This is a genomic window from Empedobacter sp. UBA5036 (genome assembly GCF_002415215.1).
In the GTDB taxonomy this organism is placed as follows: Bacteria; Bacteroidota; Bacteroidia; order Flavobacteriales; family Weeksellaceae; genus Empedobacter; species Empedobacter falsenii_B.
In genome coordinates this window covers 1-57671 of sequence record NZ_DICC01000032.1, presented here as the reverse complement: position 1 = coordinate 57671, position 57671 = coordinate 1, and the positions used below count along the sequence as shown (strand labels likewise).

Genomic DNA, 57671 nt, shown 5'->3' with positions numbered 1-57671 from the left:
ATTTTTTTACCTTTTCTTAGAATTTGTTTATTGATACGCTCCAACGCAGATTTAGCTTCTTTCCCTAAATCTTGATTACTTCCGCTTAATGGTTTTACTTGTGAAATTTCTCCATTTTTGTTTACAATAAATTGCATTTTTGCAACTGCTGAACCAATATTATTTCGAGAAGCAGTTTCGGCAAAATCACTTAATTCTCCACCCAATTCTTTCGAGATTTTATCACTCATACATTTTGTCAATGCAGCATTTCCTTTTTTGCTTTCACTTTCGCAACCAGGATAAATTGCCATCACCGCAGCATTTTTCGCTGTAATTGCAACATCAGGTTTTACAGGGTCTTTTATCGGTGTTGAACCTTCTGGAATTTTTTTGTTCGCTCCGCCAACATTGCTACCTGTATCACTTACTTCTCCACCACCAACTTGACCTTTAGAAGGATCTCCTTCTCTTTCAAAAAGACCTAAATCTACTTTTTTCAGTTCGTCAACAGATTTTATAGTTTCTTCAACTTTCGGACTCTCTGTTGGAGTTGGAATAATATGTTTCGCCTGATCTGTTTTCAATTGAATTGTTTTTTCTTCCATCGGTGGATCTTCTTTTGGAGGAGTTACTTCTTCTATTTTTTTATCAGGAGGAGTCACATTATCTAAAATAACAATTACACCATCATCTTTTTTTGTTATTTCATTATTCATTGTTTTATTATTTGCATAAATAGTTCCACCAGTAATTAATGCAACAATACCAATCCCAACAAAAAGAGACTTCATCAAATCTTGGCTTGCAACTTGTCTTAGTTGATACGCACCATATTCTTTGTTTCGATTTTCGAAAAGAATGTCTAAAAAAGCTTTGTTACTCATATCAATATAATTTAAGGTTAATGAATCTTTTTTCTTTATAGATTCATCTTTTTGCAAAAAGGTTGGTTGAGGTTTGAAAAATTTCGAAAAAAGTTTAATTTTATTGAAAAGTAGATTTTTATGCAGCTACAAATTGATAAAAAATGTAATAAAAATTGGAACGAAATGGCTGATGCAAACGCGCAACAAAAGTTTTGTGATGTTTGTTCGAAATGTGTTCACGATTTAGATCATTATTCATTCAAAGAATTAAAAACTTTTCTGAATGATAATCCTACTGCTTGTGTAAAAATAAAAACCAGAAAATTAGAACAATTTAATTCATATGAAGCTTCAAAATCTATTTCTAATCAATCCAAAAGATGGTTACAACTTTCTTCTTTAGTTGGATTTTTAAGCTTTTCATCAATCACAAAAGCACAAACTGAGAATGATTCGATTGTTGTTCAAGGAATTATTAATGATGGTAATGGTTTTCCAGAATATGATATTCCAGTAAATCTTAAAAATTCGAAAAAGATTGTATATACAAATGAAAATGGTGAGTTTAAAATAAAAGTTCCGATTAATCAAGATTCTTATACTTTAGAATATGATAGTTATGGAATTAAAGAGTTTACTTTTACAAATCCTTCTATATGTCAGAATATAAAAACTGAAACAGGTGATGTTCTTTTAGGTGAAGTAGTTTACTATAGAAAATCACATTTCATCAAAAAAGTGGGTCGCACAATTTCTTGGCCATTTCGACAAATAGGGAAGCTTTTTTAGTTGATCCATATGTTTTTCGTCATTCTTGTCAATTAATTCAAATAAACTTCTCATTACAATTGGTGCATTTCGTTGATTAAGTTTATCTTTGTTCCTTAAATTTTTAAACAAATGCCAAGAATACTTACAGGAGTTCAAGCTACTGGAACTCCGCACTTAGGAAATATTTTAGGAGCAATTTCTCCCGCAATCGAATTAACGGAGAAAGAAGGAAATGACTCTTTCATTTTTATTGCTGATTTACACGCTTTAACGCAAATTAAAGATGCGGAAGTGTTAAAACAAAATACATACGAAGTGGCTGCAACTTGGCTGGCATTAGGTTTAGATCCTTCGAAAGTAGTTTTTTACCGTCAATCTGATGTGACTGAAACAACAGAATTAACATGGTATTTATTGAACTTTTTTCCATTTCAACGTCTTACTTTAGCGCATTCTTTCAAGGATAAAGCAGATTATTTAGCAGATGTAAATGCAGGATTATTTACCTATCCAATTTTGATGGCTGCGGATATTTTATTGTATGATGCTGAAGTTGTACCTGTTGGGAAAGATCAATTGCAACATTTAGAAATTACACGTAGTGTTGCCGAAAAATTCAATCACCAAATGGGAGAAAATTTTGTTTTACCACAAGCTGCAATCGACGAAAATATTATGTTGATTCCAGGAACTGATGGAAACAAAATGTCTAAATCAAGAAATAATTTCATCAATATTTTCTTACCAGAAAAACAATTGCGCAAGCAAGTAATGTCGATTGAAACGGATTCAACGCCATTAGAAGATCCAAAAAATCCAGATACAGACAATGTTTTTGCTTTATACAAATTATTGGCAACGCCAGAACAAATAGAGGAAATGCGTCAAAATTATTTGAATGGAGGTTACGGATATGGTCATGCAAAACAGGCTTTATACGAATTGATTTTAGAGAAATATGCTGATGCGCGTACTAAGTTTGATGAATTGATGAATGATAAAGTGACTTTGGATGCATTTTTAGAAAATGGAGCATTGAAAGCAAGAGGTGTTGCACAAAAAGTATTGAAACGTACACGAAACAAATTGGGATTGAAGTAATTTGATCCAATTGTAAGTTGGCGATAAATAATATAACTTAAGCGATTGTTAATATTTATATCGTTCATTATTTGAAGTCATTTTAAATAAGTACCTTTGCAATATAAAATTAGAATCAAATGATTAAGGTTTCAGAATCAGCAAAAAATAAAATAATTTCACTTTTACAAGAAGAAGGAACTTCTATCGAAGAATCTTTTGTTCGTGTAGGAGTTACGAGTGGAGGATGTTCAGGTTTAAACTATAATTTAGAGTTTACGAAAGAACAAAGTGCAGATGACAAATTGTTTGACGACAATGGCGTAAGAATTTTGGTTGACAAAAAATCATTTTTATACCTTGTTGGAATGACATTAGAATATTCAGGAGGATTGAATGGAAAAGGTTTCGTATTCAATAATCCAAATGCATCGCGCACGTGCGGTTGTGGAGAAAGTTTTGCTGTTTAAGATGAAAAAAATAGCTTTATTCGTTACGTTTTTGATTGGTTTTGTTGCTTTTGGACAAAATACAATTGTAGAAAAAGATTTGATGGTTTTTCAACCAACCGAATCTTCAAAAAAATTGAATAAAGCTTATTCAGAACAACTATTTTTCGGTTTGTTTAATGTAAAACCTTTTATAAAAGCGTTGGATTTAGACGAATCAAAAATCAAAACAATCACCATTACCAATGCATCAAACAAAAAAGTTGCGTACAAAGCAAATTATGATGCGACAGGAAATCTTCTTGATTTTGAATTGACAGATGAGGTTGCAACACCAACTAAAGTAAGTTATACGTACAAAGATGGTGTAATTTCTGTCGAAACAATTGCAAGAAAAGGAAGTGAAGCAAAAACAAATCAATTCTTTTACGACCAAGAAAATATGTATGTCAAAAACGGAAATAAACTTTTTGATATCATTTGGTTAGAAGGAGATGTGATGTTGAAGAAAACCTATATGGATCAGAAAATTGGTTTCGAAGACCGATTAATGCACGATTGTAGAATTACAAAATCATTAGGTCAAGACATTAATAAGATTTGTTATAGCAGTTCAACATTTAAGGTGCCATTCAAAATAAAAGAATATACACCAGATGTTGCGCCAAAAACAGAAAAAATTAATTTGGTAGAAGGACCTTGGTCAGAAATTAAATTATTTGCTCAAAATAAATATCAGATTTCGAAAAATAATCAACCACAATTTGAGGTGATTTTAGATCAAAATCAACGATTAAAAGAATTCAAATTTTTAGGAAATAAAGCTGATAAACAGCAACCTTTACAGTTTAATTTTACCTATACATTTTATAAATAATAAGATGAGTAACACAAAATATACAGAAGACGATCTACGTGAAGATCTTGCTAGCCAAAAGCAATATGAGTTTGGTTGGACGACTGAAATGGAATATGAAGAATTCCCAGTTGGATTGAATGAAGATATCGTGCGTGCTATTTCAGCCAAAAAAGAGGAGCCTGAGTGGATGACGGAATGGCGTTTGGAAGCTTACCGCGCTTGGGTTAAAATGGAAGAACCAGAATGGGCAAACGTAACTTACGAAAAGCCAGATTTTCAGGCTATTCAGTATTATGCAGCTCCAAAACCAAAGAAAGAATTAGCAAGTTTAGACGAAGTTGATCCTGAATTATTAAAGACTTTCGAGAAATTAGGAATTTCTTTAGATGAACAAAAACGTTTGTCTGGAGTTGCGATTGATGTGGTTTTTGATTCAGTTTCAGTAAAAACAACTTTCCGCGAAACATTAGCAGAAAAAGGAATTATTTTTATGTCAATTTCGGAAGCAATTAAAGAACATCCAGAATTGGTGAAAAAATACATTGGTAAAGTAGTTCCGCCAACAGATAACTTTTATGCAGCTTTAAACTCGGCAGTTTTCTCGGACGGATCATTCTGTTATATTCCAAAAGGTGTTCGTTGTCCAATGGAATTATCAACGTATTTCCGTATCAACTCTGCAGGAACAGGACAGTTTGAGCGTACTTTATTAATTGCGGACGAAGGTGCTTATGTTTCGTATTTAGAAGGTTGTACAGCGCCAATGCGTGATGAAAACCAATTACACGCTGCTGTGGTTGAGTTAATCATTATGGATGATGCTGAGATCAAATATTCTACTGTACAAAACTGGTATCCTGGTGATGATAAAGGAAAAGGTGGAGTTTTCAACTTTGTAACAAAACGTGCAGTTTGCGAGAAAAATGCAAAAGTATCGTGGACGCAAGTTGAAACAGGTTCTGCGGTAACATGGAAATATCCATCTTGTATCTTAAAAGGAGATAATTCGGTAGGTGAGTTTTACTCAATTGCGGTAACAAATAATTATCAACAAGCGGATACAGGAACAAAAATGATTCACATCGGTAAGAATACGAAATCGACAATTATTTCGAAAGGTATTTCTGCTGGTAAATCTCAAAACTCTTACCGTGGTTTGGTGAAAGTGATGAAAAACGCTGAAGGAGCACGTAACTTCTCTCAATGTGATTCATTGTTGATGGGTAACGAGTGTGGTGCGCATACTTTCCCTTACATCGAAATCGAAAATAAATCGGCTCAATTAGAACACGAAGCAACAACTTCTAAAATTGGTGAAGATCAATTGTTCTATTGTAATCAACGTGGTATCGATACTGAAAAAGCGATTGCATTAATCGTAAACGGATTTAGCCGCGAAGTATTAGACAAATTACCAATGGAGTTTGCCGTTGAAGCGAAAAAATTATTAGAAATCTCATTAGAAGGTTCTGTAGGATAGTTATTAATAATGAGTTGATGTGATAATTTGTTAATGAGTTAATGATGGAAAAAGATAATATCATTTTAAAATTAACTTTAGAATTTTCACTATTAATTATAGAATATTGTGAAGAACTTGAATTGGATAAGAAATTTGTTATTTCAAATCAATTATTAAAATCAGGAACTTCAATAGGAGCAAATATTAGAGAAGCTCAAAACGCTGAAAGCTTGAATGATTTTATTCACAAGTTTAAGATTGCAGCAAAAGAAATTGATGAAACCAAGTATTGGTTAGAATTATGTCAATTATCTAAAAATTATCCAAATACAGAAAGTTTATCTGATAAATTGGTAAACATTTCTAAAATTGTGAATAAAATAATAAGTACATCAAAATCAAGATAATTAGAAAATTATCACATTAACTAATTTACAAATTAGATTATGTTATTAAATATAAAAGACTTACACGCTCGTATCGAAGAGCGCGAAATTTTAAAAGGTTTAAACCTTCAAATTAATCCAGGTGAAGTTCACGCGATTATGGGACCTAATGGTGCAGGAAAATCAACTTTATCTAACGTTATTACAGGTAAAGAAGATTACGAAGTAACGGATGGTGATATCGAGTTTGACAATGAATCAATCTTAGAATTAGCACCAGAAGAAAGAGCACAAAAAGGAATTTTTATGTCTTTCCAATATCCAATCGAAATTCCTGGAGTTTCTGTAACAAATTTCATCAAAACTTCTATCAACGAAACGCGTAAAGCGCAAGGTTTAGAAGAAATGGGAGCTTCAGAAATGTTAAAAGAAATTCGTGCAAAAGCAGAATTATTAGGAATCAAAAAAGATTTCTTATCTCGTTCACTTAATGAAGGTTTCTCTGGAGGTGAGAAAAAACGTAACGAAATTTTCCAAATGTTAATGTTAAACCCAAAATTAGCCATCTTAGATGAAACTGATTCTGGTTTAGATATTGATGCTTTACGTATTGTTGCGGATGGTGTAAACGAATTCAAAAATGAAAACAATGGAGTGTTAGTAATTACACACTACCAACGTTTATTAGACTATATCGTTCCTGATTTTGTACACGTTTTAGCAGATGGAAAAATCATTAAATCTGGTGGTAAAGAATTAGCTTTAGAATTAGAAGCAAAAGGTTACGACTGGGTAAAAGAAGAAGCAGGAATCTAATTAATTTAGAAGTTAGATATTAGAAGTTAGATAGCAGATATTAGAAGTTAGAAAGTGGTTATAAAATATTTTTAAATCCAGAATCTAAATCTAAAATCTGAAGTCTGAAATCTAAAATCTGAAATCTAAAATCTAAAATCTTATAAAGATGATTGATTTAAAAGAAAATTTAGTTTCTCGTCATTTAGTGTTCAACGAAAAAAATAAAGTGAATAAAGGAATCGAAGGTTTACGTCAAGAAGCCATCGAAATCTTTAATCAAAAAGGTTTTCCGACACGTAAAGACGAAGAATGGAAATATACAAATCTTGCTCCTTTGTTGAAGGTGGATTACAAATTGTTCCCAGAAGACGAAGTTGCAGTAGAGTACAAAGACATCAAGAAATATTTGATTAATGATATTGATACATATACAATCGTATTCATTAACGGAAAATATTCTTCGTTTTTGTCAAATACAACACATGATGAAGCTGATATTTGTGTCTTGTCAAGCGCAATGCATAAAACAACTCATCAAGCTGTAATTGAGAATTATTACGGAAAAATTGCGAAAAAAGACGAAAGTTTAGTTGCTTTAAATACTGCTTTTGCAAAAGATGGAACTTATATTTATGTTCCAAATAATGTGATTTTATCTAAGCCAATTCAGATTGTTTATTTCTCTACAGGAGCTTCTCAAGAAGCGATGTATCAACCACGTAATTTGGTTGTAGTTGGAGATAATGCGCAAGTTCAAATTATCGAAAGACATCAAACATTAGACGAAAAAGCAAATTTAACAAATGTTGTTTCGGAGGTGAATGTTGGACGTAATTCTGAAATTCATTGGTACAAATTCCAAAATGATTCTAACGATGCTTCTTTAGTTGACAATACATATATCAACCAAGAAAGAGATTCTCGTGCCAATGTATTTACATTTGCTTTTGGAGGAAAAATTGTACGTAACAATTTGAATTTCTTCCAAAATGGAGAAAATTGTAACTCTGTAATGGACGGAATTACTGTGATTGATGGTAAACAACATATCGATCATCATACATTTGTGGAACATAATTTCCCGAATTGTGAATCGCACGAATTGTATAAAGGGATTTACGATGAGAAAGCGCAAGGAGTTTTCAATGGTAAAATCTATGTACACAAAGAAGCACAAAAATTGAATGCATTCCAACAAAATAATAATGTTTTGTTATCTGATGGAGCTTCAATTAATACAAAACCTCAATTAGAGATTTTTGCTGATGATGTAAAATGTTCTCACGGATGTACAGTTGGGCAATTAGAAGAAGAATCTTTATTCTACATGCAACAACGTGGTATTCCAAAAAAAGAAGCGAAAGCAATGTTATTGTATGCCTTTGCTGCAGACGCTTTGCGACATGTGCAAATTCCACAAATCTCAAATAGAGTAAACTCTATAATTGCAAAAAAATTAGGAGTTAGTTTAGATTTCGAATTATAAAATATAGTTCTGAGTTATACGTAATAAGTTTTAAGTTGAACTTATTTTGAAATATAAAGTAAGTATTTGAAACTATTTTGAATACTTACTTTTTTATTACACATCACTCATAACTCATTACTCAAAACTAAAAAAAATGTCAATAGATATTCAACAAATAAGAAGTCAATTTCCAATTTTAAATAGAGAAGTCAACGGAAATCCATTGGTTTATTTAGATAATGGTGCAACTTCTCAAAAACCGAAAGTTGTTTTAGATGTTTTAGACGAATATTACGAAAAGTACAATGCAAATGTACATCGTGGAATTCATACATTAAGTCAAGAAGCAACAGATTTGATGGAAGAATCGCGTCGTAAGATTCAGAAATTTATCAATGCGAAACACGATTACGAAATTATTTTTACGCGTGGAACGACGGAAGGAATTAATTTAGTTTCTAATTCACTTCGTAATGTTTTATCAGCCGATGATGAAATTATTATTACCGAAATCGAGCATCATTCTAATATCGTTCCTTGGCAATTGTTGTGTCAGCGAACTGGTGCTAAACTAAAATATATTCCGTTAACTGCAGAAGGTATTTTGGATATTGAGAAGTTGGATGATTTATTGACAGATAAAACCAAATTAGTTTGTGTTAATCAAGTTTCAAATGCATTAGGTGTTGTAAATCCGATCAAAACAATTATCGAAAAAGCGCATGCAAAAGGTGCTTGGGTTTTGATTGATGCGGCACAATCTGCTCCACATACTGCAATTGATGTTCAAGCAATGGATTGTGATTTCTTGGTTTTTTCTGGTCATAAAATGTACGGTCCAACTGGAATCGGTATTTTGTATGGAAAAGAAGATATTTTGAATGAATTACCACCTTTCCACGGAGGAGGAGAGATGATAAAAGATGTAACAATGGAGGTTTCAACATACGCTTGTTTACCTTTCAAATTCGAAGCTGGTACACCAGATATTGCAGGAATTATCGGACTTGGAGCTGCGGTAGATTTTATCAATTCTATTGGAATGCAAACGATTCACGATTACGAAAAAGAATTGGTAGATTATACAATTCAACGTCTATCAGAATTTGATGAAGTGGAGATTTATGCAAAAGATGCAGAACATTCTGGCGCAGTTTCTTTCAACTTAAAATTTGACGGCGTTCATTCATCTGATGTCGGAATGATTTTGGATAAAAAAGGAATTGCTGTTCGTACTGGTCATCATTGTGCACAACCAATTATGCAGCATTTCAATATTCCGGGAACGGTACGAGCTTCATTCGCTGTTTATAATACAAAAGAAGAAATAGATACATTTATTGAAGGTCTAAAAACCGCGATTCGAATGTTAGGATAATTCATATTCCAAATTTATTTTGGAATCTTATAAAATAATAAAAGGGAAACATCACTGTTTCCCTTTTATTTTAAACGCTAAAGAAGTACAATTTCATCAATTATAATTTCTGTAATCGTTTTTTGTTGACCATCTTTATCTTGATAATCTCGGTAAGTCAATTTGCCTTCTATAGCAAGTTGCTTCCCTTTTTCTACATGTTTTTCGATCACATTTACAATTGGTCCGTAAGCAACTAAATTGTGCCACGTCGTTTGCTGAACTTTCTCACCTTTGCTATTTGTGTAGCTTTCGTTCGTTGCTAGACTAAATTTTGTAAACTTCTTTTCGTTTTCTAATGTTTTAACATCAGGATTGCTACCAACATTCCCAATTAGCTGAACTTTGTTTCTTAATGTACTCATGGCGATAAATAATTTAAAATTAATGTATGACCAAATTTAAGAAAATATTTTTAAAACATTCGTTTTTAAGCGTTTAACTTTTATAAAACATGTTCTTTATATAATTGATCCAAGGTTTTATCAAGGTTTGTTGTTTTACCAGGATGCGGACGAGAACTTTGGATAGACGAACTTCTGACAGCTGTTAACCAACGAAAACGTTCAGGGGTTTCGAAATTAGATACAGCAGATTCGGGATGAATTCCTTCGGCAATTTTAGACAAAGCATTCAAATTACTGTCAATAAAATCAAGATCTAATTCGTGGCAAAAAGCATTGATTCTACTATCATTAATAAAATATTTTACTTTCAAATAATCTTCTTTTTTCGAAAATAAAATTACTCCAACATTGATAAATTCTTCGCGTTCAACTTTAGGAACCAAACGAAGAATTGCATACTCATATAAGATTTTTTCTGGCATTATTCGCTTCGTTTATAAAAAGTTCGGAATGTTGTAATCGTGTTTTGATAAATGTTTTGTAAACCGTTCTCATTTCTTCGTGAGTAGCATGTGTAACTTCTGTTTCTAACCATTCATCAGGAATCAAATCGACAATTTTATCAATGATTTCATCATTCAAAATCACTTTAAATTCTGCATCAGCTTCTTCAAGTTTTGTAGCATTTTTCAATAGAACATGGTCTTTAATTGGCGTAAAGGGAGCAAGAGCTGCTTTTTCCCAATTGTCCCACGAATGATGAAAATAATAGGAAGCACCATGATCAATCAACCACAATTCTTTGTGCCACATTAACATATTTGTATTGCGAAAAGTACGATCAACATTCGTCAAAAAAGCATCTAACCAAACAATTTGAGAAGATAATTTATCATCAATTTTCATTACAGCAGGATCATAATTGATTGCACCAGATAAATAATGCAAAGCCAAATTAGTTCCTTCGCTAAATTTTAACAAATCCTGAATTTCTTCATCAGCTTCGGATTGACCAAAATATTCGTCCAAATTTGCAAAAACTAATTCAGGAACTTTAAATCCTAAAACACGTGCAATTTCTCCTCCTAACAATTCGGAAATCAACATGCGAGGACCATGACCAGCACCTTTAAATTTTAAAACATATTTAAAACCGTCATCTGCATCAGCTAGTGCAGGCAAAGAACCTCCTTCGCGTAAAGGTTGCAAATAGCGTTCAACGGTAACTGTTCTTAACTCAATCTCATTCATTTTCTAAAATTACGATGAAAAATTTAAAATAATTTTCACATTTATAATTTTTAAATATCACTAAACTTATAGACTTTTGAATGTTAAAATTTTTTAAAACAAAAGATAGTTGAGTAAACTTGTCAAAATAGGAAGATTTGTAATGCGTAAAAGTATGTTTGTCGTTGGATTAATAGCGGTTTTTACTTTGATCGTTGCATTGATTATTCAAGTTTTTACTTCGTATTACATTTACAATTATCAAGGAAATATTCCGTCAAATTATCGTGTGGCAGTTGTTTTTGGTGCAAAAGTGCAAGCTAATGGACAACCAACGCGTTTTCTAAAAGATCGTTTGGATGCTGCAATTCGACTTTATAAGGAAGATCAAGTGGATGTGATTTTACTTTCTGGAGAAAAACTTCACGAAGATTTTAATGAAATTGATGTGATGGAAAAATACTTGTTGGATAGAGGTGTCAAAATTGAAGATACTTATCTAGATGGAGCAGGTTTGGATACATATAGCACAATCTACAGAACCAAAAATATTTATCAATTTGATAAAGTGATTTTAATTTCTCAATCTTATCATCTCAAAAGAGCGCTTTTCTTAGGAAAAGTTTTCGGATTGGATTGTATTGGATATAATGCGGATAGCGGACCTTATAAAACGGAAGGTAAACAGAGTTTTAGAGAAATTTTAGCGAATATAAAAGCTTTGTTGGATATTGGGAATGAAAGAGCGCCAGAAGTGATTCTAGCGCCTAAAAAATAAAAAAAACTCCGCTCAAAATTTTGAGCGGAGTTTTTAGTTTAATATTCTGTTAAAGTAACAATATCAGTTGTAAAAGAGGTTAATTTATCTTTTCCGTTTAAGAAAGTCAAATCAACAATAAAAGAAAACTGTGTTGTTTTTCCACCACATTTTTCTACTAATTTAGCACAAGCTTCGGCAGTTCCACCAGTTGCTAAAACATCGTCGTGAATTAGAACTCGCGCGCCATCTTTGATGTAATTCGAATTTACTTCGATAGTTGCTTGTCCATATTCCAAATCATAAGATTGACTAATTGTTGGAGGAGGTAATTTACCAGCTTTACGAATTAATACAAAAGGAACTTTTAATTTTTGTGCAATCTGAATTCCGTACAAAAATCCACGGCTTTCAATTCCACAAACAATATCCACTTTACCTTTTGCTTTTTCTACAAAAGCGTCTACAATTTCATTCGAAAGTTCAGAATTTAAGAACAATGGAGTAATGTCTTTGTAGACAATTCCTTCTTTTGGAAAATCGATAACGTCTACAATCGTTTGATTGATTTTTTCTTGAAGTGTTGACATTCGTTTTTAATCATGTTTTGTTAAGGAACAAATTTAATGAGAAATCATTTGCAAGAATTTGTTTTAACGAATAATTAATGATTCTAAATAATATTATAAACCTAAACTTGTCCAAATACGTTCTGGAATACGAACAGGACGACGAGTTTCGGCATCAATACAACATAAAATAGTGTATCCTTGATTAATTATTTTTCCCACTTCATTATATATATTGTAATCAAATCGAATGCGAACACCTTTGTCACGCTCATGAACTGTTGTTTCAATTTCGATTAATTCATCGTACAAAGCGCTACCAATATATTTTGTATGCATTTCAATAATTGGCATCTGAATTCCCATTGCTTCCAATTCGGCATAAGGAAAACCACGCTCACGCATCAATTCTACACGACCAATTTCATAAAACTCAGGATAGTTTCCGTAATAAACCACTTTCATTTGATCGGTGTGTTTATACAGAATACGAGTTTTGGTGCGAAAAACATTTAATTGTTCGGTTTGTTCTATCTTCTCCATAATTTTCTAAAACATCATTTTAATCTTCAAAAGTAGAGAACAAAAAAAAGACTTTATCATTAATTATATAAAAAATGAAAAAGTCTATTCAGTAATTTTTTTGTAATCCATCCAACTAAAAGAAGTTTGCGAAGAATCTTTTTGCTCTTCTTTTAAGAAATCGTATTGAATTTGAATAATCGTTTTGAAAGTAGGATTTGCTATTTCATAATAAAAAGTCCTTACATTTTCTTCTTCACCTTGTTCAATTCGTAAAAGAGAAAAATTATTTTTGATGCCCAAATCATTTAAATGATTTTCTACTTTGATAATTGCAAAGTCAATTTTTTCTTGTGTAATTTCCATAGTGATACAAAAATATGAATTATTAGTTTTATAAGCCAAAATATGTCCGAAAAGATTATCTTTGCAGTACTTTTATTTTATCTAAAACTACTTATTGATATTTTTGAATTATACAAAGTATTTTTTAATATATCAATACCTAAATCATTTTTTTTATTCAAAATTTGTTCACAATTTTGTAGAGAAGGGTTGATGAAAATTTAACATTGACTTTCAATAATTTACATTAAAACTTAAGCACTTTTGGACAATATTATGACGATAACTGCAAATTCTGTGTGGGAAAAATGCTTGTCTTTTATAAAAGACAACATTGCGGAAGATGCCTTCAATACTTGGTTTGTACCGATACGTCCGGGCAAACTAAATAATAATGTTTTAACAATACAAGTACCAAGTAAATTTTTTTACGAATGGTTAGAGGAGCATTATATCAAAATTTTAAAAAGTGCCTTACAAAAAGAATTAGGTTCTGACGCAAAATTGGTATACAGTATTTTGATGGATCAAAAGTCGCAAGGACGTGAACCATTTACGGTACGTATTCCAAGTTCGAACAAAGAAAAACCTCGCCCACAAGAGGTAGAAGCGCCAATTAATTTGCAAGCTGGTAAAATGATGAATCCTTTCGTTATTCCAGGATTGCAAAAATTAAAAATTGATTCGCAATTAAATCATAATTATACATTCAATAATTTTATCGAAGGAGAATCAAACCGATTAGCTCGTGCGGCTGGTCGTGCGATTGCCAAACGTCCAGGAGGAACTTCGTTCAATCCACTATTCATTTATGGTGGAGTAGGATTAGGGAAAACACACTTGGTGCATGCGATAGGTTTAGAAGTAAAAGATTTACATCCAGAGAAAACTGTTTTGTATGTTTCGACTGAGAAATTTACACAACAATTTATCGAAGCTGTAAAAAATAATAATCAAAATGATTTCATTCACTTTTATCAAATGATTGACGTTTTGATAATGGATGATATTCAGTTTTTATCTGGAAAAGCAAAAACGCAAGAAGTTTTCTTCCATATATTTAACCATTTACATCAAAGAGGAAATCAGATTATTTTGACTTCGGATAAATCTCCAGCAGATATTCAAGATATGGAAGATCGTTTGATTTCTCGTTTCAAATGGGGATTATCAGCCGATTTACAAAATCCTGATTATAATACACGTCTTTCAATTTTGAAACAAAAATTAGAAAACGATGGTATCGAATTTCCTGATGAAGTAATGGATTATATCGCACAAAATATTGATACGAATGTGCGTGAATTAGAAGGTTCATTAAACTCAATCATTGCGCAAGCAACGTTGAATAAACGTGAAATTACGTTAGATTTAACAGCACGTACGTTATCAAAATTAGTACAAACAGCTCGCAAAGAAATCTCGATTGATTACATTCAGAAAACAGTTTGTGAATACTTTAAAGTGAAGATTGAAGATATTCAGTCTAAAACACGTAAACGTGATGTGGTACAAGCGCGTCAATTAGCAATGTATTTTGCAAAACAATATACAAAAGCGTCTTTGGCAAGTATTGGTACGCAAATCGGTAAACGTGATCACGCAACAGTTTTACACGCTTGTAAAACAGTGAAAAATTTACAAGAAACGGATAAGCAATTCCGTGGTTATATCGAAGATATTTCACGTAAAATTGCAGATTAATCTATAAATACTTTTTCAATGAAAATTTTGATGGTTTGTTTAGGTAATATTTGTCGTTCTCCGTTGGCAGAAGGAATTTTACAAACAAAGGTTGGCGACAATCATTTGGTAGATTCTGCTGGCACAGGCGATTGGCATGTTGGTGAACAACCAGATAGACGCTCGGTTGCGGTTGCTAAAAAACATGGTGTTGATATTTCTGATCAACGTGCGATGCATTTCAATCCAGTTTTTTTCGATGAGTTTGATTTAATCTTTGCAATGGATGAACAGAATTTAATCGATTTGCAACAATTAGCTCGAAACGAAGAGGAGCAAAGCAAAATCAAATTGATCTTGAAAGATGGAATAGGGCAAACGCAAAATGTGCCTGATCCTTACTACGATGGTGAAGATGCTTTCGAGCATGTTTATCAATTATTAGATGAAGCCACAGACGGAATCATCAAAAAATACAATCTTTAAAATTATACAATGAAAACGGCTAAAGTTTATTTGATCCCTTCACTTTTAGGTGAAAGCGAACACAGTAGAGTATTGCCTTTATACAATCTTGACGTTATTCGAGCAATTGATACGTTTGTGGTAGAAAATGAAAAATCTGCACGTAAATTTATCAAACAAGTTTGCCCCGAAAAAGTTCAAGCCGATTTAGATATTTACATTCTAAACAAAGATACAGAGCCAGAAGAAATGTTAGATTTGATCAAATTATTGGATCAAAACAAAACAATCGGAATTATTTCCGAAGCTGGTTTGCCTGCGGTTGCAGATCCAGGAGCACAATTGGTAAAAGTTGCGCAACAGAAACGCATTCAGGTTGTCCCTTTGGTTGGTCCATCGTCTATTTTGTTGGCGTTAATGGCTTCTGGAATGAATGGTCAAAACTTTGCTTTTCACGGTTATTTACCAATCGATAAAACGGAACGTAAAAAGAAATTGGCGCATTTGGAAGCTGAAAGTGCGAAAACCGGAATTGCTCAAATTTTTATGGAAACGCCGTATCGCAACAATCAAATGGTAGACGATTTAACGAAAATTCTTCGTGCCGAAACCAAGATTTGTGTCGCGTGCCACATTACATTAGAGGACGAAGATATCCGCACATTATCGATCAAAGAGTGGAAAAATGAAAAGTATGATTTTCACAAACGTCCCGCAATTTTTGTCATGCAAGCTTAAAATTTTTATAATATAGATCAACACTTCGTGTTTCTTTTCACGAGTCGTTGCTCCAAAGTATACGAGAAAGCCAACATCTATATGTTGGCTTTCTCGTATAATCGTTTTTTGCGGTGAAAATAATTGAAGTTTAGTAAAATATTTTTTTATAATTTATCCAAATTCAACCTATATTTAATATAAAATCATCCAAAATGAGAAAAATAGAACAACTTTTTAGTGAATATGGAGAAAGTCATCAAAATGGGACAAATAAAACCATTCATTGGATTTGTGTTCCGCTCATCTTTTGGACGATTCTTGGTTTTATTTCCTACATTCCAACACCGCATTTTTATATTCCAAGTTTTGGTTATATCAGTATAGCTTCAATCATTGCATTGATGATTGCTTCAATCTTTTATTTTAGATTATCGGTTGTCGTTGGTCTAATCATGATTTTTCTAATGTTGATTATGGAATATTTTATTTCGTTGTGCAATCTTCAATTCGGTACAAAATCTTGGATAGTTTATTTGGTGGTATTTATTATCACGTGGATTTTACAATTTGTCGGACACAAAATAGAAGGGAAGAAGCCAAGTTTTCTCAAAGATTTACAATTTTTGTTGGTCGGACCAATTTGGTTGTTGGGTTTTATTTTGAGAAAAGTTGGTATAAAATATTAGTTATTATTTAAAGGTAATTAATTTTTCGTCAGCTATTATACTCAATATTTTAACAAGGAAACCACCAATGCATATTGTATAATTTTCCATTTTTAATGAATATTTTGATATGTCCATCAGAAATATTATGCTCATCTTCTCTTAATTGAATTACTTGTAACTTACCTTCATTATAAACATCTATTGTCCCAATATCATTCATTGCATTTGGAAACAATTTTTTAAGTTCTGTAATAGTTGTTTGTGATGATAATTTTTTTCCTTTGTATAAGATGTAATTATTCTTTGAGAATCTGAATTCATCAACTGCAAATTCATTTTTAGAATTTTCAAAACGAGAGCCATCTTTATAATAGTATTTATCATCCATGTTTTTGGTTCCATCTTTATTTTCGAAAATATAAGAACAAGGAGCTTCTTCTGACATCAACATTATACTATCAGCTTTACCAAAAACGTTTTCAAAATCTTTTTTGGTAAAAAATCGTTTAAGTTTTCCATTAAAAAGAATGTCATCTGTTTTCATGACTTCATTTTGATTATTATCAGGTTTAGGATTTTCAGTATTTGTATTTTGAACAATATTAACTGAATTATTATTCATCTTTTTACATGAATAAAAAAATAGAATAAGGATGGTAATAGTTAATCTCATAGGTTAGTTGTAATTGTTTAATAATTAGTGATTAAGTTAAGATTTTTATTGATTACATTTTAAAATTATTTTTTGAAAATAATCTATTTCTTACTCAAAATTTCATTTACTTTTTTCTCAATAGCTTCTGATAATCTGCTAAAACCTAAATCATTTGGATGAATTCCGTCTGTAGATCCTTCGTTATCCGAACCGATTAAATTATCACCTTTCAATAAATACAAATCTTTTATACCATCTTTTATCAACGCATCGTATTGTGCGCGATAGGTTTGATTTTGTCTTGTCATATCTTCGTGAGCAGTTAAATCAAATTTACTCATTGGTCGAATCAAGCTTTCTACCATCAAGATTGGCGTCTTTGGATGATATTTTCGGAGTAATTTGACGAACGGAATTGTTCTACTTTTGATTTCTTCGGGCGAACTATTCGGAACACAATCCAAGATAAACAAATCAACCCCTTGAATATCTTTGATCATTTCAGCTAATTCAATTTCAATTTTTGCATTTCCACTCAAACCAAGATTAATGAATTCATAACCTGTTTTTCGTGTTAAAATTGATGGATAATTCATTCCAGGACGACTTGCTGATGCACCTTGTACAATGCTTGAACCATAAACCACGATTTTCTTTTTATATACAATCGGTTGATTGATAAAATTAGCAGAAGCATCAATTCCTATTTTTAAGTCTGTAATTTCGTTCCAAAGTGGTAAATAAAGCATGAATTCTTTTTCTGTCTTAGGTAAATTCTTGATAATATCATATTCACTTTTGATATTTTGCTGATTTGGTAAAGCCGCACCTGCAAAAATCCACTTTCCATTTTCTTTGATATACAAATCCAATCCACGCGCCATGATTCCAGTTGTATTCGCACCCAGATAAGTAGAACGAGTTGTCCAATCTAGTTTTATTTGCGACGTATTTGATTTGAATGTAACATATAATCCAGCGGGAGCAGTAAATAAACCTTTTACTTTTTCGGGAAGATTTGCGTATTTGTTGGTATCGATTCTATGATAAAAAGGCGCATTATCAAAGGCTTTTCCTTGTATAGTAAATTCTTTATTTGTGATATATTTGATTTGTCCAAATAGTTGAAAAGAACAAATAAGAGCAAAAAACAGAAAGAATTTTTTCATTGATTATAATTGATTAAAGGTTAAAATTAAAAAAAGACTTCCAATTCGGAAGTCTTTTTTTGTTTCATGTGTTTGTCTTAAGCGTGTTTACACTTTAAGGTCTGTATGAGCGCCTAAAAGTGCTTTATTTTCTTCGATAATTGGATCAACCAAATCTTTTAAGAATTCTTCTGTTTGTTCAGAAGCAAATCCTGTAAAGTTTTTCGGATCTAATAATTCGACTAATTTTTCTTTATCAATCTTCACATTATCATCAGCAATAATACGCTCAATTAAATCGTTAGATTTTCCTTCCATTTTCACTTGTTTTGCAGCTTCCATAGAGTGTGTACGAATAATTTCGTGTAATTCTTGACGATCTCCACCATTTTTAACACCTTCCATAATGATATATTCGGTTGCCATAAATGGTAATTCTTCCGCGATATGCTTCTCGATGATTTTAGGATAAACGACTAAACCATCTAAAATATTGTTCCAAATGATTAAAATTGCATCAATCGCTAAGAAAGCTTGAGGAACCGCTAAACGTTTGTTGGCAGAATCATCTAACGTTCTTTCGAACCATTGCGTAGATGCAACCATTGCTGGAGAAGTTGCTAAAGACATTACGTATTTCGCTAAAGAAGCGATACGCTCAGAACGCATTGGGTTACGTTTATATGCCATTGCAGAAGATCCAATTTGATTTTTCTCGAAAGGTTCTTCAATCTCTTTTAAATTTTGTAATAAACGTAAGTCGTTTGTGAATTTATGTGCAGATTGAGCAATGTTTGATAATAATTCTAATGCTTGAGCATCAATTTTACGATCGTAAGTTTGTCCTGAAACTGCAAAAACATTTTTGAATCCGAAACGTTCAGATAATTTTTTGTCTAATGTTTTTACTTTTTGGTAATCGCCATCAAATAACTCTTTGAAAGATGCGGCTGTACCAGTTGTTCCTTTTACACCACGAAAACGTAAAGTATCTATTCTGAATTCTAATTCTTCTAAATCTAATAAAACAGATTGTAACCAAAGTGTTGCACGTTTTCCAACTGTTGTTAATTGCGCTGGTTGGAAATGTGTAAATCCTAAAGTTGGTAAATCTTTGTATTGACGCGCAAATTTCGCTAAACCATCAATCACATTGATTAATTGTCCTTTTACATGTTGAAATCCATCACGAATCTGAATCAAATCTGTGTTATCGCCAACAAAAGCTGAAGTTGCACCTAAGTGAATAATCGCTTTTGCGCTTGGTGCAACATCTCCGTACGTGTGCACGTGAGCCATTACATCATGACGAAATTTCTTTTCGTAAGCCGCAGCAACATCATAATCAATATTTGTTGCGTTATCTTTTAACTCTTGAATTTGTTCGTCTGTAATATCTAATCCAAGTTCCTTTTCAATTTCTGCCAAAGCAATCCATAGCTGTCTCCATGTTGTAAATTTTTTCTCAGGAGAAAAGATATATAGCATTTCGTCGCTACAATATCTCGATTCTAAAGGATTTTGATACTTGTTCATTGTATTTGTTTGTTTTGTTTTTTAAAATTTTTTCAAAATGGTTTGCACATCTTTCACATAATAACCTTCGAAAAGGTAAGCGTGTATCAGCAATGGAAATAATTGTGCAATCGGTAAACGCTCTTCGAAATTTGGTGCTAAAGGATTATTTTCGTGATAAGCATCAAAAAATACATCATCAAATCCTCCAAAAAGCTTTGCAATAGCCAAATCCATTTCGCGATGACCATAATAAATTGCAGGATCTATAACCGAGAATTCACCTTTTTTGTTGGCTAAAATATTTCCGTTCCAAAAATCTCCATGCAATAAAGCTGGCTTTTCTTCTGGAAATATCGAATTCAATTGTTTACATAAATTCTCTGCAGATTTTATTTGTTTTGAATTGATTAATTGTTTGTTTTGCAGTAGTTTCATCATTGGTATGATGCGATTTTTTGCATAAAATTCGCTCCAAGAATCTGTTAAACTATTTGGCTGAACGACAATTGCAATGTAATTATCTTCTGACCAACCAAATTGTTTACTTGTATTTTGATGAAGTTTTGCTAAATTTTTTCCTAAGTTTTCCCAATTTACAACAGTTGGAGTAGAGGTTTCCATCCATTCTAATAATAAATATTGAAAATCTTTTCCAGCTTCGCCAACATTTACCACTTTCGGAACCGAAAATGTTTTGGTCTTTTTGATGGCTTCTAAAGCACGTGCTTCTTTCTTGAAAAGATGAGGAAAGTTGTTTGCGGAATTTACCTTTAAAAAATATTTTTTATCAAACGATTCTAATCGAAAAGCATCGTTAATATCACCACCTTTTATTGGGACGATAGAATCTATACCTAAATTCAATTGTTTTAATCGTTCTAAAATTTCGTTCATAAAAATATCTCATAAAGTTATAGCCCAACAAAAAAGTCAGGCTATACTATTTAATTTATTAAAATAAAGTTGTTCTAATAATGTTTTGAGAACGCTCTGGTCCAACCGAAACTAAATAAACTTCGATTCCTAAGTATTTCTCAATATAGTGGATGTAGTCTTGCGCTGTCTTCGGTAACTCATCAAAAGATTTTACGTTCGTAATATCTTCTTTCCATCCTGGTAATTCGTCGTATTGTGCTTCGTAATCAGCTAATTTAGTTGTAGAAGAAGTAAAATAATCAATGATTTTTCTATCTTCTGTTTTGTAACCTGTACAAACTTTTACTGTATCAATATTCGACATTACATCTAATTTAGTAATCACTAAATGTGTAATTCCATTAATCATACAAGCGTGTTTCAATGCAACTAAATCTAACCAACCTGTGCGGCGTGGACGACCTGTCGACGCTCCGAATTCGTGACCAACTTGACGAATTTGTTCTCCTAATTCGTTGTCCAATTCTGTTGGGAAAGGACCGTTACCAACGCGTGTACAATATGCTTTCGAAACTCCAATCAAATTTTTCAATTTTGTAGGAGGAACTCCAGCACCAACACAAACTCCACCTGTTGTTGGAGAAGATGATGTAACGAATGGATATGTACCAAAATCGATGTCTAACATTAATGCTTGAGCACCTTCGAATAATACATTTTTACCTTCGTCAATTGCGTGGTTAATTTCTAACTCAGAATCTAAGATACGTTCTTTCAAACGCTCACCATAAGCTAAATATTTTTCGTAAATGTCTTCGAATTTTAATGGTTCTTTATTGAATAATTTTTCGAATAAAGCATTTTTAACCACTAAATTTTCTTTGATTTTTTCTGCTAAAACTTCAGGATTTAATAAATCAATTGCACGAATACCAACGCGCGCTACTTTATCCTCATAACAAGGACCAATTCCGCGTTTTGTTGTACCAATTTGACTATCTTTTCCTGCAAATTCTTCACGATATTCGTCTAACAAAATGTGATAAGGCATGATGATATGCGCTCTTCTCGAGATAAAAACGTGATCTGTAGATAAACCTTTTGCTTCTAATTGTTCAGTTTCTGCAAAAAAAGCTTCAGGATTTACTACGACACCATTCGCAATAATACATTTTCCTTTGCATTGTAAAACTCCAGAAGGTAATAAGTGTAAGACAAATTTATCATCGCCTACATATACCGTATGACCAGCGTTGTTACCACCTTGGTAGCGTACAACATAATCCGATTTTTCGGCTAATACATCTGTAATTTTTCCTTTTCCCTCGTCACCCCATTGAAGACCGACTACTACGTGTGTTGACATATTGTTTGTTCGTTATTTGATTTGGAATAAAAATGAAACTAATCATCTTTTCTTGGTTCACTGCAAAGGTAATTTAAACCTTGTCTTAAACAAATTTAAAACTCAATTTAGCACGATTATTTTTCAAGATTTTGTTAATAATTTTTCAAGATAAAATTAACCGAAAAATAACCGAATCCATTCAAATAAAAAGCGTATTTTTACAAACTTTTACACCAAAAATTTCTATAATGAAAATTGAAATCTGGTCGGATGTAATGTGTCCGTTCTGTTATATCGGAAAAAAACATTTTGAACAAGCTTTAACGCAAATTCCTTATCAAGATAAAATACAGGTTGAATGGAAAAGTTTTCAGTTAAATCCTGATTTATCAAAAACTGAAATTACTTCTGTCAATGATTATTTAATCAAAACAAAAGGAATTTCGGAAGAACAAGTTTCGGCAATGAATAATCAATTGGCTGAAATGGGAAAAGTTGTTGGAATTGATTTTCAACAACAAAATTCTAAAGTTGTCAATACGGGTGATGCTCACCGATTGATTCATTTTGCGCAAGCGAATGGAAAAGGTTCGGAAGCAGAAGAAAGACTTTTTAAAGCGTATTTTACAGAAGGTAAAAATGTAGCTGATTATGAACTTTTGGCTGAATTGGGAGAAGAAATTGGTTTGAACAAAACCGAAGTTCTTGAAATGCTAAATTCTGATGCAAATGTTTTTGAAGTTGCTTCGGATATTTTAGATGCGCGTAATATTGGTGTTTCTGGCGTTCCGTTTTTCGTAATTGACCGTAAATATGCACTTTCTGGTGCTCAACCAGTCGAGTATTTCGTTTCTGCTTTGACACAAGCTTACGAAAAAGATCATTTGGACCAACCACAAAATGGTGCTTCTTGTGATGTAGACGGAAATTGTGATTAATACAATTTGCAAATAAATATAGAAAAGGACTTCAATTGAAGTCCTTTTTTTCGTTTTATATTGATTGATAATTTTCTAAAAATTGTACAATTTTTTCTGCTAATTGATTTTTATGAAAAGAGCTTTTCAAAGTTTTATATTCAATATCAGTCAACAGAAGATCATTCGTTCAATTTTAATTTTGGGCGAAGAATTCAACGACCAGCTTTTTGGGAATTAAATCCAAATAAATGGTATAGTAATCCTATTTCTTACACAGAAGGAAATCCTTTTATGCAACCAGCTTTTGTGTATAATTTCGAGTTAAGTTATGGATTCAAAGATTATTTACAAGCAAAAGTTTATTATCAAAATATACAAGATGATTTTGGTCAAATTGCCTTTCATCAAGAACAAGAATTGGATGGAAAATAGAGAAAAAACAAAAAATCTCAGAGCAAAATACTCTGAGATTTTTTTATGTCTAATTCTTCAATGCTTCAAAAATTTTATCTGCTATTTTGGGGTAATTACTTTCGTTTGTTAAGATTTTTCGATCATCGTCATTTGTCAAATAACCGATTTCAATCATAATAATTGGAACTTGTGAATCTCGTAATATTTTCGAATTTGTTTCAACAATTCCTAAATTTTCAAAACCTAAAGAACTTATACTTTTTCCAATTTTTTCGCCAAGTATTTTACATTCTTCGAAAGTAGGATTCAATGGAGAAAGGTGAATTTCTGTTCCTTTTTTCGAATCTTTTACATTATAATTTGCGTGGATTGATAAAACCAAATCAGGTTTTATTTCATTAATCATTTTCGCACGACTTGTATTGATAATTTGTTCGTCCCCTTTTCTCAATAATACAAAGTCAACATCTGTAAAAGGATTTTTTTCTTGAATAATTTCTGCAATTTTCAGCGCAATATCTTTTTCCTGAAATTCATCTTTTTTTACGCCAGTATCTGTTCCTCCGTGTCCAGCGTCCAAAAGGATTACGCGCTTTGTAGAAGGTGTTTTATTTTCGATAAAATTTGTTTGCGCAAAAAGACCTGTTGTTAAGATTAAACAAAAGATCTGAAATAGTTTTTTCATGGGTTGTTCAGATTAAATTGACCAACTTTAAGCAATAATTGTGCTTTTTTTTCTAAATAATTGGTTAAATAAATCTTTTTTTAAAATAAACCTCGCGCTTTTATCTCTAAATATTTATTGATTAAGTTAATAGACAATTCTTGTGGTTCGCAATAAATGGTTAAAATCCCAAATTGATGCAAACGATTTATGATTAATTCTTTGTCGTAATTAAACTTTTCGGCAATTGTTTGATCATAAATATCAGTTGTAGTTTTTGCTTTCTGATAATTTAATTTCTTCAATTCCGAATTTTTAAAAAGAATCAAAACGACAACATGTGATTTTTTAATCAATTTCAGATATGGTAATTGACGTTCTAAACCATCAATTGTTTCAAAATTGGTGTAAATAAATAAAAGCGATCGTTGCGTTAATTTTCGTTTGATATAGGCATACAATTGCCCAAAATCACTTTCCAAAAAATCAGTTTGTACATTGTATAATTTCTCTAAAATCAATTGCATTTGATGATTTTTTCTATCCGCAACAACATGATCTTGAATTCTTTTATTAAATGTAATTAAACCTGCTTTTTCATTTTTTTGAAGCGAAATATTTGCAACAACTAAACTCGAATTGATCGAGTAATCCAACAATTTTAAACCATCGAAAGGCATTCGCATCGTTCTTCCCAAATCAATTAACGAATAAACAGGCTGAGATTTTTCTTCCTGAAATTGATTGACCATCAATCGATTTGCTTTCGCCGTTGCTTTCCAATTGATTAAACGATATTCGTCACCAATCGTATAATTTTTTATATTTTCAAATTCTGTATTTGTTCCAATTTTTCGAATCCTTTTCATTCCAAATTGATTTTGTAACTGAGCGGTAGAATATAATTGAAACTGTTTTAATTGCAAATAAGAAGGATAACATGCAATCGAAATTGGTTCGTTTATTTTGATCTTTTTCTCAATCAATCCAAAAACAGAAATAAATACATTTGTTAATCCAAATTTATACGAACCTCGTTCTGTTGGTCGAATTTTGAAATCAAATTTAGTATTTTGATCACTTTTAAATCGTTTTCTAAACTGAAAATCTCTTAATTGTAATTGAACAGGAAACTCTTCTATAATCCTTACATTTAGAGGGAATTGATAATGATTTGTTACGAAAAGTTCCAATTCATTTTCATCACCATTTGAAAGTCGTTCTGGATAATTTCGAAGAACTTCAATGGAAGTTTTAGGAATATAAACCAAAAATATTTCGACAATAACACTGACGATAAAGACAACTGTCAAAATCTTTGCAATGATGTAAATAGAAGATAGAAAAAATGCGATTACATAACAAAATGCAATCAATAATCCCGCATAAAAAAAACGATTGGTAAGAAATAAGCTTCTGAAAAATTTCATTAACGAGGAATTTCTACGCGATCAATAATTTGCTGAATAATATGTTGTGTTGTAAAACCTTCCATCTCTTTTTCAGGAACCATCACAACGCGGTGTCCCAAAATTGTATGCGCAATTTGCTTGATATCTTCTGGAATCACAAAATCGCGTCCATTCAACGCTGCATTTGATTTTGCAGCATCTAAAATCGCGATAGAAGCACGTGGCGATGCACCCATATACAAGGTTTGATCGATTCTGGTTTGATGAACAATTGTCGCAATATACGTAATCAACGCTTCGTGTACGAAAACTGATTTTATGCGATCTTGGAACTCAATAATTTCATTTCCTGAAATTACTTTTTCTACCAACGTTTCTTTGTCAATATTTTTGCGTTCTTGTTGTTCTTTCAATAATTCAATTTCACTTTCTAACGAAGGATATTTGACATAAATCTTAAACATAAAACGATCCAATTGTGCTTCTGGTAAGCGATACGTTCCTTCTTGCTCGATTGGATTTTGAGTTGCAAAAACTAGAAAAGGAGCTTGTAAAGGATAAGTTGTTCCATCAACCGTCACTTGTTTTTCTGACATCGATTCGAATAAAGCCGCTTGAGTTTTTGCAGGCGAACGGTTAATCTCATCAATTAAAATAATATTCGAAAAAATTGGTCCTTTTTTGAACTCAAATTCATTGATTTTAGAATTTAAAATAGACGTTCCAATCACATCAGAAGGCATTAAATCTGGCGTAAACTGAATTCTACTAAAACCAGAATCTATCGTTTTTGCCAACAATTTTGCCATCATTGTTTTGGCAACTCCAGGCAAACCTTCTATCAGAGAATGTCCGTTAGAAAGCAAAGCCAAAATTAATTGATCGATAATATCATCTTGTCCGACAATTACCTTTTTCAATTCATTTTTTACAGTTTGCATTTTATGTTGTACATCCGAAAAATCGACTCTATTTTCGAATGGTTGATATGTATTTTCGCTCATTAGATATTTGCTTTTTGTTTATAGTTTTCGATGATTTGATACACAATTTTCAAATCGTGTTCATTTGGTTGATTTTTTTGATAAATATTTTTCAGAATCGTGAATTTTTCAAGACATTCTTCTTGGCTCAAATTTGCTTTTTGTGCAACAATTTCAATGAATTGTTTGTTTGTAATATCGTCTGTTTCGATTAAAAATGTTTTTCTCAATTTGTATAAAAAATAATCGATTTTCTTTGAAACAATGTCTTTTACTTCGCCATTTTCTTGGTATAAAGAGGAAATTGTCTTAGCAAATTCGACGGTATGATTTTCTTCTTTGGTATAAATTGGAATGATGCGTTGTTCGCGTTTGCTTCTAAAAATTAAAAAGAAGAAAAGTAAAACCAATAACGTAATCCAAGCAGCTTTTAGAGCTGGTTCGCTCATTATGAAACGCATCATTGATGAACTTCCTGCATAAGTTTTCGAGGTATTGTACCAAAAAATAGTTTTCCCTTTCAGTGGTTCTAAAACTGATTTAGCATAGAAATAACTGTCCTCATTTAACAAATAATAATTGGTAAAATAAAGCGGTTCTGCGTGATATAAATAATAACCTTTATAATTTTTTGGTTTGATTTTTAAATAATTTGGGTAAGCCTTATCTTTATAAGTAATTGTTCCAAAAATTTCAGAATCATTTGTGATATCGCTAAAATAGTGATGTTCGATTTCTTTTTTCTTCTTTATTTTGAACAATTTATTTGTTCTAAGTTCAAAATTATCATTAATATTTATTGTCTGATTGTACAAGATATTCTCTTCAGATTCCGTAGAATCAGTTGTTGGCGTATCTGTAGAATACGTTTCTTCGTTAATATCTTCTTTTCCATTTGTGTCATCACCAAAATTGTCATAATAATCTGCAATCATCACAATTCCACCATTTTCGGCAATTTTGCTCAATAAATTTTTAGAAACTGTATCAAAATAAATTTCAGAACCGAGCACAACAACTGCATAATCTTTTGCTTTTTTAGGATCAATTTTTAATTCAGAAAGTTTTTCCAAATCTTTCATTTTCCCATTAGATAACTTCCCAAGTTCTTCGTGCATAATAAATAATCCGTACGGATCTTTACTATTTTGATAAAGGCTTACATTCCATGATTTAGGAAGCTTATAACGAAGTTTTGAGAAAGAAAATATAAAAATTCCGATCAATAAAATAGCGCCTAATAGAATACCTAATTTCTTTTTCATGAGGCTAAATATTGGTTAAACTGATTGAAATTTGTCTTGAATTCGTGGTATTTATTTTCATCAATTTTAAATTCTCCAAACCAAACTTGATTGAAAATTTTAGTATTTTGATTGAATAAAATCTTTGATTTTTCGTCTTTTATTTGATTGATAAATTGTTGATTTGTTTTCTTCGGATCCCATTCAATCCAACCTTTTTTATCTAAATTTTGTAGATTTTGATAATGCAAATAACGAATTGCTAAAGCAAAATTTTGTTCTGTTTCTGCTTTATTGATTAATGAATTCAAATTAACTTCGGCTAAATTTTCTTCGATAAAATCAAAATCAGATTCGTCATATAATTTTTTCGAATTTCGTTTAAGAATTCCACCATTTTTGTAAATACGTGTGGCAAGAAAAATTAAGAATAATCCAATTACAAAATAGAAAATGATTTCCCAAGGTAAATAAGAGAGAAATCTAAAAATACCTTCGATTATTTTTGAGAAAAAGCCAGGTTCGAATTCTTTTTTAGGTTTTGGAACATCATTATAATCAAATTCTTTTCCAGCATATTTTTCTTTGAATGCTTTAAATTCTGCTGTTTTTTCTTGTGCAAAAACAACGAATTGAATTAATAATAATGTAAATGTAAAAAATAGTCTAAATTGTTTCATTCGATTCTAAAGTTTGATTGAACGAAAAAGTTTTTTGTCTATTTTTTTGAATCGGATAAATGATGTAATACCAAATAATTAAGATTAATGAAAGGATTATTACCAATAAACTCAATACAATATTAACATCATATAAACGCGTAATAAAACCTTCGATAAATCCAGCTATAATAAACATTGGAACAGTGCTTAATAAAATCATTACCGCTTCTTTTGCTTTGATTGTGAGTGATTTTTTTCGCGATAAAGTTTTTGGAAACATAAAGCCATTTCCAAGCATTAATCCGCAAGCTCCAGCAATAATAATCACCGAAATTTCGATTGTTCCATGCATCCAAATTGCTGACATTGCCTTTCCCAAAACGCCTTCTTTGAAAAACATATAATGAAATGCACCTAACATAATTCCGTTCGAAAATAGAATATATCCTGATCCAATACTGAAAAATAATCCTAATGTAAAAGCAAAAAAAGCAACACGAATATTGTTGATGGTTATAGCTAATGTAGAGCCAGTCTGACTTCCTGATTTGTAAATTGCTGCAGGATCACCTTTTTTGATGTTCATTAACGTTTCGTCTACATATTGATTTCCTAAAATTAATCGTGTAAAATCTGGATCGAAATGCGATGATAAAACGCCAATTAAAACCGCTAAGGCAAAAATTAAGAATGAATACAACAACATTTTGTGATTTTTGTAGACTACATTTGGCACATCTTCTTTGAAAAATTGCACAAATTGATTCCCAGAAGTTCGTTGATCTTTGTAAATTGACTGATGCGCAAATAAAGCTAACTCGTTCAAATAATCTTTTGTCTTACTTTTTGGGTAATAAGTTTGAGCAAACGCCAAATCATTTGTAATTTCGATGTAGTTTTTTGCTAAAATATCTGGATGAACATCAATTTTATTTTTCAAATTATGTTCAATATCAGACCATTTAGACTTATTTTTATCAATAAAATGCGCTTCTCTCATTGTAGAGTAGTTGTTAGTGAACCAAATATATGAATAAACTTTTAGTCAATACACCTCAAAACGTGCAAATTGCTTATAATATTGCACCACTTGGAAAACGTTTGCTTGCGTATATCATCGATATGATTATCCGAATCATATTAGTCTACGGTATGTATTATTTCTCTGAGTTTATTCCGAATAGAGACGAATGGTTTCGTATGGGAATTTATAGTATAATAGGTTTTATATTTTTACTTTATCCGTTGGTTCTCGAGATTTTAATGAAAGGGCAAACAATTGGAAAATGGATTATGAAAATTCGTGTAATACGAATGGACGGAAATCGTGCCAATAATTTTGATTATTTCTTGCGTTGGGTAATTGGAAGTGTCGAATTGTTTTTATTTACTGGACTTATCGCGTTGATAACGATGATTATAAATAAAAATGGTCAACGTTTAGGTGATATTGTTGCGAATACATGTTTGATTGATTTGAATCCGAAATTAGCTTTATCACAAACTATTTTCGCTGAAGTTTCTGAAACCTATAAAATTCGTTTTCCCGAAGTTTATCGCCTGTCTGATCGTGATATTAATATTGTAAAAGAAAATTTTACGTCTGCATTAAACAATAATAATTATGATATTTTATTAAAATTAACGCGAAAACTGGAGGAAATAATGGAGGTGAAAAGTGATGGTTTAGGAAATATTGATTTTATTCAAGTGGTGATTCAGGATCATTATCATTACCACAAAGACAAGTAAACAGTATCTTTGCAAAAAATAAAGAATAAAATGAATTGTCCTTGTTGTTCTGGAAAAGTATATGCAACTTGTTGCGAACCTTTTCATTTGAATATTGAATTGCCAAAAACTCCCGAAGAGTTGATGCGTTCTCGTTACGCTGCTTTTGCAATGGTTTTGCCTGAATATTTAGTTGATACAACACATTCTTCTACGCAAAAAGATAATGATTTTAGTGATATCGAAGATTGGGCAAAATCGAATAAATGGTTAAAGTTAGAAATTGTTTTTGCTAAAGATAATAAAGTTCGATTTAGAGCTTATTACCAAGACAAACAAGGTGAAATCTACGAACATGATGAACTTTCTAGGTTTGTGCAAGAGAATGGCAAATGGTTTTATGTAGATGGCGAGTTTTATTGATTTTTAAAAATAAATTCAGAAAATATTATTTCAAGCGAAGTCTAGAAATTAAAAAAAATGGATATTTTTTTTGAGCAATTACTTTTACAATTCCTTCAATTTATCCTGAATTTCTGTATCATAAATTTCTAAAAAACGTTCGTCATAAGGATAAGTATCTTTGAATCCTTTCTTAATCAAAACTAAGCTTTTATTGTAATTTATTTTTGCAGAATCTTTCCAACTTTATTTTTGAAAGAAAAGTAAAGTATTGAAGCGAGAATTATCACTACAACAATAGTTAAATAGATAAAATAATTAATGTATTTCATTCTATCTAAGATATGTAAACTTTTTGCATAAAAAAACTCAATCCATTGAATTGAGTTTTTTGTTTTCTATTTAAAATATTGTTCTGCTTCTAACACGCTTTCTGGTCGACCTACGTCGATTAAAATTCCGCCAGAATGATCAAAACCAATGATAGATTCAGTTTTCATCAAGTCCATATAAACTTTCATGATAGAAAATTTACCTTTCTCTGTAATTTTATCAAATAGAGTAGGAGAAATAACATGAATTCCACTAAAAGCTAAATCTTTGCAATTGTCTAAAGAATCTACAGCTTTTATTTCTTCTTCTGTTTTCAGATTTCGCCAACCTTTTAATTCATTTTGTTCATTGAAAAATAGTTTACGAGATGAATTTCGATCAGAAACTGCTAACGTTACTAACGCTTTGTTTTCTTGATGTGCTTTGATAAAATTAGCAAGATTTAGATCTGTTAAAATGTCCACATTCATCACCAAAAAATCTTCCTCGAAATTAGCTTTTGCTTTAACCAAACCACCACCAGTTTCAAGAACTTGATCTGTTTCATCTGAAATAGTAATTTCAATTCCGAAATAATTATTATCTTCTAAAAACTCAATGATTTGATCTGCAAAATGATGCACGTTAATCACGATTTCATTAATTCCGAAAGATTTCAAATATTCTATATTTCGTTGCAAAAGAGGTTTTCCATTTACAACTGCTAAAGCTTTGGGATGGTTGTCAGTAAATGGTTTTAAACGAGTCCCAAGACCCGCTGCAAAAATCATTGCTTTCATATTAATACGCCTCGTTTATCCAATTTTTTTCTTCTTGCACAATATGATGTAACGTAACTTGCGCTTCTGGAAATTTCTCTTGAATATGTTTTGCAGTCGCATCAGCAGAATAAACTGATCGATGTTGTCCGCCTGTGCAACCAAAATTAATTTCTAAATTCTCGAAACCTCGTTGCAAATAATCTTCGATCGAAATGTCAATAATTTGAAAAACACCTTCTAAAAAAACTGCAATTTTAGTTTCTGTTTTCAAGTATTTTTTAACCTCTTCGTCGCGCCCTGTTTGTGTTTTATATGCCTGAATTCGACCTGGATTTAGAATTCCACGACAATCAAAAACGAAACCACCACCATTTCCAGTTGGATCGGTTGGAATTCCTTTTTTATACGAAAAACTACGAACGTTGATGTTTAATTTAGCCATTTATTTTATGATTTATGCGTTCTAACGTTTCTGGAAGAACAAGGATTTTTATAATATGTTTTAATTCTGGATAATTTTGTAATATAGGATAATCGATTATTGATTCTAAGTTTTTAAGCCCAAATGAAATACTTTCTAAAAAGTGTTTTTTACGTTCAATAATTCCTCTCAAACCATAGGTTCCTAAAACTTGTAAAAGTCGAGCAACTACACAATATTCGTACGATTGACGAAAATCTATTGGAACTAAAGTTGGAATTTGTTTGGTTAATTCTTGGTAATAAAATTCGTATAATTCTTTTTTAAATTCAAATGGTAAATTGGCTTTTGCTTGCCAAATTAACGAAACCAAATCATAGACAACAGGTCCATATAAACCGCCTTGATAATCGATAAAATAAGGTTCGTTTTGATGAATCATAATGTTGCGCGTTTGGAAATCTCTGAACACAAAACCTTGTGGCGAAAGTTTATCAAATTGAGACGCAAAACGATCAAAATCTTTGATTAATTTTCCTGCATTGTAATCAATTCCTAAGACATCTAAAAAGTAAAAATTAAACTGAAATAAATCTCTTAAAATTAATGTTTTATCTAATTTTGGATACGAAAAAGTATGATTAAAATCGATTTTAGTTGCACCTTGAATTTGAGCAATTGCTAATTTTTCTAATGTCTTAAAATAATAAGGTTTTGCTTTTTCGAAATCATTCAAGACAATATTCATCAGTGTTTCGTCTCCTAAATCTGTTTGAACATAGGTTGCAAAATCTTCTGAAACTGAAACAATTTCTGGAATATTATTGATGACTTTTTTTAAATCTAAAGAGAACTGAATAAATACTTTATTTTCTTCAATATTAGAGCTTTCAGCCAAAATATACGACTGATTTTGATCAAAAAATCTCGAATATACTCGAGCTGAACCTCCTCCTGAAAGTTGAGTTAAACTTTCAATTGCTTTTTGAGTAAAGTTTTCTTGCAAAAATTGAGCTGTAGTATCGTTCATCAGAATATTTTGCGAAAGTTACGCATATCAAAAATGATTTAAAAATATTTGTTTGCTGTAACTTTTTTCAAAATGCTGCATCTATTTAGTAAAAGAGAAACTAATATGAAAAAAATAGCACTTATTATCGCAATGATTTCGTTACAATCATGTATTACAGTAAAAGTTAATGCAGATGTTGATTCGAATAATTTTTATAGAAAAGTGGATAATCCAAATATCAAATCGCAAGGAACTTTTTTTGACAAAGGAGTGGGGGATTCGAAATGGTCGAATTCGAATGGTGATAATTGGACAAAAGCGAAGTTTGAAGATGCTTCTGGAACGAGTTATATCAAGCTAAATGTTTCGAAAAGTTTAACTGCTAATTTTCATTCGAATATTAAATTAGAAGGCGAAATGATTTTTGAAATTGTAGATCAAAATAATGAAGTAGTGTTTAATCGTCAACTTACAAATTCGAAAGAAGAAAATTTTACAGTTGATTTAGCAAAAGGTGATTATCAAGTTCGTTGGAATTCTACGAATGCAACTGGAAGTTATTTTTTGGAATGGAAACAAGATAAATAACATAAATTTTAGCATATTTTTTGGTCGATCGATTACTTTTTTGATGTATTTTTAGAAAGATTTTAAATAAGTAATTATGTCTTTAATAGATGATTTGAAATGGCGTTACGCTACAAAAAAATATGATCCGTCTTTAATTGTTGAAGAAGAAGACGTTAAAAAAATTGTTGAAGCAGCTCGTTTAGCACCAACTTCATCAGGTTTGCAACAGTTCAGAATTTTAGTTATTAAAAATAAAGAATTGCAACAAAAAATTGTTCCAATTGCCTATGATCAGCAAGCGATTGTAGATTGTTCGCATTTATTGGTTTTTGTAGCTTGGGATCGTTATACAGAAGATCGTATTGATGCAATTTACGATTATACAACGGATGAGAGAGATTTGCCAAGAGGTCGTTTTGGTTCGTATACAGATAAATTGAAAGGAATTTATTTGCCTCAAACTTCTGAAGAAAATTTTGCACATACAGCTCGTCAAGCATACATTGGATTAGGTTTTGCTCTTGCTCAAGCAGCAGAATTGAAAATTGATAGTACGCCAATGGAAGGTTTTGATAATGCTGAATTGGATGATTTGCTTGATTTGAAAGAAAAAGGAATGCGAAGCGTTTTAATGCTTCCTTTGGGATACAGAGACAGTGAAGATTGGCTAGCGCCAATGAAAAAAGTTAGAAATCCGATGAAGGATTTTGCTACGAAATTATATGAATAACAAAAAAGCTTTCTCAATTTTGAGAAAGCTTTTTTATTGAATCTATTTTTACAATCCCAACATTTTTGGACCTTGTTCAAAAACAACATCAACTGGAATGTTTTTTGTTTTCAAGACATCTAAATCTTTTTGTAAATCGTCGTGAATAATTCCTTTATCAGCATATAATTTTTTTACACCATCATAATCTCCATTTCCTTGAAGTGTCAAAATTAATTCTGATAAACCATTCATTGCTTTTTCCATTTTAGCTACATTTACTCTGTAACGTCCATTTGTAGTTTTTTCGAAAGCTCCATTTTCAGCAAAATAGTTAAACGCAATCATGTTTGCTTGTCCGTGTGCAGAACTTGCTCCAAAACGAACTGAACGTAAGATTCCAGCCAAGAAAGTCACAAAATAATCTTCTTGTGTTCCTGTCAATTCACCTTTTTTCAACAATTGATTCACCATATACAAACCAAGAATATCAGCTTTTCCTTCTTCTAAAGCTGAATTAGCTTCTTTTAAAGCATCGCGGACAGAACCTTTTTCATTTACTGTATTTTTGATTCCTAAACCATGCGCCACTTCGTGAAACATCACATTAGAAAAGAATGCATCAAATTTGATGTTTTTCTGTTGGCTTTCATCAATCAAAGCAGTTGCAATTGGGGCAAGAATTTTATCAAATTTCGCTTTCATAGCATTTTTTAATTGCAAACGGCGCGTTCCTTTTTCTAGTTGAACTTTTTCATCATTTGGTAAATTAATCGCAATTGTTTTTCCAGCAGCGTTACAATCTCCCGCATAATACACCACATCATACGCATTAAGATCCGAATCAGTTCCAGGAATTTCTTTTTTGTAATTTGCAGAAACAGGTAAATTCTTCTGTAATTCTGGTAAATATTGAACGAATTTTGCCAATTTTTTCGACCATTCAATATCTTTTACTAAAATATATGCAGAATATGAAGTTTTATATCCAAACAATTGATCTTCGTAATTTTCAATCGGACCAACCACCATATCAATATTTGCATTTTTCATATCCATCCAAGCCAAATCACTTGCATAAAAATCATCGCTTATCAAAGCTGCAGCACGTAATTTTAAATATTTTTTAAGCCCAGCATCTTCTGCTAATTCTGATGCTTTTGTTAAATATTCAGCGGCTTTTGATAATTGATTTTTGAAATTTTCGTGGTATGGAATCGAATATAATTTTCCTTCACGATTACGACGAATAATTGAGTAAGGAGATTTACCATCTTTGATATTTGCTTGTTCAAATTCCTCTTTCGTCATATCAATTGGATAGAAAGTTGCACCAGCAGGTTTTGCTCCAATACCGTTTATAAAAGGCGTTTCGTTATTCAATCTATCCCAAGGACCGTAGTTTATTTTTGCATATTCTTTGGCTTCACCTTTCGTTTCGTCCATCAAATCTATTTTAGCACCATAAGCTTGTTGCCAAAATAAATCGTCCATAATATCTGCCGTTTTGAACATCAAACGTAAAATCTCTTTTTCGTTTTTTGTTAAATGCGAAATATCTGTTGTTAATGGAACTTGAGCATAATATTGAAAAGCGTAATCTTTTGTCATTTCTATTGAGGTTTGAGTTGATTCTGCTGCTGTTTTTTGAGTTGAACAAGAGCTTAAAACTCCAGCAAAAGCAATCATTCCTAAGAATATTGATGATTTTTTCATTTTGAATGTTTTGGTAAATTTACAACGAAGAATCAAACTAAAAATCATTCTTATTTTTTTTATCCATAAAAATATAATTTAAAATAACCAAGAATCCTGACTCCTAATCCAAAAATTAAAAAGCTTTAGAATGCAATTGTAAGAAGTTAGAGATAGAGCTTTTTTCTTATTCAGATTATCACAAATTTTTGCATTGCTCCCAAGTTTTGATATTAATTCAATAAAAAAATCTCAACTTCTATTGAAATTGAGATTTAATATGGGTGAATGATGGGTCTCGAACCCACGACCTCCGGAACCACAATCCGGCGCTCTAACCAACTGAGCTACAATCACCATTTGGTTTGAATTTTTTTTGAAACTAATTCTAAAGTTTTTAGGGTGAATGATGGGTCTCGAACCCACGACCTCCGGAACCACAATCCGGCGCTCTAACCAACTGAGCTACAATCACCATTTGGTTTGAATTTCTTTTGAAACTAATTCTAAAGTTTTAGGGTGAATGATGGGTCTCGAACCCACGACCTCCGGAACCACAATCCGGCGCTCTAACCAACTGAGCTACAATCACCATTTTTATTGCGAAATTAACTTTTATTTAATCTCTCAATTGGACTGCAAATATAGCCTATTAATCGGTACTTGCAAATAATTTTGACAAAAAAATAAAGGTTTTTTACACCTTTATTTCTAAATTAAAGAATCTAAATTATTTACGCCAATATAACTTCGCGAAATAAATCCTTCTCCACCTTCAGTTCCGATTAATCTTCCTAAATCATATGCACGATATCGGATAGAATCTGTAAAATTCTTCGATGAAATTGGTGTTTGAGGTTCGCTCGAATTTGGATCAAAAAATTGCGTTTTATACGCCATGCAAGCTTCCACTTTTGTATCAACAAAACCAGAAATATCAATTACAAAATGAGGTTCTAAAGGCAACCATTGAATGTAGTGGAAGTGCTTTTTTGGACGCCAAGCTGGTAATCCATTATCAATTTTTGGTAAACCCGATAAGAAAATAGCAGTATTCACTAAATCTGAACCTTTTCCATGATCTGGATGGCGATCGTGAGGTGCATTACTCAAAATAATATCAGGTTGATATTTGCGAATGATTTCGACAATTTTCAATTGATTTTCTTTATCATTCAAGAAAAAACCATCAGGAATTCCAAGATTTTCTCTTACAGCAACTCCCAAAATGTTTTTGGCATCATTTGCTTCTACACGGCGCGTTTCATCAGTACCACGAGTTCCCAATTCTCCTTTTGTTAAATCGAGAATACCAACTGTTTTACCGTTTTTAATTTCTTTTGCAAGTGTTCCTCCACATCCCAATTCTACGTCATCAGGATGAGCTCCAATTGCAAGAATATCTAACTTCATTTACTATTTATTTAACCAATCTATTATTTCTTTTGAATCTGGAGTTACTTTTGATGGATAAGAAGCCTCTAAAGTTCCGTCTTCGTTAATCAAAAATTTCGTAAAATTCCATTTTACATCATTATCAGATTTTCCGTTCAATGATTTTTTTGTTAAGAATTTGAAAATTTCATTTTGATTTTTTCCAATTACATCACTTTTTGACATCAAAGGAAAAGTTACGCCATAATTTAATTTACAAAAACTTGCAATTTCTTCATTGTTGTCAAATTCCTGACCTCCAAAATTGTCTGAAGGAAATCCAACAATAACTAAACCTTGATCTTTATATTCTTGATACAATTTTTCTAAAGCATCATATTGAGGTGTGTAACCACATTTTGAAGCTGTGTTAAGAATTAAGATTTTCTTTCCTTTCAAATCCGCGAAATTAAAATCGTCATCATTGATATCTTTGAATGTATAATCGTAAATTTTGTTCACTTTTTGAGGTGTTTTTGTTGTTTGATGAATGGTTTGCTTTTTAGAAACTTTCTTAGTTTCTTGCGCATTACAAGCTATAAATAGCCCTAAAAATCCGATGAATAAATATTTCATTGCGTACTATTTTAAACAAATTTAAAAAAAATGTTATGATTTGTAAGTTAAAGTAGGTTAAAATAAAAAAGCTCACCTTTCGATGAGCTTTTAACATTTATAATATTCAAAGAAATTAATCTTTTGATTTTACATGGTAAACTTTGTTTTGGAAATACCAAGCTGCAATAGATAAAACTAACATTGCGACTGCTGTTGCAGGAACCCAAAATGGAATTGGAATTGGATCTCCGGCTGCGTATGAATGTAATCCAGATAAGTAATAGTTAACGCCAAAATACGTCATAATTACTGTCCAAACAGCCCACATTGCAGCGATGTTAAAAGTTAATTTCCCTCTTAATCCTGGAACTAAACGCATGTGTAAAACAACTGCATAAACAATTACAGAAACGAAAGCCCAAGTTTCTTTTGGATCCCAAGACCAGTAACGTCCCCAAGATTCGTTTGCCCACATACCACCTAAGAATGTACCAACAGTAAGTAAGAAAATTCCAATTGTTAATGACATTTCAGAAACGTAAGTCATTTCTTTTAGTGAAATTTCAATCTTTTTATTTGGTTTAATCATCATGATAATTAATGAGAAAACTCCTAAAATAGCACTTAATCCAAAGAAACCATAAGATGAAACGATAATCGCAACGTGTACAATTAACCAATACGATTTTAGAACTGGTACTAATGGTGTAATTTGTGGATCTAACATAGAACCTCCGTGCGCAAATCCCATCATAATTACAGCAACCATAGCTCCTGTTGTTGGAATAAATGCGTTTCGGTTTTTGTATAATAACAATCCAGCTAAAACACTAATCCATGAAATAAATACAATGGCTTCGTAACCGTTAGACCAAGGTGCGTGTCCCGTTAAATACCAACGAACACCAAGTCCTGCGGCTTGTATGATAAAGACAATAAATATTAATCCCAAACAAACATTGATAATTCGATGCAGTGCTTTGCTTTCTGAAAATAACTGAATGAATGATAAAATCATTAAGACTCCACCAACCATACAATAAGCAATCATCACCCAAAAGAAAACGTTGTATTTATTGTATAACACCTCAATCTCAACTTTTGTTGGAGAAGGCACAACATTTTTACCCCATTTTTGTTGGTATTTATCGATATAATCTACTGCATTATCTGCAGGCGTCCAATTACCATTTTCTAATCCTTTCGAAACCATGTTAAAATAAACACTAATCATTCCAAGTGCCATTGTATCGATTTCTACAGGATTTTCTTGTGTTTGATAAATCCAAGAAGTCCAACGCTCTGAAGGATCATTCTGAACTGGAATTATTTTTAATTGATAACCTTTTGCAGTTTGATCTAAAATATTGAAACGCTCTGTAACTTTAATTACTTCCTCATCAAATTTAGAACGCTCTGAAGGTTTTCTTGAGAATGCTTCGTTATAGGCTTTGTCTAATTTGAAACGAGTTGTTTTTGGATCAATCAAATTCATTAAAGATGTGTAACCATCTTCATTTGCGCTTGTAATTTTCTTTAAACGATCACCACCTTTATCACCAACTTCAATCATCGGAGCATTTACCCAATAAGCAGGATCTAATTGCAAAGAAATAAACCATTTATTGGCAGATAATCCGTGGAATTTATCTTTTTTGTAAACTTTTCTAAGGATTTCTAAAGCTTGCGTATTAACAGGTTTTATACGTCCTTCGATATCTTGTGTAAGTAAATGACCAAATTTATCAGCGTGCTCGTCCGGAATTTTTACGTTCTTCGCTAATTCATCACCATCAGCCATTTTTGTAGAAAAACTACCAATATGTTCTGATGAATGAACATTACCTTTTTCCGAATCAGTCTGAATTTTTTGATGTCCATTTTTTCCTCCATCAGTAGTACTTGGATTTTGAGCAAATGCTAATCCAGAAAGTAAAAATAATGGAAGTAAAATATTTACTTTTTTGGTATGTAAACTTTTTAATAAAGAGTTTAATTGTGTAAAACGAGTTCCTTTCCAGAATAATGAAACAAACATTCCCCCAAATAATAAGAAGTATCCTAAATAGGTAATGTTAGTTCCCCACCAGTCTTGGTTAACTTGTAAAATAGTTCCGTCTTCTGTTGGGAAATAACTCGATTGGAAGAAACGGTAACCTTTATAATCCATTACATTGTTCATATAAATGTGATGTTTTGTTTCTTTTCCCTCGTCGATAACTGTAATGTTAGATTCGAAAGAAGAAGGGTTTGTAGAACCAGGATAACGGTCTAAAATGAAGTCATCTAAACGAATGCTAAATGGAACTTTCACTAACTTAGAACCGTAACCTAACGAAATATTCATTCCGTCAATTTGTACATCAGCAGAATAATTTGTGACACCTTTTCCTCCAACAATCGTCACTGTATCGCGTTTATCACCAACAATAACTTCAGCTCTAATTGCACCAGGAAGATTTTTTTCTTCTGCTTTAAATTTAGAACCTTGTCGATATAAAACTTCACCTTTGAAAGCCGGATTTGGAACTACAAATTGCGCTCCGTTGATTGTATACAACGAACGTAATTTTAATGGAGCAGGAACATTAAACTCAACTTTTCCAGCACCTTCTTGCAATTTCTGCATGTCTGTAATTTGTCCAACTTGTTGTCCAGCCATTTGTACATATTCTCCTTCGAAAGGTGATTTGATAACCAAATTTTCTCCTTCTCCAGTAATTTGTACCGCACCATCTTGCGGTCTATTGTACGAAACTAAAGTTCCATTAACACTTTTGATTTCACCATTTCTGATGAAAACAGAATTACGTCCAGTTTGTCCAACTGTCACAATTTCTAAAACATTAATTCCTTCTTTTTTTCTTACAACTGTATCTAAAGCGTGAGGTACGTAATCAAAAGTTTTTAATTTAATGACTTTATCTTTGAACTGATATTCACCTTCAAAGTGTCTACGGAACAGAGAACTTGTACTATCTTTTCTGTCAAAATACGTCATGTTGTATTGATGATTGTCGTACGCTAAACGTTGTGTACCATCATCAACCATCATCTTGAAATAAGATTTGTACGATGTAATTTCGTTACTTGTTCCTCCTTCTGGAATAGGCATTTCACCCTCGAAACTGATGTAACGAGTAATTCCTCCTCCAATAAAAATAAACAAAAATGCTAAGTGGAAAACCAATAAAGGCAATTTTTCCTTTGACCATAATCTGTATCGTTTGATATTCATTAAGAACAAAACGATCAACCAAATCATTAATACCTCAAACCACTTTGCCTCGTAAATAACAGCTTTTGCAGTAGCCGTATCGTAGTCATTTTCAATGAAAGTGGCATAACCCATGGCGATTGCGTAGATGAATAGCAAGACCGTCATGGTTCTGGTAGAAAATAGATATTTTTCTAATTTACTCATTACTTATAATTGATTTACAAAAATAGGTGAGTTTATCAGATAAAGCATTAAAACTTAAATGATTTTTATTAGAATCAATGAGTTAATAGAATGTTAAATATGTTGTACCGAAATTGATTTTAAATGTTTGAAAAATACACTGTTAATCAGGATTTTTTATAAAAAAGTATTTTCTTCAAAAATAATTTGTTAAGAAAATATTTAGAAATATCAAAAACATATCTTAAAAGGAACAACTTTTGTTAAAGCACAATAACCAATTATAATGATATGAAAAAATTAACTCAAATTTTATGTGCTGGAGCTTTCATTTTTGCTTTAGCAAGTTGTCATAACAGCAAGGCTGTTGCATACCAAAAAGATAATGGTACAGGCGGTTATACCGAAGAAAAGGTGAACAATGATACCTATATTGTTAGTTTTGATGGAAACGAATACAATAAAAAAGACAAAACGTTTGACTATGCTTTGTTGAGAGCAGCGGAAATAGGTCAGCGTAATAATTTTGATTATTTTGCAATTTTAAGTACAGTGAACGATAAAGTCTTGGAAAAAAGTAACAGCTACACAAAATTAGATAGTAATGATACGTGGCTGAAAGTACAATATTTCAAAAACAGTAAACCAATAAAATTTCAAACGGTTTATGAACCAGCTGTTGTAATAAAAGATTTGCATAAAAAATATAAAATTAAATAAGGATACAAACCACTCATTTGAGTGGTTTTTTGTTTTGGAATAAATTAACATTTTCGATGACACAATGTGGCGTTTTAACTTCTCAACTTTGTACTATGTTCGCATTGATAGATTGTAATAATTTTTACGCCAGTTGCCATCGTGTTTTTCAACCGAAGCTTCTTCATCAGCCAATTGTAGTATTGTCTAATAATGATGGTTGTGTAATTTCGCGTTCTGCTGAAGCGAAGTTAGCTGGAATTCCAATGGGTGCGCCTGCGCATCAATTTCAACGTGTTTTTGAACAGAAAAAAATCAAATTTTTTTCGTCAAATTATCAATTATATGCGGATATGAGCAATCGTGTAATGTCGATTTTATCGTTGTATTCGCCTGATCAGGAAATTTATTCGATAGACGAATGTTTCTTAAAATTGAATGGATTTGATCGTTTTGATTTGAAAAATTACGGATTAGAAATCAAATCTAAAATATATCAATTTACAAAATTGCCAGTTTGTGTAGGAATTGCTCCAACAAAATCCTTGGCGAAATTAGCGAATCATATTGCGAAAAAATTTCCAGAAGTTCATCAAGGGGTTTATATTATTCAGACTCAAGAACAAATCCATAAAGCGTTAAAATGGTTAAATATTGAAGATGTTTGGGGAATTGGTCGACGAATGTCGCGACGTTTGAGAATGATCGGTGTCAATAAAGCGTTGGATTTTGTACAATTAAAAGATGATTTTCTTCGGAAAGAATTTTCGATAGTAGGTTTGCGTTTGAAAAAAGATTTGTTAGGTGAAGCGGTGTTAGATTTAGAAGCGATTTCGGCAAAGAAAAGTATTGCAACGACGCGTAGTTTTGAAGAATATACCAACGATTTTGAATATGTAAAAGAGCGTGTTGCTACTTTTGCGGTTTCGTGTGCAGAGAAACTTCGGAAACAGAATTCTTCTTGCAATTTGGTTACAGTTTTTATTCAGACCAATAATTTTGATAGAAATAAACCACAATATTACCGTACAATTTCGGTCCATTTACCTTACGAATCGAATTCAAGTATAACGTTGTCCAAATTTGCAATTAAAGCGTTTGAGCAAATTTATAAAGATGGTTATGAGTACAAAAAGGCTGGAGTAGTGGTGTCTGGAATTGTTTCGTCAGATCAAAAACAATTATCGCTTTTTGAAGAAGAAAATCCAAATCACCCAGATTTGATGAAAGTCATCGATTTGTTGAACAAAAAATTTGGTGCGACAAAAATAAAATTAGCTTCGCAAGATTTGAATAAAACGTGGAAAATGCGTCAAAATAATTTATCACCTTGTTATACAACCAAGTGGAAAGATTTGTTGGTGGTGTATTAAACGATAGAAAAAATGAATGGAGAGATAAAAATGTTAGACAAAGAACTCAACCTTTTTGTTATAAATACAGATGGTGAGAAAAAATATATTCCGAATTTTGGTCATGTAAATGCTGGATTTCCTTCACCTGCAGAAGATTTTGTGGACGATAGAATAAGTTTGGACGAACGTTATTTAACGCATCCCGAATCTACTTTTTTGATTGTCGTTGGTGGAGATTCGATGTATCCTGTTTATCAAAAAAATGATATTTTGGTGATTCGGACAGATCTTATTCCGTTGCATCACGATGATATTATTGTTTCTGTTAATAATGAAGATTATACGTTGAAACGCTTTGATAAAATAAACAATAAACTGATTGCGATAAATCTAAATTACAAAGATTGTGTTCAAATACACGAAAATGATGAGGTGGTTATTTTAGGAGTTGTTGGTGTTTTGGTACGAGAAATAACGAATAGAATTTAAATCTTTGTTGTAACTTTTTTATAAAACATGCATCTTAATAGTAAAGATATGATGTTATGAGAAAATTTATTTTATTGTGTTTTGCAGTGATGTTGGTGCAATCTTGTATTACAATTTCAACTGTTTCGAATGTGTCAACGAATGCGTCAAGATATTTGAGTATTGATGGAATTTATAAAACAGAAGGAACAACATATTCAGCAACAAAAGTGATTAGACGAAATAATAATCAAATCGTTTTGGACTTTACACAAATGCAAGGAGAAGTTTATTATTTCTTGAAAACAAATCAAGATATAGAACTTGAATTAGATTATGAAGTGAAACAAAAAAATGGTTTAATGGATTTTTCGATTGTAGATTATACAGGAAAAGAATTAACTCAAATAGGTAGTGCTTCGAAAGGAAAAATGAATAAAAAAGAATCTATTCATTTAGAATCTTATAAAAGTTATAGAATCAATTTTAAAGGAGATGATTTTAAAGGAAAAGTATCTGTTCAGTTAAATAATAAATAAATAAGGTCGAGTTTTACTCGACCTTATTTATTTTATTGAAATGCTCCAATTGTAGGAGTTGTTCCTCGAGGTTGTCCGTTATAATCTAACGGATATTGTTGCGCAAAAGATATTTTTCCTTTCCCTTTAGCAGGTGATTCATTTTTCACAGCTAATTTATTTGCGAAATAATTTGTATTCTCAAACATCGGATCTAACGTAATACTTGCCAAGAAATTTGGCGCAGTTGTCACATTTAATACTGAAGTATCCGCATTGTGAATAACATTGGTGTCAAATAAATAATTGAAAGCCGCACCATCTTTTTTATCCAATAAAATAGCATTTGGCGTGCGTTCATTATATATAATACAATTTCCGAACGTTGCTTTTGTCAAAGCCGAAACATTTTTATCATTGTTTTCGTTACTCAAGAAAAGCGAATAAGCTGGACCAGCACTTGTCGCAAAATTGTAATAATTGGCAAAAGTAGAATGATAAAATTCGTACGAACCACCATATTCTATTGCTAAAGTTGCCAAATTACTATTATTCATCACCAAGTTGTAACCTGTAATTGTAGCGTTTGTTGCTAAAATTCCATACGATTGATTATTAACAATTTTAGCATTACTAATATCTAATTTCGAATTATTTACGTGTAAACCAGTATCTGCACCAATAATTTTTGCATAATTGATTTTTGATGTACTATTTGGAGCTAGTTCGATTTTGTTCCATTGATCAGGAATCGAATCGTATTTATTATCATGACGAGCTGAACGAAATTTCACTTCTTCATTCAAAGCTCCATTTACAGTAAGTTTTGCATTGTTTCCAACTGTTAAACTTGCTCCTTTTTTGAAATAAACTTTTGCACCTTTATCAATTGTTAAATCACTTGTAATAGTTAAATTTCCGTCAATTACTTGGGCTTCGTCCATATTCCAATTTGCAGAAGAAATTGTAGCATCTTTTGTATGAATTTTAGCTTTTTCTATCCAAGAAAGTAACTTGATTTTTTTAGAAGAATTGGTTGTTTTAAAGTTAATTTCGTCATCGTAAAGCGGATTAAGAGGCGCTTCTTGAGCATTTACTTCAACAAAAATAAATAAACTATCCTTTTTGCGAATCGGCACATTTTCGAAACTTGTTCCTGCTTTTCCGTCTACATTTATATTGAAAAATGAATTATTTCCACGTGTCAAATATATTTTTGGAATCACGCGATCATCATTCTCAGGATTATAAATTTTAAGCAGATAGGTTTCAGATTTAGAGAAATTATATACGGTATCTACGGAAACGGTATCTTTGCTAAAGCGCAATTCAGAACTAATTGGATCATAGTCAAAATCATCGCGACAAGATTGAAAACCAATCAAAGAAGCAATACCAAGTCCGGCGATTAATGTTTTTACGTTCATAAAATTATGATTCATTATATAAGTTTAAACAGCAAATAATAGGTTTTATTGTAGATGGACAAAGATAAAAAATAGATTTTTATGAATAGATTCACCAAAAATATTTGTACGAATTACTAAAATGTTTATATTTGCACCACGAAAAATGTGTACAAGAAGTGCAGGTTTAATTTTAAGAAGCCCATTACACTCGAAATTAAATTTGCTTAATGTATTGTTTTAAATGTTTTTTCAATAAAATTAATTGTAACATTCTGTAAATAATATTATCTTTGCACTCCAATAAAGTTAACAAAGAAGATTAAAAAAATGAAAAAAGATATCCACCCAACAAATTACCGTTTGGTAGCATTCAAAGATATGTCTAACGAAGATGTGTTCATCACAAAATCTTGTGCTGATACTAAAGATACATTAGTTGTTGACGGAGTAGAGTACCCATTAATCAAAATGGAGATTTCTTCTACATCTCACCCATTTTACACAGGTAAAACTAAATTGGTTGATACTGCAGGACGTATCGACAAATTCAGAAGCAAATACGCTAAAAAAGGATAAGAATAGGCAACTATTTGCAATCTTTAAAATATATCAAAAACCTACAAGAATTTCTTGTAGGTTTTTTTAGTTTAATCAGGTTTTAATTATAAATTTGTAACGTTATATTAACACAAAAAATAGTTAACTCACATGTCTTTATTCGACAATACACAGTTTGCTTTCGAATCGAAATCAGATAAAGATTTAAAGAAAGCGTATTACTTATACAAGTTAATCGGAAGCCCCGCATTGACAAGTTTTGGAACTAAGTTTTTTAATTTACCATTTGCGGTAGATATCCCATTCGTAAAACCTGTAATTCGTGAAACAATCTACAAACAATTTGTAGGAGGAGAAACGGCAGAACAAGGTGTGGTTGTCGCAAATGAATTATTTAAATATCACGTAAGTTCTATTTTAGATTATTCTATCGAAGGATTAACAGAAGAAAAACAATTTGACGAAGTTCGTGACGTTATGTTACACTTGGTTGATTTAGCAAAATCTAATCAATCAATTCCATTTGTAGTATTTAAACCAACTGCATTTGGTCGAATCGAATTATTTGAAAAAGTAGGGAAGAAACAAACGTTAACTGCAGAAGAAGAAAAATCTTGGGCTAATATTCGTCAACGTTTCGAGGCAGTATGTCAAAAAGGATATGATTTGGATGTTAATATCATGGTAGATGCAGAAGAAACTTGGATGCAAGGTTCTGCAGATGATTTGACTGACGAAATGATGGTGAAATATAACACAAAACGTGCATTAGTTTGGAATACGTTGCAAATGTATCGTCATGATCGTTTGGCTTATTTGAAAGAAATGCATGCAAAAGCAGAGCGCGAAGGATATTTCTTAGGATTCAAAATTGTGCGTGGAGCATATATGGAGAAAGAGCGTGCACGTGCGCAAGCCGAAGGTTATCCATCTCCAATTCAACCAAACAAAGAAGCTTCGGATAGAGATTATAATCTAGCGTTAGAATTTATTGCTTCTCATCACGAGCGTTTTGGTTTATTCGCAGGTTCGCACAACGAAGAAAGTTGCGAATTGTTAATCAAATTGATGAACGAAAACGGAATTGAGAAAAATAATCCAAATTTCTGGTTTGGACAATTATTTGGAATGAGTGATAATATTTCATTCAACTTGGCGCATTTAGGATACAATATTGCAAAATATTTACCTTACGGGCCAATCAAAGAAGTAATGCCTTACTTGGTTCGTCGAGCACAAGAAAACACTTCTGTTGCAGGACAAACAGGACGCGAATTGATGCTGATTGAAAAAGAATTAGAGCGTCGTAAAAAATCGAAATAATCGTATTTTATATAAAGCAAAAATCCACTCAATTTGAGTGGATTTTTTGATTAATTATTATTTTTCTTGATTCTAATCTTGCCTTTATGTTCATGATACATCATACAAGTTGCTTTATTTTCTAACTCTTTGCATGTTTTTTCAAAATCATAAATAACACTCACGGTTTCACCTTCTTTTTTGTCTGAAAATATTTCATTGTTACAAACCAAATAATCCTCTTTGTCATCAACACGAATGTAAGTTCCTGTACAATCTCTCACAATCGTTCCAGTAAATAATCGATCGTGTTTAATACTTGTACTGCAAGAAGATAGGGCTAAGGTAAGGAGAGTAGTTAATGAGAAAAGTAGTTTCATATTTTGATAAATTAATAATCATAAATATAAAGTTTTTTATAGTGTAAATAAATAGAGTTTAACTATATTTTAAAAACTTTTTTTATTAAAATTTAGAATAACCAACATCATCGAATCTTGTAAGGAAGTCACTTGATGAATAACTTTTGGAGGAAGAATATATTCGTCAAATTCTTTTAAATTGACAATCTCAATTTTTGAATCAATTTCTATTTCACCTTTCAGCATTAAAATTTTTGCATTTACAGGTAATTGATGATCGATTAATTTCAAACTTTTTTTTAGTCCAAAAGCAACAACACGCGTATCATCATTTCTGAAAATGATTTTTATAATTGGTTTTTCCGATTCCGAAATCTGATCTAAAATGGCATGTAACATAATGATAGTTTTTGAATTCTCTTAAAATTAGTATTAATTCTTCAAACTATCTGAAAATGAAATATTAATAATTTGTGAAATTTTAAGCAATTGTAATCTTCATTCTTAACACAAAAAAATGTTTAACTTGCGTTTTTAATCATATAAAATGACAACGAATTATTTTGCCGAAATTATTTTACCACTTTCATTAAATGGAACATTTACATACCATCTTTCTGAAATTGATTTACAGCAAATTAAAGTTGGTCAGCGTGTTTCCGTGCCTTTCGGAACGCAAAAATTATATACAGGAATTGTACATTCTATTCATCAAAATGCGCCAGAATTATACAAAACAAAGGCGATTCATGCTTTTTTGGATGATGAACCTTTGGTGACGCAAACGCAAATTAATTTTTGGGAATGGATGGCGAATTATTATATGTGTTCACTGGGCGATGTTTTTCGAAATGCTTTTCCTTCTGCGTTAAAATTAGAATCTCAAACTTTTGTTCGATTAATTAATCCAAATTATGAAACAATTGAAGAGCTAAATGATTATGAATTTTTAGTTTTTGAAGCGTTGAAATTAAGAGAAATCATTTCGGTTGAAGAAGCAGCTTTAATTGTGGATGAAAAATCAGCAATTCCAACACTAAAATTATTAATTGATAAAGGAATTATTCGATTAGATGAAAAACTCAACGAAAAATATACGCCTAAAATTGATAATTATGTCAGATTACATCCCGATTTAAAAGGAAATGAAGCTGCTTTTATCGAGATTTTAAATCAATTAAATAAAGCACCAAAACAGCGCGAAACCTTGTTGCAATTGATTACGTTAGAAACACAATTACAAGAAAAACCGCTAAAAGTGTCAGATTTTGTAAAACAAGGTGCGACAAATGCAGTACTTAAATCCTTAGCAGAAAAAGGAGCTGTCGAAATTTATCAGCATCAAACTTCTCGTGTAGAAGAGCAAGAGAAAGATGTAACTGAAATTTCAGAGTTGACTTTGAAACAAACCGCAGCTCTAAATCAAATTAAAGAAGATTTTAAAGATAAATCGACTGTTTTGTTGCATGGTGTAACGTCTAGTGGAAAGACAGAAATTTATCTAAAATTGATGGAGCAAATAATTGCGAAAGGAAATAAAGTATTGTATTTATTGCCAGAAATTTCGGTCACAACGCAAATTGTTCATCGCATTAAAAAACATTTTGGAGAAAGAGTAGGAGTTTATCATTCGAAATTTAATCAAAATGAACGTGTCGAATTGTGGCAAAAAACCTTGAATGGTGATTTCGATATTATCATTGGTCCACGAACAGCGTTGTATTTGCCTTTTGATAATTTGGGAATGATTATCGTCGACGAAGAGCATGAATCGTCTTATAAACAAATGGATGTAAAACCATTTTTTCATGCGCGCGATATGGCGATGTTGCTTGGAGGAATGATGAACGCAAAAGTTTTGTTAGGTTCGGCGACGCCTTCGGCTGAAAGTTATTATAATGCGAAAAATAAAAAATATGGTTATGTCGAATTAACGGAGCGTTTTGGAAATATAAAGCTGCCCGAAATTAATTTGATTGACCTCAAAAAAGCGCAAAAGGAAAAAGAAATTACAGAAGATATTTCGCATACACTTCGTGATGAAATTTTCAATCAATTGCATCAAAAAAAGCAAGTCATTTTGTTTCAGAATCGACGTGGATATGCACCGATTATGGAATGTAATACGTGTGGACATACGCCTGAATGTCCAAATTGCGATGTCAGTTTAACGTATCATAAATTCTCTAATCAACTCAAATGTCATTATTGTGGTTATGCGCAAGCGAAACCTTTGCGTTGTCCAAGTTGTGGTTCGCACGAATTGAATACAAAAGGTTTGGGAACGGAGCAGATAGAACAGCAAGTTCAAACGATTTTTCCTGATGCAAAAGTTCGAAGAATGGATGTCGATTCGATGCGCGGGAAATTTGCTTACGAAAAATTGATTGAAGATTTCGAGAACAAAGAAATTGATATTTTAATTGGAACACAAATGATTACAAAAGGTTTTGATTTTGGAAATGTTAATTTTGTTGGTGTTATTCGAGCAGATTCTTTGTTGAATTTTCCTGATTTTAGAGCGCACGAAAAAGCATTTCAATTGTTAACGCAAGTCTCTGGTCGTGCTGGTCGTCGTCAAGAACAAGGAAAAGTTTTGATTCAATCTTTTCAACCCGAACATCAGATTTTGCAAAATGTCACAACTTATAGTTATGCACCAACGATGAAGGATATTTTGTATGAGCGCAAAGAATTTTTGTATCCGCCTTATTCTCGGTTAATCAAGTTGCGTTTCAAGCATAAAAATAAAGAGCGTTTGGATAAAACAGCAGCTCAATTGGTCGTTTTACTTAAACCAAGTTTTGATGCAAAATGTTTACTTGGTCCAGAAGCGCCTTCGATAGGACGAATCAATAATTTGTATATTACAGATGTGATGATTAAAATTCGACCAAATCAATCGCCTCAAAAAGTAAAAGATTTAATTCAATCAAAAATAGATCAACTGCATACAATTGCGGCTTTTCGTTCAGTGAGAATTGATGTAGATGTAGATCCAGTTTAAAGTTTTTAAAAAACTGAAAATAAAGTTTGCTTTTTTAAGATGTATTTCTAGTTTTACAAAACTAATTATGAAATACATTTTAACTTATTATTTTTCTGAAAAATGAATAACAAATGCCTGAATTGCGAAAAAGAAACACAAGGGAATTATTGTTCGAATTGTGGACAATCCACATCAATACATCGATTTTCGTTAAAACATTTTTTTGTTCACGATTTTGTTCATGGAATTTTTCATTTTGATAAAGGTTTTATTTTTACAATAAGAGAACTTTTTACACAACCAGGTCATAGTATTCGAGAATATATTCAAGGAAAACGTGTAAAACATTTCAATTGTTTTTCTACAATTATTTTGGTTCTGACTATCGAGTATTTTTTCTTGAAGTTATTTCATGTAGATGCAAAAGTATTTTTAACCGATTATACAGGTTTATACAAATTTCAGAAAGATTACTCCAAATTTGTTCCTTTCATAGCCATCCCTTTTTATGCACTTTGTAGTTATTTAATTTTCAGAAAGAGTCAACAAAATTATACTGAAAATCTTGTTTTGAATACATATTTAGTTGGTGGTTGGATGTTAATTAATTTTATACAAAAAGTAGCTTTAACATTTGCTCCTACGATATTTTTAAATCCAATAAAATACATAACAATAGCGGTTACAGTCTTTTATATTTATGTTTTTTACTATCAATATTTTTCTGTTTTTAAATTTAAGTTACCTTTATTCATAAAAGTTATATTTATTACATTGTCCATCTTAACGATTAAACAATTTATTAATGTTACTTTAAATAATATAGGTTTACATTTTTTACATTAATCTTTATTTGTAACATTTTTCTTATAATTTCGACTTATCTGTTATCTTTATTGAAATTTACAACAATCTATGATATCTATTCGAGATTTAAATAAATCCTACATAATGGGAAAAAACAAACTTCACGTACTCAAAGGAATTAACCTTGAGATTACGGAAGGCGAATTTGTTGCGATTATGGGATCTTCGGGTTCGGGGAAATCAACTTTATTGAATATCATTGGAATGTTGGACGAGCATGATACAGGTATTTATGAATTGGACGGTGTTAGAATTGAGAAGTTAAACGAAACTAAAGCGGCTAATTATCGAAACAAATTTTTAGGATTTATTTTTCAATCTTATAATTTAATTAGTTTCAAAAATGTATTAGAAAATGTAGCGTTACCGTTGTATTATCAAAAAGTAAAACGATCGGATCGAAATAAAATAGCGCTTAGTTATCTGGAAAGAGTGGGGTTGGAGCCTTGGGCTACTCATATGCCAAATGAACTTTCGGGTGGACAAAAACAACGTGTTGCAATTGCGCGTGCATTGGCTGCAAAACCAAAATTGTTATTGGCGGATGAGCCTACAGGAGCGCTGGATACAAAGACTTCGCAAGAAGTAATGCACCTGATTCAAGAAATTAATGACGAAGGTAAAACAATTGTAATGGTGACGCATGAAGATGATATTGCAAATATGTGTAAACGTATTGTTCGTCTTAAAGATGGTGTAATTGTAAGTGACGAAAAAGTAGAACAAGTAAGAGTTTAATGATTTTCGAATCTCAAACTTCGTAAATCATAAATCAAAGAATCTTAAATATAAAATATGTTTGATACAGACCGTTGGAGCGAAATATGGTCGTCCATTGCAAGTAATAAATTGCGTACAGCATTGTCGGGTTTGACAATCGCTTTGGCGCTTTTTGTGTTTATTACATTGTATGGATTGGGAAATGGTTTGCAGAACGGGTTTCAACAAGAATTTTTCAAAGCAAATTCATTAAATATTACCGTTAACGGAGGTACAACAACAGAACCTTACAATGGTTTCAAACAAGGACGTACAATTGAATTGGATGTAAAAGATTTTGATTTTATTAAACATTCTTTTCCAGATGAAATAAAATCGATTGTAAGTACAATTTCGAAAAGTGATACGATTAGAAATGAAGCTAATTCAGGAAGTTATTCAATTACTGGAGTTTATCCAGAATATGAATCAATGATTAATGAAAATGTAACGCTTGGTCGATTTATCAATAAAAAAGATATGGAGAATCAGTCCAAATCAATTGTTATTGGACGATTGGTTGCGCAAGATTTTTTTCCAAATCAGATTGCGATTGGTAAGTATTTGCAATTAGGTTCAAGTATGTATCAAGTGGTTGGTGTTTTCGAAAGTAAAGATGGTGGTGATAATGCCGAGCGTGCTTTGTATGCACCTTTTACAACGTTTAGAACGATTTATGCTACAGATAAAGTATCATCGATTATTGTAACACCAAAAGATGGAATGGCTTTGGCTGACATTTCTAAACTTGCAAATGCAATTGAATATAATATAAAAGGTCGACATAATGTTGCACCTTCTGATTATGGTGGAATTTGGGTGCGAAATGCGGCTGATGCAATGGAAGATACCAATCAATTTTTCTTGATTCTGACAATTATTGTATTTGTAATTGGTGGAGGAAGTTTGATTGCAGGAATCGTAAGTATCGGAAATATTATGGTGTTTAGTGTAAAAGAGCGTACCAAAGAAATTGGTATTCGAAAAGCTTTAGGCGCAACACCAGCCAATGTTTTGGGACTGATTTTACAAGAAGCAATTATGATTACAATTATTTTCGGAGCAATAGGAATTGCTTTAGCGGCACTTGTTGTAGAAAATATTGGAGATAGCTTAGAAGAATATTTTATTTATAATCCAGGTGTAGAAACTAATTCGTTGGTAATGGCTTGTATTATTTTATTTGTTGCAGGAACAGTTTCTGGATTAATTCCAGCTTTGAATGCAGCACGTATTAAACCTATTGATGCTTTAAGAGACGAATAATGAACTTTATAAAATTTGTTTTTGATCCAGATGCTTGGAGCGAAGTCTACGCGGCGATTCGCAAAAATAAATTGCGCACTATTTTGACGATGATTGGTGTCGCATGGGGAATGTTTTTATTTGTCTTATTGTTAGGCGTAACACGTGGTTTGCAAAATGGTTTTGACCGTAATTTGGCAAATGCTGCAACCAATTCATTATTTGTTTGGGGAGGAACGACATCGATGCCATATCAAGGATTTCAAAAAGGTCGCACAATTGAATTGAAAATGAGTGATGTTCGTCAAATTCAGGCTCGTTTTCCTCAAATTTCGTTGTTAGCTCCTCGAAACTCGAAACCAAATTCAATATTAACTTACGGAACAAAATATAATTTTTACACGGTTAATGGAGATTACCCAGACCAAAACCGAATGTTTGGGAAAGATATTATTCAAGGTCGTTTTATCAATGAAGATGATATCAAAACTGAATCGAAAGTTTGTGTAATTGGAATTGAAGTTGCCGAACAATTTTTTGGTGATAAACCAAAACCTTTAGGGAAAGAAATCAGAATTAGCGATAGTTATTATACAATTGTCGGCGTTTACGACACACCTTCTTCGCCTGTAGAGAGTAAAGATCAAGTGTTTATTCCGTTTACAACATTTCAAAAGATATATAATCAAGGGGAAACGATTCAATATTTGAGTTTGAGCCTGCCTAATAATTATGATATTGTTGCATTCGAAAAAGAATTAAAAACATATCTGAAACAAATTAAAAATATTTCGCCAGATGACGACCAGGGAATTGGAGGTTTTAACTTAGGTGAAATGCTTGGAAAGATTATGAAATTCGTAAAAGGAATGCAGTTCCTAGCGATTGTTGTAGGAGGGATGACATTATTTTCTGGGGTTATTGCGATTGCAAGTATATTATTGATTACAGTTTCAGAACGTACAAAAGAATTTGGAATTCGAAGAGCATTAGGTGCAATTCCTGCTCAAATTCGAGGACAAATTTTGTTAGAATCAGTAGTTTTAACATTAATTGCAGGTTTAGGCGGAATTATTTTTGCAGCACTTTTACTAATGGTTCTCAACGAAATTATCATTCCATCAAATAAAAACATACCTTTATATAATGCGTCAATCGATTTGTTTACACTTTTTACAGCTTTAGCAGTGATGGTGATTATGGCAACTTTAGCGGGATTGATTCCTGCTCAACGTGCAATTCAAATCAAACCTATTGATGCTTTGAGAGATGAATAACTAAAACTTAACAGATATAGAAGAATGAAAAAATTTCTAAAGATTTTGATGATTGTCGTTTTTATCGGTGCTGTAATCGGTGTGATTGCGTATTTCGGTAAAAAGAATAGCCAAGACAATGAAGTTTATGAAACGACAACGCCTTTTATGGGAAATATAGAGGTGAAAGCTGTTGCAACTGGTGAAGTAAAACCGTTGGAAACAATTGAAATTAAGCCAAATATTTCGGGTGTTATAAAATCGATTAATGTTGCTGAAGGACAATATGTAGAGCGTGGTCAATTGATTTGTGAACTGAAAGTTGTTCCAAATGTTCAGTCGTTAAATGCAGCTCGTCAGTCTATTCAAGCGGCTCAAATTACGGTCGATCAAGAACGTCGTAATTTCAATCGAACATCAACTTTATATAATCAAGGTGTTTTGCCTCGTGCAGATTATGACAATGCAAATGCAACATATAAGTCAGCTCAACAACAATTAAAAGCTGCCGAAAACGATTACAAGGTTGCGCAAACAGGTATTGCTCCTGGTTTGGAAGCTTATGCAACAACACGTATTACAGCAACTACTTCGGGAATGATTTTAGATATTCCTGTTGAGGTTGGGAATATGGTGCAAGAGATTAATAATTTCTCTACAGGTACGACGATTGCTACGATGGCTGATGTTAAGAAAATGATTTTCCAAGGAAAAGTTGACGAAGCTGAGGTTGGTAAATTAAAAGAAGGAATGAAAATTAATGTATCGATTGGTGCAATTCCGAACAAAACTTTTACAGCGATTCTTGATTTTATTTCGCCTCAAGGAGTTGCAACGAATGGAGTAGTTCAGTTCGAGATTAAAGCACCAGTTCAATTAGATTCAGATAACTTTATTCGTGCGGGATATTCTGCAAATGCTGAGGTTGTAACGCAGGAAGCAAAAAATGTATTGTTGGTAAAATCAGCGCATGTTCGTTACGACGAAAACCAAAAACCATATGTTGAGATTCTTACTTCTGGTAAAGGACAAGATGCAAAATACGAAAAGAAATACATCACTCTTGGAATTACAGACGGAGTGAATGTTCAAGTAAAATCTGGCTTGAAAAAAACAGATAAAATCAAAATTTGGAATACCGATTTGGAAAAAGATAAAAACGGTAACGGTCCACATTAATAAGATACAAAAGGAGAATAAAGCGTTCTCCTTTTTTTGATTCTGTCACTCCGATTTTATCAAAAAGCTTTTTTATAGAAACTTAATTATGATGTCATCAGCATCGTATCCATTATATTATTAACTATACTGAATAACTCATTCTCGCTTTGCGACAATTCCTCCCGTATAGTTAACTCAAAAGTATCCATTTTACTTTTCTTTTTGGTAAGAAAAGCAAAACGTCTAATCATTTTATGAAGTTAAAAGGCATTCTTGAGTAATTAACAAGTTTAATTTTCCTGTCGTTTCGAGCTTGTCGAGAAATCTATCCCGTTATAATTTTGTTTTTAAAAAGAGCTTTTCTCGTCAAAAATCTAATATCTCACATCTCATATCTAAAAAATTTAAAAAATATTTTCCATTGTACCAGTGACTTAAGGAAAGAATGTAAAATAAATGTAAAGTTGGTTTGGAAAAACGAATAATGCAGGCGTATATTTGCAACCTCAATACGAAAGACGAGTAGTATTGAACTTGACATAAGGACTTAAATAGCGAAAAAATTTATTTAAAAATAAATTTGCGAGTTTAGAAATAAGTTTTACCTTTGCAAACCGATTTCGAAAGGAGTTTGAGAGTGAAAGTAAAATTGACTTGTTGAAATAAAAATTTTCTAAATAAAATTTGTTAGTTAAAAAATAAGTATTACCTTTGCAACCGCAAATGCCGAGAGGGTTTGCTAAGATGAGAAGTTCATCTGAAATTATCAAATATACAGATGGAACAATAGCCGAATAAAACGAAGTCAATCCTTGAATAATGGAGCTATAGGAAATTCGATGTTGTAAAAAACAGAAGCTAACGCTTCAAACAAAATTATTTACAATGGAGAGTTTGATCCTGGCTCAGGATGAACGCTAGCGGGAGTCTTAACACATGCAAGCCGAGGGGTATAGTTAGCTAGCTAACTAGAGACCGGAGCCCCGGTGCGTTACGCGTATGCACC

60 protein-coding genes, 3 tRNA genes and 1 rRNA gene (1 of these 64 running past the window's edge) are annotated in these 57671 nt (G+C 31.8%); 33 read left to right on the top strand and 31 right to left on the bottom strand.

Going from position 1 to position 57671, the window contains the following annotated elements; translation table 11 throughout:
• On the bottom strand, positions 1–923 hold part of the coding region annotated (locus B4J88_RS06030; protein ID WP_291066828.1) for an energy transducer TonB (this coding region is incomplete at its 3' end). Its footprint begins 26 nt before the window's first position; 923 of 949 annotated nt are visible.
• A 63-nt stretch (positions 924–986) separates the two neighbouring features.
• Here B4J88_RS06030 and B4J88_RS06025 point away from each other — a divergent pair.
• The 9 genes from B4J88_RS06025 to B4J88_RS05985 all read left to right on the top strand — a co-directional run bounded on the left by B4J88_RS06025 (position 987) and on the right by B4J88_RS05985 (position 9499).
• Positions 987–1637, top strand: a complete 651-nt coding sequence (locus tag B4J88_RS06025) for a hypothetical protein (RefSeq protein ID WP_291066826.1) — start codon at positions 987–989, stop codon at positions 1635–1637.
• A 111-nt stretch (positions 1638–1748) separates the two neighbouring features.
• Entirely contained in the window at positions 1749–2720 is a 972-nt protein-coding gene (gene trpS / locus B4J88_RS06020) for a tryptophan--tRNA ligase (RefSeq protein ID WP_221854568.1), read from the top strand.
• Positions 2721–2839: 119 nt separating this feature from the next.
• Positions 2840–3169 (top strand): HesB/IscA family protein, encoded by a 330-nt coding sequence (locus B4J88_RS06015; protein ID WP_180906272.1) that lies wholly within the window; start codon positions 2840–2842, stop codon positions 3167–3169.
• A gap of 1 nt (position 3170) precedes the next feature.
• Positions 3171–4025: a hypothetical protein gene (locus B4J88_RS06010; RefSeq protein ID WP_291066824.1), complete on the top strand. Its 855-nt coding sequence runs from the start codon at positions 3171–3173 to the stop codon at positions 4023–4025.
• 4 nt (positions 4026–4029) lie between these two features.
• Positions 4030–5487 (top strand): Fe-S cluster assembly protein SufB, encoded by a 1458-nt coding sequence (gene sufB / locus B4J88_RS06005; protein WP_114999857.1) that lies wholly within the window; start codon positions 4030–4032, stop codon positions 5485–5487.
• A 44-nt stretch (positions 5488–5531) separates the two neighbouring features.
• Positions 5532–5876 (top strand): four helix bundle protein, encoded by a 345-nt coding sequence (locus tag B4J88_RS06000; RefSeq protein WP_219035200.1) that lies wholly within the window; start codon positions 5532–5534, stop codon positions 5874–5876.
• A 39-nt stretch (positions 5877–5915) separates the two neighbouring features.
• On the top strand, positions 5916–6671 hold the full coding sequence (gene sufC / locus B4J88_RS05995; RefSeq protein ID WP_219035199.1) for a Fe-S cluster assembly ATPase SufC: 756 nt from the start codon (positions 5916–5918) through the stop codon (positions 6669–6671).
• Positions 6672–6819: 148 nt separating this feature from the next.
• Positions 6820–8139, top strand: coding sequence for a Fe-S cluster assembly protein SufD (sufD, locus tag B4J88_RS05990; RefSeq protein WP_291066822.1), 1320 nt, complete (start codon positions 6820–6822; stop codon positions 8137–8139).
• Between the two features lie 136 nt (positions 8140–8275).
• Positions 8276–9499 (top strand): aminotransferase class V-fold PLP-dependent enzyme, encoded by a 1224-nt coding sequence (locus B4J88_RS05985; protein WP_291066820.1) that lies wholly within the window; start codon positions 8276–8278, stop codon positions 9497–9499.
• 77 nt (positions 9500–9576) lie between these two features.
• Here B4J88_RS05985 and B4J88_RS05980 read toward each other — a convergent pair whose 3' ends face one another.
• The 3 genes from B4J88_RS05980 to B4J88_RS05970 form a co-directional block, all read right to left on the bottom strand.
• Positions 9577–9903: a single-stranded DNA-binding protein gene (locus tag B4J88_RS05980; protein ID WP_125349072.1), complete on the bottom strand. Its 327-nt coding sequence runs from the start codon at positions 9901–9903 to the stop codon at positions 9577–9579.
• 80 nt (positions 9904–9983) lie between these two features.
• On the bottom strand, positions 9984–10367 hold the full coding sequence (locus B4J88_RS05975; protein ID WP_125349073.1) for a DUF3037 domain-containing protein: 384 nt from the start codon (positions 10365–10367) through the stop codon (positions 9984–9986).
• The gene (locus tag B4J88_RS05970) at positions 10345–11136 is read right to left on the bottom strand and encodes a HipA family kinase (RefSeq protein WP_125349074.1); all 792 of its coding nucleotides are present in this window, start codon (positions 11134–11136) and stop codon (positions 10345–10347) included. The genes B4J88_RS05975 and B4J88_RS05970 overlap by 23 nt, the downstream gene beginning before the upstream one ends.
• A gap of 109 nt (positions 11137–11245) precedes the next feature.
• Here B4J88_RS05970 and B4J88_RS05965 point away from each other — a divergent pair, with 109 nt between their 5' ends.
• Positions 11246–11893, top strand: a complete 648-nt coding sequence (locus tag B4J88_RS05965; RefSeq protein ID WP_291066818.1) for a SanA/YdcF family protein — start codon at positions 11246–11248, stop codon at positions 11891–11893.
• Positions 11894–11931: 38 nt separating this feature from the next.
• Here B4J88_RS05965 and B4J88_RS05960 read toward each other — a convergent pair whose 3' ends face one another.
• The 3 genes from B4J88_RS05960 to B4J88_RS05950 form a co-directional block, all read right to left on the bottom strand.
• On the bottom strand, positions 11932–12462 hold the full coding sequence (locus B4J88_RS05960; RefSeq protein ID WP_038333586.1) for an adenine phosphoribosyltransferase: 531 nt from the start codon (positions 12460–12462) through the stop codon (positions 11932–11934).
• Positions 12463–12555: 93 nt separating this feature from the next.
• The gene (locus tag B4J88_RS05955; protein WP_291066815.1) at positions 12556–12984 is read right to left on the bottom strand and encodes an acyl-CoA thioesterase; all 429 of its coding nucleotides are present in this window, start codon (positions 12982–12984) and stop codon (positions 12556–12558) included.
• Between the two features lie 84 nt (positions 12985–13068).
• Entirely contained in the window at positions 13069–13329 is a 261-nt protein-coding gene (locus tag B4J88_RS05950; RefSeq protein ID WP_114999876.1) for a hypothetical protein, read from the bottom strand.
• A gap of 255 nt (positions 13330–13584) precedes the next feature.
• On the opposite strand from B4J88_RS05950, the gene dnaA reads away from it, so the two are divergent.
• The 4 genes from dnaA to B4J88_RS05930 all read left to right on the top strand — a co-directional run bounded on the left by dnaA (position 13585) and on the right by B4J88_RS05930 (position 16862).
• Entirely contained in the window at positions 13585–15012 is a 1428-nt protein-coding gene (dnaA, locus tag B4J88_RS05945; protein WP_038333589.1) for a chromosomal replication initiator protein DnaA, read from the top strand.
• An 18-nt stretch (positions 15013–15030) separates the two neighbouring features.
• Positions 15031–15477, top strand: a complete 447-nt coding sequence (locus B4J88_RS05940) for a low molecular weight protein-tyrosine-phosphatase (protein ID WP_291066813.1) — start codon at positions 15031–15033, stop codon at positions 15475–15477.
• A gap of 9 nt (positions 15478–15486) precedes the next feature.
• Positions 15487–16194 (top strand): SAM-dependent methyltransferase, encoded by a 708-nt coding sequence (locus B4J88_RS05935; protein WP_286501802.1) that lies wholly within the window; start codon positions 15487–15489, stop codon positions 16192–16194.
• A 194-nt stretch (positions 16195–16388) separates the two neighbouring features.
• Positions 16389–16862 (top strand): DUF962 domain-containing protein, encoded by a 474-nt coding sequence (locus B4J88_RS05930; RefSeq protein ID WP_291066809.1) that lies wholly within the window; start codon positions 16389–16391, stop codon positions 16860–16862.
• A gap of 49 nt (positions 16863–16911) precedes the next feature.
• Here B4J88_RS05930 and B4J88_RS05925 read toward each other — a convergent pair whose 3' ends face one another.
• The 5 genes from B4J88_RS05925 to B4J88_RS05905 form a co-directional block, all read right to left on the bottom strand.
• Positions 16912–17466, bottom strand: coding sequence for a hypothetical protein (locus B4J88_RS05925; protein ID WP_180906286.1), 555 nt, complete (start codon positions 17464–17466; stop codon positions 16912–16914).
• 134 nt (positions 17467–17600) lie between these two features.
• Positions 17601–18668, bottom strand: coding sequence for an SGNH/GDSL hydrolase family protein (locus tag B4J88_RS05920; RefSeq protein WP_291066806.1), 1068 nt, complete (start codon positions 18666–18668; stop codon positions 17601–17603).
• Positions 18669–18755: 87 nt separating this feature from the next.
• Positions 18756–20183 carry an adenylosuccinate lyase gene (gene purB, locus B4J88_RS05915; RefSeq protein WP_038333596.1) on the bottom strand — a complete coding sequence of 476 codons (1428 nt, stop codon included), beginning with the start codon at positions 20181–20183 and terminating at the stop codon, positions 18756–18758.
• 21 nt (positions 20184–20204) lie between these two features.
• The gene (locus tag B4J88_RS05910) at positions 20205–21059 is read right to left on the bottom strand and encodes a fructosamine kinase family protein (RefSeq protein WP_114999887.1); all 855 of its coding nucleotides are present in this window, start codon (positions 21057–21059) and stop codon (positions 20205–20207) included.
• A gap of 58 nt (positions 21060–21117) precedes the next feature.
• Complete coding sequence (locus B4J88_RS05905) at positions 21118–22407, bottom strand: adenylosuccinate synthase (RefSeq protein ID WP_291066803.1); 1290 nt, start codon at positions 22405–22407, stop codon at positions 21118–21120.
• 230 nt (positions 22408–22637) lie between these two features.
• On the opposite strand from B4J88_RS05905, the gene B4J88_RS05900 reads away from it, so the two are divergent.
• Complete coding sequence (locus tag B4J88_RS05900; protein ID WP_291066801.1) at positions 22638–23327, top strand: DsbA family oxidoreductase; 690 nt, start codon at positions 22638–22640, stop codon at positions 23325–23327.
• A 60-nt stretch (positions 23328–23387) separates the two neighbouring features.
• Positions 23388–23741: a TonB-dependent receptor domain-containing protein gene (locus B4J88_RS05895; RefSeq protein WP_185144102.1), complete on the top strand. Its 354-nt coding sequence runs from the start codon at positions 23388–23390 to the stop codon at positions 23739–23741.
• 49 nt (positions 23742–23790) lie between these two features.
• Here the strand turns inward: B4J88_RS05895 and B4J88_RS05890 are convergent, their stop codons facing one another.
• The 6 genes from B4J88_RS05890 to B4J88_RS05865 all read right to left on the bottom strand — a co-directional run bounded on the left by B4J88_RS05890 (position 23791) and on the right by B4J88_RS05865 (position 29688).
• Positions 23791–24408, bottom strand: a complete 618-nt coding sequence (locus B4J88_RS05890; RefSeq protein WP_291066799.1) for an N-acetylmuramoyl-L-alanine amidase family protein — start codon at positions 24406–24408, stop codon at positions 23791–23793.
• A gap of 80 nt (positions 24409–24488) precedes the next feature.
• Positions 24489–25817: a DUF58 domain-containing protein gene (locus tag B4J88_RS05885; protein ID WP_291066797.1), complete on the bottom strand. Its 1329-nt coding sequence runs from the start codon at positions 25815–25817 to the stop codon at positions 24489–24491.
• Positions 25817–26803 carry an AAA family ATPase gene (locus tag B4J88_RS05880; protein ID WP_291066795.1) on the bottom strand — a complete coding sequence of 329 codons (987 nt, stop codon included), beginning with the start codon at positions 26801–26803 and terminating at the stop codon, positions 25817–25819. Before B4J88_RS05880 ends, B4J88_RS05885 begins: the two co-directional genes overlap by 1 nt.
• On the bottom strand, positions 26803–28047 hold the full coding sequence (locus B4J88_RS05875) for a hypothetical protein (RefSeq protein WP_286495855.1): 1245 nt from the start codon (positions 28045–28047) through the stop codon (positions 26803–26805). Before B4J88_RS05875 ends, B4J88_RS05880 begins: the two co-directional genes overlap by 1 nt.
• Positions 28044–28706, bottom strand: a complete 663-nt coding sequence (locus B4J88_RS05870) for a hypothetical protein (RefSeq protein ID WP_280036848.1) — start codon at positions 28704–28706, stop codon at positions 28044–28046. Before B4J88_RS05870 ends, B4J88_RS05875 begins: the two co-directional genes overlap by 4 nt.
• Positions 28693–29688: a stage II sporulation protein M gene (locus B4J88_RS05865; protein ID WP_219034685.1), complete on the bottom strand. Its 996-nt coding sequence runs from the start codon at positions 29686–29688 to the stop codon at positions 28693–28695. Before B4J88_RS05865 ends, B4J88_RS05870 begins: the two co-directional genes overlap by 14 nt.
• 29 nt (positions 29689–29717) lie before the next feature.
• Here B4J88_RS05865 and B4J88_RS05860 point away from each other — a divergent pair, with 29 nt between their 5' ends.
• A complete protein-coding gene (locus tag B4J88_RS05860; protein WP_219034686.1) occupies positions 29718–30440 on the top strand; it encodes an RDD family protein in 723 nt (240 codons plus the stop codon).
• Between the two features lie 30 nt (positions 30441–30470).
• Positions 30471–30842 (top strand): YchJ family protein, encoded by a 372-nt coding sequence (locus B4J88_RS05855; protein WP_219034687.1) that lies wholly within the window; start codon positions 30471–30473, stop codon positions 30840–30842.
• Positions 30843–31219: 377 nt separating this feature from the next.
• On the opposite strand, the gene B4J88_RS05850 is transcribed toward B4J88_RS05855, so the two are convergent.
• Genes B4J88_RS05850 through B4J88_RS05840 form a run of 3 tightly spaced genes read right to left on the bottom strand, consistent with a single transcriptional unit; the run spans position 31220 to position 33366 of the window.
• Complete coding sequence (locus B4J88_RS05850) at positions 31220–31933, bottom strand: nucleotidyltransferase family protein (RefSeq protein ID WP_291066793.1); 714 nt, start codon at positions 31931–31933, stop codon at positions 31220–31222.
• A 1-nt stretch (position 31934) separates the two neighbouring features.
• Positions 31935–32357, bottom strand: coding sequence for a RapZ C-terminal domain-containing protein (locus tag B4J88_RS05845; RefSeq protein ID WP_219034689.1), 423 nt, complete (start codon positions 32355–32357; stop codon positions 31935–31937).
• Positions 32350–33366, bottom strand: coding sequence for an aminoglycoside phosphotransferase family protein (locus B4J88_RS05840; RefSeq protein WP_219034690.1), 1017 nt, complete (start codon positions 33364–33366; stop codon positions 32350–32352). The genes B4J88_RS05845 and B4J88_RS05840 overlap by 8 nt, the downstream gene beginning before the upstream one ends.
• Before the next feature lie 105 nt (positions 33367–33471).
• On the opposite strand from B4J88_RS05840, the gene B4J88_RS05835 reads away from it, so the two are divergent.
• A complete protein-coding gene (locus B4J88_RS05835) occupies positions 33472–33936 on the top strand; it encodes a hypothetical protein (protein WP_147279970.1) in 465 nt (154 codons plus the stop codon).
• A gap of 76 nt (positions 33937–34012) precedes the next feature.
• Positions 34013–34648: an NAD(P)H-dependent oxidoreductase gene (locus B4J88_RS05830; protein ID WP_114999737.1), complete on the top strand. Its 636-nt coding sequence runs from the start codon at positions 34013–34015 to the stop codon at positions 34646–34648.
• A 48-nt stretch (positions 34649–34696) separates the two neighbouring features.
• Here B4J88_RS05830 and B4J88_RS05825 read toward each other — a convergent pair whose 3' ends face one another.
• The 7 genes from B4J88_RS05825 to ccsA form a co-directional block, all read right to left on the bottom strand.
• Entirely contained in the window at positions 34697–36343 is a 1647-nt protein-coding gene (locus B4J88_RS05825) for a dipeptidyl-peptidase 3 family protein (protein WP_125349098.1), read from the bottom strand.
• A 261-nt stretch (positions 36344–36604) separates the two neighbouring features.
• Positions 36605–36680: transfer RNA gene (locus B4J88_RS05820), tRNA-His, on the bottom strand.
• Positions 36681–36722: 42 nt separating this feature from the next.
• Positions 36723–36798: transfer RNA gene (locus tag B4J88_RS05815), tRNA-His, on the bottom strand.
• Positions 36799–36839: 41 nt separating this feature from the next.
• Positions 36840–36915 (bottom strand) — tRNA-His (locus tag B4J88_RS05810).
• A 118-nt stretch (positions 36916–37033) separates the two neighbouring features.
• Positions 37034–37735: a bacillithiol biosynthesis deacetylase BshB1 gene (bshB1, locus tag B4J88_RS05805; RefSeq protein ID WP_125349099.1), complete on the bottom strand. Its 702-nt coding sequence runs from the start codon at positions 37733–37735 to the stop codon at positions 37034–37036.
• A gap of 3 nt (positions 37736–37738) precedes the next feature.
• A complete protein-coding gene (locus tag B4J88_RS05800) occupies positions 37739–38332 on the bottom strand; it encodes a glutathione peroxidase (protein WP_181816287.1) in 594 nt (197 codons plus the stop codon).
• 115 nt (positions 38333–38447) lie between these two features.
• Positions 38448–41738 (bottom strand): cytochrome c biogenesis protein, encoded by a 3291-nt coding sequence (gene ccsA, locus B4J88_RS05795; RefSeq protein WP_180906236.1) that lies wholly within the window; start codon positions 41736–41738, stop codon positions 38448–38450.
• A 270-nt stretch (positions 41739–42008) separates the two neighbouring features.
• Between ccsA and B4J88_RS05790 the strand changes: the two genes are divergently transcribed.
• From B4J88_RS05790 to B4J88_RS05775, 4 genes are all read left to right on the top strand, one after another.
• A complete protein-coding gene (locus B4J88_RS05790; protein WP_038335681.1) occupies positions 42009–42437 on the top strand; it encodes a CC0125/CC1285 family lipoprotein in 429 nt (142 codons plus the stop codon).
• Positions 42438–42532: 95 nt separating this feature from the next.
• Complete coding sequence (locus B4J88_RS05785) at positions 42533–43789, top strand: Y-family DNA polymerase (RefSeq protein WP_291066830.1); 1257 nt, start codon at positions 42533–42535, stop codon at positions 43787–43789.
• Positions 43790–43801: 12 nt separating this feature from the next.
• Positions 43802–44260 carry a LexA family protein gene (locus B4J88_RS05780; protein WP_115001214.1) on the top strand — a complete coding sequence of 153 codons (459 nt, stop codon included), beginning with the start codon at positions 43802–43804 and terminating at the stop codon, positions 44258–44260.
• Between the two features lie 56 nt (positions 44261–44316).
• The gene (locus B4J88_RS05775) at positions 44317–44778 is read left to right on the top strand and encodes a hypothetical protein (protein WP_219034692.1); all 462 of its coding nucleotides are present in this window, start codon (positions 44317–44319) and stop codon (positions 44776–44778) included.
• Between the two features lie 32 nt (positions 44779–44810).
• On the opposite strand, the gene B4J88_RS05770 is transcribed toward B4J88_RS05775, so the two are convergent.
• Positions 44811–46199, bottom strand: a complete 1389-nt coding sequence (locus B4J88_RS05770) for a hypothetical protein (RefSeq protein WP_257468169.1) — start codon at positions 46197–46199, stop codon at positions 44811–44813.
• Positions 46200–46493: 294 nt separating this feature from the next.
• Between B4J88_RS05770 and B4J88_RS05765 the strand changes: the two genes are divergently transcribed.
• Together B4J88_RS05765 and B4J88_RS05760 are read left to right on the top strand one after the other, a co-directional pair.
• Positions 46494–46742, top strand: a complete 249-nt coding sequence (locus B4J88_RS05765) for a type B 50S ribosomal protein L31 (protein WP_038335685.1) — start codon at positions 46494–46496, stop codon at positions 46740–46742.
• A gap of 132 nt (positions 46743–46874) precedes the next feature.
• A complete protein-coding gene (locus tag B4J88_RS05760; RefSeq protein ID WP_115001213.1) occupies positions 46875–48047 on the top strand; it encodes a proline dehydrogenase family protein in 1173 nt (390 codons plus the stop codon).
• Positions 48048–48097: 50 nt separating this feature from the next.
• Here the strand turns inward: B4J88_RS05760 and B4J88_RS05755 are convergent, their stop codons facing one another.
• Entirely contained in the window at positions 48098–48406 is a 309-nt protein-coding gene (locus tag B4J88_RS05755; protein ID WP_115001211.1) for a hypothetical protein, read from the bottom strand.
• Positions 48407–48475: 69 nt separating this feature from the next.
• Entirely contained in the window at positions 48476–48787 is a 312-nt protein-coding gene (locus B4J88_RS05750; RefSeq protein WP_115001209.1) for a hypothetical protein, read from the bottom strand.
• A gap of 148 nt (positions 48788–48935) precedes the next feature.
• Here B4J88_RS05750 and priA point away from each other — a divergent pair, with 148 nt between their 5' ends.
• From priA to B4J88_RS05715, 7 genes are all read left to right on the top strand, one after another.
• On the top strand, positions 48936–51395 hold the full coding sequence (gene priA / locus B4J88_RS05745; RefSeq protein ID WP_291066790.1) for a replication restart helicase PriA: 2460 nt from the start codon (positions 48936–48938) through the stop codon (positions 51393–51395).
• Positions 51396–51497: 102 nt separating this feature from the next.
• Complete coding sequence (locus B4J88_RS05740) at positions 51498–52223, top strand: DUF3667 domain-containing protein (protein ID WP_291066788.1); 726 nt, start codon at positions 51498–51500, stop codon at positions 52221–52223.
• A 69-nt stretch (positions 52224–52292) separates the two neighbouring features.
• Complete coding sequence (locus tag B4J88_RS05735; RefSeq protein ID WP_038335693.1) at positions 52293–52982, top strand: ABC transporter ATP-binding protein; 690 nt, start codon at positions 52293–52295, stop codon at positions 52980–52982.
• A gap of 57 nt (positions 52983–53039) precedes the next feature.
• Positions 53040–54269 carry an ABC transporter permease gene (locus B4J88_RS05730; protein ID WP_038335694.1) on the top strand — a complete coding sequence of 410 codons (1230 nt, stop codon included), beginning with the start codon at positions 53040–53042 and terminating at the stop codon, positions 54267–54269.
• Positions 54269–55525, top strand: coding sequence for an ABC transporter permease (locus B4J88_RS05725; RefSeq protein ID WP_038335695.1), 1257 nt, complete (start codon positions 54269–54271; stop codon positions 55523–55525). The genes B4J88_RS05730 and B4J88_RS05725 overlap by 1 nt, the downstream gene beginning before the upstream one ends.
• Positions 55526–55549: 24 nt before the next feature.
• Positions 55550–56683, top strand: coding sequence for an efflux RND transporter periplasmic adaptor subunit (locus B4J88_RS05720; RefSeq protein ID WP_115001196.1), 1134 nt, complete (start codon positions 55550–55552; stop codon positions 56681–56683).
• Between the two features lie 864 nt (positions 56684–57547).
• Positions 57548–57671 (top strand): 16S ribosomal RNA (locus B4J88_RS05715); the annotation flags it as partial.

Bases quoted from the DNA above. Each gene is read 5' to 3' on its own strand.
- B4J88_RS05950 (WP_114999876.1), bottom strand. From the start codon at position 13,329: ATGGAAATTACACAAGAAAAAATTGACTTTGCAATTATCAAAGTAGAA.
- B4J88_RS05755 (WP_115001211.1), bottom strand. From the start codon at position 48,406: ATGAAACTACTTTTCTCATTAACTACTCTCCTTACCTTAGCCCTATCT.
- B4J88_RS05855 (WP_219034687.1), top strand. From the start codon at position 30,471: ATGAATTGTCCTTGTTGTTCTGGAAAAGTATATGCAACTTGTTGCGAA.
- B4J88_RS05835 (WP_147279970.1), top strand. From the start codon at position 33,472: ATGAAAAAAATAGCACTTATTATCGCAATGATTTCGTTACAATCATGT.
- B4J88_RS05780 (WP_115001214.1), top strand. From the start codon at position 43,802: ATGAATGGAGAGATAAAAATGTTAGACAAAGAACTCAACCTTTTTGTT.
- B4J88_RS05765 (WP_038335685.1), top strand. From the start codon at position 46,494: ATGAAAAAAGATATCCACCCAACAAATTACCGTTTGGTAGCATTCAAA.
- B4J88_RS05735 (WP_038335693.1), top strand. From the start codon at position 52,293: ATGATATCTATTCGAGATTTAAATAAATCCTACATAATGGGAAAAAAC.
- purB (WP_038333596.1), bottom strand. From the start codon at position 20,183: ATGAACAAGTATCAAAATCCTTTAGAATCGAGATATTGTAGCGACGAA.
- B4J88_RS05770 (WP_257468169.1), bottom strand. From the start codon at position 46,199: ATGAATCATAATTTTATGAACGTAAAAACATTAATCGCCGGACTTGGT.
- sufC (WP_219035199.1), top strand. From the start codon at position 5,916: ATGTTATTAAATATAAAAGACTTACACGCTCGTATCGAAGAGCGCGAA.
- B4J88_RS05900 (WP_291066801.1), top strand. From the start codon at position 22,638: ATGAAAATTGAAATCTGGTCGGATGTAATGTGTCCGTTCTGTTATATC.
- B4J88_RS05750 (WP_115001209.1), bottom strand. From the start codon at position 48,787: ATGTTACATGCCATTTTAGATCAGATTTCGGAATCGGAAAAACCAATT.
- B4J88_RS06015 (WP_180906272.1), top strand. From the start codon at position 2,840: ATGATTAAGGTTTCAGAATCAGCAAAAAATAAAATAATTTCACTTTTA.
- B4J88_RS05975 (WP_125349073.1), bottom strand. From the start codon at position 10,367: ATGCCAGAAAAAATCTTATATGAGTATGCAATTCTTCGTTTGGTTCCT.
- B4J88_RS05825 (WP_125349098.1), bottom strand. From the start codon at position 36,343: ATGAAAAAATCATCAATATTCTTAGGAATGATTGCTTTTGCTGGAGTT.
- B4J88_RS05850 (WP_291066793.1), bottom strand. From the start codon at position 31,933: ATGAAAGCAATGATTTTTGCAGCGGGTCTTGGGACTCGTTTAAAACCA.
- B4J88_RS05925 (WP_180906286.1), bottom strand. From the start codon at position 17,466: ATGAATAATAATTCAGTTAATATTGTTCAAAATACAAATACTGAAAAT.
- B4J88_RS05725 (WP_038335695.1), top strand. From the start codon at position 54,269: ATGAACTTTATAAAATTTGTTTTTGATCCAGATGCTTGGAGCGAAGTC.
- bshB1 (WP_125349099.1), bottom strand. From the start codon at position 37,735: ATGAAGTTAGATATTCTTGCAATTGGAGCTCATCCTGATGACGTAGAA.
- B4J88_RS05905 (WP_291066803.1), bottom strand. From the start codon at position 22,407: ATGTCAACACACGTAGTAGTCGGTCTTCAATGGGGTGACGAGGGAAAA.
- B4J88_RS06000 (WP_219035200.1), top strand. From the start codon at position 5,532: ATGGAAAAAGATAATATCATTTTAAAATTAACTTTAGAATTTTCACTA.
- B4J88_RS05860 (WP_219034686.1), top strand. From the start codon at position 29,718: ATGAATAAACTTTTAGTCAATACACCTCAAAACGTGCAAATTGCTTAT.
- B4J88_RS05830 (WP_114999737.1), top strand. From the start codon at position 34,013: ATGTCTTTAATAGATGATTTGAAATGGCGTTACGCTACAAAAAAATAT.
- sufD (WP_291066822.1), top strand. From the start codon at position 6,820: ATGATTGATTTAAAAGAAAATTTAGTTTCTCGTCATTTAGTGTTCAAC.
- B4J88_RS05930 (WP_291066809.1), top strand. From the start codon at position 16,389: ATGAGAAAAATAGAACAACTTTTTAGTGAATATGGAGAAAGTCATCAA.
- B4J88_RS05880 (WP_291066795.1), bottom strand. From the start codon at position 26,803: ATGAGCGAAAATACATATCAACCATTCGAAAATAGAGTCGATTTTTCG.
- B4J88_RS06025 (WP_291066826.1), top strand. From the start codon at position 987: ATGCAGCTACAAATTGATAAAAAATGTAATAAAAATTGGAACGAAATG.
- B4J88_RS05970 (WP_125349074.1), bottom strand. From the start codon at position 11,136: ATGAATGAGATTGAGTTAAGAACAGTTACCGTTGAACGCTATTTGCAA.
- B4J88_RS05890 (WP_291066799.1), bottom strand. From the start codon at position 24,408: ATGAAAAAACTATTTCAGATCTTTTGTTTAATCTTAACAACAGGTCTT.
- B4J88_RS05760 (WP_115001213.1), top strand. From the start codon at position 46,875: ATGTCTTTATTCGACAATACACAGTTTGCTTTCGAATCGAAATCAGAT.
- B4J88_RS06010 (WP_291066824.1), top strand. From the start codon at position 3,171: ATGAAAAAAATAGCTTTATTCGTTACGTTTTTGATTGGTTTTGTTGCT.
- B4J88_RS05775 (WP_219034692.1), top strand. From the start codon at position 44,317: ATGAGAAAATTTATTTTATTGTGTTTTGCAGTGATGTTGGTGCAATCT.
- B4J88_RS05800 (WP_181816287.1), bottom strand. From the start codon at position 38,332: ATGAAATATTTATTCATCGGATTTTTAGGGCTATTTATAGCTTGTAAT.
- B4J88_RS05740 (WP_291066788.1), top strand. From the start codon at position 51,498: ATGAATAACAAATGCCTGAATTGCGAAAAAGAAACACAAGGGAATTAT.
- B4J88_RS05785 (WP_291066830.1), top strand. From the start codon at position 42,533: ATGTTCGCATTGATAGATTGTAATAATTTTTACGCCAGTTGCCATCGT.
- ccsA (WP_180906236.1), bottom strand. From the start codon at position 41,738: ATGAGTAAATTAGAAAAATATCTATTTTCTACCAGAACCATGACGGTC.
- B4J88_RS05940 (WP_291066813.1), top strand. From the start codon at position 15,031: ATGAAAATTTTGATGGTTTGTTTAGGTAATATTTGTCGTTCTCCGTTG.
- B4J88_RS05865 (WP_219034685.1), bottom strand. From the start codon at position 29,688: ATGAGAGAAGCGCATTTTATTGATAAAAATAAGTCTAAATGGTCTGAT.
- B4J88_RS05720 (WP_115001196.1), top strand. From the start codon at position 55,550: ATGAAAAAATTTCTAAAGATTTTGATGATTGTCGTTTTTATCGGTGCT.
- B4J88_RS05790 (WP_038335681.1), top strand. From the start codon at position 42,009: ATGAAAAAATTAACTCAAATTTTATGTGCTGGAGCTTTCATTTTTGCT.
- B4J88_RS05840 (WP_219034690.1), bottom strand. From the start codon at position 33,366: ATGAACGATACTACAGCTCAATTTTTGCAAGAAAACTTTACTCAAAAA.
- B4J88_RS05845 (WP_219034689.1), bottom strand. From the start codon at position 32,357: ATGGCTAAATTAAACATCAACGTTCGTAGTTTTTCGTATAAAAAAGGA.
- B4J88_RS05910 (WP_114999887.1), bottom strand. From the start codon at position 21,059: ATGAACGAAATTTTAGAACGATTAAAACAATTGAATTTAGGTATAGAT.
- B4J88_RS05870 (WP_280036848.1), bottom strand. From the start codon at position 28,706: ATGAAACAATTTAGACTATTTTTTACATTTACATTATTATTAATTCAA.
- B4J88_RS05980 (WP_125349072.1), bottom strand. From the start codon at position 9,903: ATGAGTACATTAAGAAACAAAGTTCAGCTAATTGGGAATGTTGGTAGC.
- B4J88_RS05960 (WP_038333586.1), bottom strand. From the start codon at position 12,462: ATGTCAACACTTCAAGAAAAAATCAATCAAACGATTGTAGACGTTATC.
- B4J88_RS05730 (WP_038335694.1), top strand. From the start codon at position 53,040: ATGTTTGATACAGACCGTTGGAGCGAAATATGGTCGTCCATTGCAAGT.
- sufB (WP_114999857.1), top strand. From the start codon at position 4,030: ATGAGTAACACAAAATATACAGAAGACGATCTACGTGAAGATCTTGCT.
- B4J88_RS05920 (WP_291066806.1), bottom strand. From the start codon at position 18,668: ATGAAAAAATTCTTTCTGTTTTTTGCTCTTATTTGTTCTTTTCAACTA.
- B4J88_RS05955 (WP_291066815.1), bottom strand. From the start codon at position 12,984: ATGGAGAAGATAGAACAAACCGAACAATTAAATGTTTTTCGCACCAAA.
- B4J88_RS05885 (WP_291066797.1), bottom strand. From the start codon at position 25,817: ATGAAATTTTTCAGAAGCTTATTTCTTACCAATCGTTTTTTTTATGCG.
- priA (WP_291066790.1), top strand. From the start codon at position 48,936: ATGACAACGAATTATTTTGCCGAAATTATTTTACCACTTTCATTAAAT.
- B4J88_RS05875 (WP_286495855.1), bottom strand. From the start codon at position 28,047: ATGAAAAAGAAATTAGGTATTCTATTAGGCGCTATTTTATTGATCGGA.
- trpS (WP_221854568.1), top strand. From the start codon at position 1,749: ATGCCAAGAATACTTACAGGAGTTCAAGCTACTGGAACTCCGCACTTA.
- B4J88_RS05985 (WP_291066820.1), top strand. From the start codon at position 8,276: ATGTCAATAGATATTCAACAAATAAGAAGTCAATTTCCAATTTTAAAT.
- B4J88_RS05935 (WP_286501802.1), top strand. From the start codon at position 15,487: ATGAAAACGGCTAAAGTTTATTTGATCCCTTCACTTTTAGGTGAAAGC.
- dnaA (WP_038333589.1), top strand. From the start codon at position 13,585: ATGACGATAACTGCAAATTCTGTGTGGGAAAAATGCTTGTCTTTTATA.